General features: G+C 49.4%; 75 protein-coding genes, 1 other RNA gene and 1 riboswitch (1 of these 77 running past the window's edge). Of the genes, 74 read left to right on the plus strand and 2 right to left on the minus strand.

Annotation, left to right across the window (positions count from 1 at the left end):
• Positions 1–176: 176 nt before the first annotated feature.
• The 4 genes from rpsF to WIH05_RS08195 all read left to right on the plus strand — a co-directional run bounded on the left by rpsF (position 177) and on the right by WIH05_RS08195 (position 1,684).
• Positions 177–464 carry a 30S ribosomal protein S6 gene (gene rpsF / locus WIH05_RS08180; RefSeq protein ID WP_022272762.1) on the plus strand — a complete coding sequence of 96 codons (288 nt, stop codon included), beginning with the start codon at positions 177–179 and terminating at the stop codon, positions 462–464.
• Positions 465–482: 18 nt separating this feature from the next.
• Entirely contained in the window at positions 483–974 is a 492-nt protein-coding gene (locus WIH05_RS08185) for a single-stranded DNA-binding protein (protein ID WP_022272761.1), read from the plus strand.
• A 22-nt stretch (positions 975–996) separates the two neighbouring features.
• The gene (gene rpsR / locus WIH05_RS08190) at positions 997–1,263 is read left to right on the plus strand and encodes a 30S ribosomal protein S18 (RefSeq protein WP_022272760.1); all 267 of its coding nucleotides are present in this window, start codon (positions 997–999) and stop codon (positions 1,261–1,263) included.
• 214 nt (positions 1,264–1,477) lie between these two features.
• Positions 1,478–1,684 (plus strand): DUF1858 domain-containing protein, encoded by a 207-nt coding sequence (locus WIH05_RS08195; RefSeq protein WP_022272759.1) that lies wholly within the window; start codon positions 1,478–1,480, stop codon positions 1,682–1,684.
• 66 nt (positions 1,685–1,750) lie between these two features.
• Here WIH05_RS08195 and WIH05_RS08200 read toward each other — a convergent pair whose 3' ends face one another.
• Positions 1,751–2,527, minus strand: a complete 777-nt coding sequence (locus WIH05_RS08200) for an adaptor protein MecA (protein WP_022272758.1) — start codon at positions 2,525–2,527, stop codon at positions 1,751–1,753.
• Between the two features lie 185 nt (positions 2,528–2,712).
• Here WIH05_RS08200 and WIH05_RS08205 point away from each other — a divergent pair, with 185 nt between their 5' ends.
• Positions 2,713–4,131 (plus strand): serine/threonine-protein kinase, encoded by a 1,419-nt coding sequence (locus tag WIH05_RS08205; RefSeq protein WP_022272757.1) that lies wholly within the window; start codon positions 2,713–2,715, stop codon positions 4,129–4,131.
• Positions 4,077–4,688 (plus strand): hypothetical protein, encoded by a 612-nt coding sequence (locus WIH05_RS08210; protein WP_337425238.1) that lies wholly within the window; start codon positions 4,077–4,079, stop codon positions 4,686–4,688. The genes WIH05_RS08205 and WIH05_RS08210 overlap by 55 nt, the downstream gene beginning before the upstream one ends.
• Before the next feature lie 466 nt (positions 4,689–5,154).
• On the opposite strand, the gene WIH05_RS08215 is transcribed toward WIH05_RS08210, so the two are convergent.
• On the minus strand, positions 5,155–5,496 hold the full coding sequence (locus WIH05_RS08215) for a helix-turn-helix transcriptional regulator (RefSeq protein ID WP_009297071.1): 342 nt from the start codon (positions 5,494–5,496) through the stop codon (positions 5,155–5,157).
• 192 nt (positions 5,497–5,688) lie between these two features.
• Here WIH05_RS08215 and WIH05_RS08220 point away from each other — a divergent pair, with 192 nt between their 5' ends.
• From WIH05_RS08220 to WIH05_RS08555, 68 genes are all read left to right on the plus strand, one after another.
• Positions 5,689–5,919, plus strand: a complete 231-nt coding sequence (locus WIH05_RS08220; protein WP_227731860.1) for a helix-turn-helix transcriptional regulator — start codon at positions 5,689–5,691, stop codon at positions 5,917–5,919.
• 3 nt (positions 5,920–5,922) lie between these two features.
• Positions 5,923–5,987, plus strand: an RNA gene (locus WIH05_RS08225) — hammerhead ribozyme type II.
• Positions 5,988–6,004: 17 nt separating this feature from the next.
• A complete protein-coding gene (locus WIH05_RS08230; protein WP_227731859.1) occupies positions 6,005–7,954 on the plus strand; it encodes a Mu transposase C-terminal domain-containing protein in 1,950 nt (649 codons plus the stop codon).
• Positions 7,951–8,910, plus strand: a complete 960-nt coding sequence (locus tag WIH05_RS08235) for an AAA family ATPase (protein WP_227731857.1) — start codon at positions 7,951–7,953, stop codon at positions 8,908–8,910. The genes WIH05_RS08230 and WIH05_RS08235 overlap by 4 nt, the downstream gene beginning before the upstream one ends.
• Positions 8,911–8,935: 25 nt before the next feature.
• On the plus strand, positions 8,936–9,244 hold the full coding sequence (locus WIH05_RS08240) for a hypothetical protein (protein ID WP_227731855.1): 309 nt from the start codon (positions 8,936–8,938) through the stop codon (positions 9,242–9,244).
• A 94-nt stretch (positions 9,245–9,338) separates the two neighbouring features.
• A complete protein-coding gene (locus tag WIH05_RS08245; protein ID WP_009297061.1) occupies positions 9,339–9,515 on the plus strand; it encodes a hypothetical protein in 177 nt (58 codons plus the stop codon).
• A complete protein-coding gene (locus tag WIH05_RS08250; RefSeq protein ID WP_227731854.1) occupies positions 9,512–9,685 on the plus strand; it encodes a hypothetical protein in 174 nt (57 codons plus the stop codon). The genes WIH05_RS08245 and WIH05_RS08250 overlap by 4 nt, the downstream gene beginning before the upstream one ends.
• A gap of 1 nt (position 9,686) precedes the next feature.
• Complete coding sequence (locus WIH05_RS08255; RefSeq protein ID WP_009297058.1) at positions 9,687–9,956, plus strand: hypothetical protein; 270 nt, start codon at positions 9,687–9,689, stop codon at positions 9,954–9,956.
• A gap of 11 nt (positions 9,957–9,967) precedes the next feature.
• Positions 9,968–10,348, plus strand: coding sequence for an addiction module toxin RelE (locus WIH05_RS08260; RefSeq protein ID WP_337425239.1), 381 nt, complete (start codon positions 9,968–9,970; stop codon positions 10,346–10,348).
• Positions 10,349–10,447: 99 nt separating this feature from the next.
• Entirely contained in the window at positions 10,448–10,690 is a 243-nt protein-coding gene (locus WIH05_RS08265) for an AbrB/MazE/SpoVT family DNA-binding domain-containing protein (RefSeq protein ID WP_227731850.1), read from the plus strand.
• Complete coding sequence (locus tag WIH05_RS08270) at positions 10,690–11,334, plus strand: hypothetical protein (protein WP_227731848.1); 645 nt, start codon at positions 10,690–10,692, stop codon at positions 11,332–11,334. The genes WIH05_RS08265 and WIH05_RS08270 overlap by 1 nt, the downstream gene beginning before the upstream one ends.
• A 19-nt stretch (positions 11,335–11,353) precedes the next feature.
• Entirely contained in the window at positions 11,354–11,884 is a 531-nt protein-coding gene (locus WIH05_RS08275; protein WP_227731846.1) for a regulatory protein GemA, read from the plus strand.
• Positions 11,844–12,170, plus strand: a complete 327-nt coding sequence (locus WIH05_RS08280; RefSeq protein WP_009297053.1) for a Mor transcription activator family protein — start codon at positions 11,844–11,846, stop codon at positions 12,168–12,170. The genes WIH05_RS08275 and WIH05_RS08280 overlap by 41 nt, the downstream gene beginning before the upstream one ends.
• A 107-nt stretch (positions 12,171–12,277) precedes the next feature.
• A complete protein-coding gene (locus tag WIH05_RS08285) occupies positions 12,278–12,655 on the plus strand; it encodes a hypothetical protein (protein ID WP_009297052.1) in 378 nt (125 codons plus the stop codon).
• Positions 12,652–12,990, plus strand: coding sequence for a hypothetical protein (locus WIH05_RS08290; protein ID WP_009297051.1), 339 nt, complete (start codon positions 12,652–12,654; stop codon positions 12,988–12,990). The genes WIH05_RS08285 and WIH05_RS08290 overlap by 4 nt, the downstream gene beginning before the upstream one ends.
• Positions 12,990–13,550: a phage protein Gp27 family protein gene (locus WIH05_RS08295; protein ID WP_227731844.1), complete on the plus strand. Its 561-nt coding sequence runs from the start codon at positions 12,990–12,992 to the stop codon at positions 13,548–13,550. The genes WIH05_RS08290 and WIH05_RS08295 overlap by 1 nt, the downstream gene beginning before the upstream one ends.
• 3 nt (positions 13,551–13,553) lie before the next feature.
• Complete coding sequence (locus WIH05_RS08300; protein WP_227731842.1) at positions 13,554–14,114, plus strand: transcription termination/antitermination NusG family protein; 561 nt, start codon at positions 13,554–13,556, stop codon at positions 14,112–14,114.
• 278 nt (positions 14,115–14,392) lie between these two features.
• Positions 14,393–16,150: a phage terminase large subunit gene (terL, locus tag WIH05_RS08305; RefSeq protein WP_227731840.1), complete on the plus strand. Its 1,758-nt coding sequence runs from the start codon at positions 14,393–14,395 to the stop codon at positions 16,148–16,150.
• Between the two features lie 15 nt (positions 16,151–16,165).
• Positions 16,166–17,560, plus strand: a complete 1,395-nt coding sequence (locus WIH05_RS08310; RefSeq protein ID WP_227731838.1) for a phage portal protein — start codon at positions 16,166–16,168, stop codon at positions 17,558–17,560.
• Complete coding sequence (locus WIH05_RS08315; protein ID WP_227731836.1) at positions 17,538–18,986, plus strand: minor capsid protein; 1,449 nt, start codon at positions 17,538–17,540, stop codon at positions 18,984–18,986. The genes WIH05_RS08310 and WIH05_RS08315 overlap by 23 nt, the downstream gene beginning before the upstream one ends.
• Positions 18,986–19,195, plus strand: coding sequence for a hypothetical protein (locus WIH05_RS08320; protein ID WP_009297045.1), 210 nt, complete (start codon positions 18,986–18,988; stop codon positions 19,193–19,195). The genes WIH05_RS08315 and WIH05_RS08320 overlap by 1 nt, the downstream gene beginning before the upstream one ends.
• 120 nt (positions 19,196–19,315) lie before the next feature.
• Entirely contained in the window at positions 19,316–19,987 is a 672-nt protein-coding gene (locus WIH05_RS08325) for a DUF4355 domain-containing protein (RefSeq protein WP_227731832.1), read from the plus strand.
• A gap of 14 nt (positions 19,988–20,001) precedes the next feature.
• Entirely contained in the window at positions 20,002–20,934 is a 933-nt protein-coding gene (locus WIH05_RS08330) for a hypothetical protein (protein WP_227731831.1), read from the plus strand.
• A gap of 13 nt (positions 20,935–20,947) precedes the next feature.
• Complete coding sequence (locus WIH05_RS08335; protein WP_227731828.1) at positions 20,948–21,295, plus strand: hypothetical protein; 348 nt, start codon at positions 20,948–20,950, stop codon at positions 21,293–21,295.
• Positions 21,296–21,305: 10 nt separating this feature from the next.
• Positions 21,306–21,680 (plus strand): translation initiation factor 2, encoded by a 375-nt coding sequence (locus WIH05_RS08340; RefSeq protein ID WP_227731826.1) that lies wholly within the window; start codon positions 21,306–21,308, stop codon positions 21,678–21,680.
• Complete coding sequence (locus WIH05_RS08345; protein WP_227731824.1) at positions 21,667–22,029, plus strand: hypothetical protein; 363 nt, start codon at positions 21,667–21,669, stop codon at positions 22,027–22,029. Before WIH05_RS08340 ends, WIH05_RS08345 begins: the two co-directional genes overlap by 14 nt.
• Positions 22,029–22,427, plus strand: coding sequence for an HK97 gp10 family phage protein (locus WIH05_RS08350; protein WP_227731822.1), 399 nt, complete (start codon positions 22,029–22,031; stop codon positions 22,425–22,427). Before WIH05_RS08345 ends, WIH05_RS08350 begins: the two co-directional genes overlap by 1 nt.
• A 9-nt stretch (positions 22,428–22,436) precedes the next feature.
• Positions 22,437–22,895 carry a DUF6838 family protein gene (locus WIH05_RS08355; RefSeq protein ID WP_100931877.1) on the plus strand — a complete coding sequence of 153 codons (459 nt, stop codon included), beginning with the start codon at positions 22,437–22,439 and terminating at the stop codon, positions 22,893–22,895.
• Positions 22,896–22,990: 95 nt separating this feature from the next.
• Positions 22,991–23,965: a phage tail sheath subtilisin-like domain-containing protein gene (locus WIH05_RS08360; protein ID WP_337425240.1), complete on the plus strand. Its 975-nt coding sequence runs from the start codon at positions 22,991–22,993 to the stop codon at positions 23,963–23,965.
• A 13-nt stretch (positions 23,966–23,978) separates the two neighbouring features.
• Positions 23,979–24,419 (plus strand): phage tail tube protein, encoded by a 441-nt coding sequence (locus WIH05_RS08365; RefSeq protein WP_100931875.1) that lies wholly within the window; start codon positions 23,979–23,981, stop codon positions 24,417–24,419.
• A 15-nt stretch (positions 24,420–24,434) separates the two neighbouring features.
• Complete coding sequence (locus tag WIH05_RS08370; protein WP_337425241.1) at positions 24,435–24,842, plus strand: hypothetical protein; 408 nt, start codon at positions 24,435–24,437, stop codon at positions 24,840–24,842.
• Positions 24,843–25,017: 175 nt separating this feature from the next.
• Positions 25,018–27,351 (plus strand): hypothetical protein, encoded by a 2,334-nt coding sequence (locus WIH05_RS08375; protein ID WP_100931874.1) that lies wholly within the window; start codon positions 25,018–25,020, stop codon positions 27,349–27,351.
• A 10-nt stretch (positions 27,352–27,361) separates the two neighbouring features.
• On the plus strand, positions 27,362–28,036 hold the full coding sequence (locus WIH05_RS08380; RefSeq protein ID WP_215703300.1) for a LysM peptidoglycan-binding domain-containing protein: 675 nt from the start codon (positions 27,362–27,364) through the stop codon (positions 28,034–28,036).
• A gap of 14 nt (positions 28,037–28,050) precedes the next feature.
• The gene (locus WIH05_RS08385; RefSeq protein WP_215703301.1) at positions 28,051–29,034 is read left to right on the plus strand and encodes a hypothetical protein; all 984 of its coding nucleotides are present in this window, start codon (positions 28,051–28,053) and stop codon (positions 29,032–29,034) included.
• A gap of 11 nt (positions 29,035–29,045) precedes the next feature.
• Positions 29,046–29,435 (plus strand): hypothetical protein, encoded by a 390-nt coding sequence (locus tag WIH05_RS08390; protein WP_009297031.1) that lies wholly within the window; start codon positions 29,046–29,048, stop codon positions 29,433–29,435.
• Positions 29,432–29,884 (plus strand): DUF2634 domain-containing protein, encoded by a 453-nt coding sequence (locus WIH05_RS08395; RefSeq protein WP_009297030.1) that lies wholly within the window; start codon positions 29,432–29,434, stop codon positions 29,882–29,884. The genes WIH05_RS08390 and WIH05_RS08395 overlap by 4 nt, the downstream gene beginning before the upstream one ends.
• Positions 29,885–30,592, plus strand: a complete 708-nt coding sequence (locus WIH05_RS08400) for a baseplate J/gp47 family protein (RefSeq protein ID WP_009297029.1) — start codon at positions 29,885–29,887, stop codon at positions 30,590–30,592.
• A gap of 40 nt (positions 30,593–30,632) precedes the next feature.
• Positions 30,633–31,442, plus strand: a complete 810-nt coding sequence (locus WIH05_RS08405; RefSeq protein ID WP_215703303.1) for a hypothetical protein — start codon at positions 30,633–30,635, stop codon at positions 31,440–31,442.
• A complete protein-coding gene (locus tag WIH05_RS08410) occupies positions 31,439–31,822 on the plus strand; it encodes a hypothetical protein (protein WP_009297027.1) in 384 nt (127 codons plus the stop codon). The genes WIH05_RS08405 and WIH05_RS08410 overlap by 4 nt, the downstream gene beginning before the upstream one ends.
• 12 nt (positions 31,823–31,834) lie before the next feature.
• Positions 31,835–32,089: a hypothetical protein gene (locus WIH05_RS08415; protein ID WP_009297026.1), complete on the plus strand. Its 255-nt coding sequence runs from the start codon at positions 31,835–31,837 to the stop codon at positions 32,087–32,089.
• Between the two features lie 97 nt (positions 32,090–32,186).
• The gene (locus WIH05_RS08420) at positions 32,187–33,485 is read left to right on the plus strand and encodes a hypothetical protein (protein ID WP_337425242.1); all 1,299 of its coding nucleotides are present in this window, start codon (positions 32,187–32,189) and stop codon (positions 33,483–33,485) included.
• A 398-nt stretch (positions 33,486–33,883) separates the two neighbouring features.
• On the plus strand, positions 33,884–35,086 hold the full coding sequence (locus WIH05_RS08425; protein ID WP_227731818.1) for an RNA-directed DNA polymerase: 1,203 nt from the start codon (positions 33,884–33,886) through the stop codon (positions 35,084–35,086).
• On the plus strand, positions 35,046–35,378 hold the full coding sequence (locus WIH05_RS08430) for a hypothetical protein (protein WP_118584391.1): 333 nt from the start codon (positions 35,046–35,048) through the stop codon (positions 35,376–35,378). The genes WIH05_RS08425 and WIH05_RS08430 overlap by 41 nt, the downstream gene beginning before the upstream one ends.
• A gap of 1 nt (position 35,379) precedes the next feature.
• Positions 35,380–35,493 carry a CD1375 family protein gene (locus WIH05_RS08435; protein WP_252197489.1) on the plus strand — a complete coding sequence of 38 codons (114 nt, stop codon included), beginning with the start codon at positions 35,380–35,382 and terminating at the stop codon, positions 35,491–35,493.
• An 18-nt stretch (positions 35,494–35,511) separates the two neighbouring features.
• On the plus strand, positions 35,512–35,739 hold the full coding sequence (locus WIH05_RS08440) for a hypothetical protein (protein ID WP_009297021.1): 228 nt from the start codon (positions 35,512–35,514) through the stop codon (positions 35,737–35,739).
• A 51-nt stretch (positions 35,740–35,790) separates the two neighbouring features.
• Entirely contained in the window at positions 35,791–36,060 is a 270-nt protein-coding gene (locus WIH05_RS08445) for a hypothetical protein (protein WP_227731817.1), read from the plus strand.
• Positions 36,053–36,403 (plus strand): phage holin, encoded by a 351-nt coding sequence (locus WIH05_RS08450; RefSeq protein ID WP_227731815.1) that lies wholly within the window; start codon positions 36,053–36,055, stop codon positions 36,401–36,403. Before WIH05_RS08445 ends, WIH05_RS08450 begins: the two co-directional genes overlap by 8 nt.
• A gap of 5 nt (positions 36,404–36,408) precedes the next feature.
• The gene (locus tag WIH05_RS08455) at positions 36,409–37,182 is read left to right on the plus strand and encodes an SH3 domain-containing protein (RefSeq protein WP_337425243.1); all 774 of its coding nucleotides are present in this window, start codon (positions 36,409–36,411) and stop codon (positions 37,180–37,182) included.
• Positions 37,183–37,261: 79 nt separating this feature from the next.
• Entirely contained in the window at positions 37,262–38,020 is a 759-nt protein-coding gene (locus WIH05_RS08460; RefSeq protein WP_009297017.1) for a DNA adenine methylase, read from the plus strand.
• 80 nt (positions 38,021–38,100) lie between these two features.
• On the plus strand, positions 38,101–38,373 hold the full coding sequence (locus tag WIH05_RS08465; protein ID WP_009297016.1) for a helix-turn-helix transcriptional regulator: 273 nt from the start codon (positions 38,101–38,103) through the stop codon (positions 38,371–38,373).
• 250 nt (positions 38,374–38,623) lie between these two features.
• Positions 38,624–38,938, plus strand: coding sequence for a hypothetical protein (locus WIH05_RS08470; protein WP_022272755.1), 315 nt, complete (start codon positions 38,624–38,626; stop codon positions 38,936–38,938).
• A 248-nt stretch (positions 38,939–39,186) separates the two neighbouring features.
• Entirely contained in the window at positions 39,187–40,833 is a 1,647-nt protein-coding gene (locus WIH05_RS08475; protein ID WP_337425244.1) for a glycosyl hydrolase family 18 protein, read from the plus strand.
• 78 nt (positions 40,834–40,911) lie between these two features.
• On the plus strand, positions 40,912–41,607 hold the full coding sequence (locus WIH05_RS08480; RefSeq protein WP_337425245.1) for an N-acetylmuramoyl-L-alanine amidase: 696 nt from the start codon (positions 40,912–40,914) through the stop codon (positions 41,605–41,607).
• The gene (locus WIH05_RS08485; RefSeq protein ID WP_337425246.1) at positions 41,607–42,131 is read left to right on the plus strand and encodes a phosphatase PAP2 family protein; all 525 of its coding nucleotides are present in this window, start codon (positions 41,607–41,609) and stop codon (positions 42,129–42,131) included. The genes WIH05_RS08480 and WIH05_RS08485 overlap by 1 nt, the downstream gene beginning before the upstream one ends.
• Positions 42,132–42,189: 58 nt before the next feature.
• Positions 42,190–42,309, plus strand: a riboswitch (FMN riboswitch).
• Between the two features lie 206 nt (positions 42,310–42,515).
• Positions 42,516–43,157: an ECF transporter S component gene (locus WIH05_RS08490; RefSeq protein ID WP_215653692.1), complete on the plus strand. Its 642-nt coding sequence runs from the start codon at positions 42,516–42,518 to the stop codon at positions 43,155–43,157.
• A gap of 4 nt (positions 43,158–43,161) precedes the next feature.
• The gene (locus WIH05_RS08495) at positions 43,162–43,959 is read left to right on the plus strand and encodes a creatininase family protein (protein WP_022272750.1); all 798 of its coding nucleotides are present in this window, start codon (positions 43,162–43,164) and stop codon (positions 43,957–43,959) included.
• Between the two features lie 95 nt (positions 43,960–44,054).
• Entirely contained in the window at positions 44,055–44,582 is a 528-nt protein-coding gene (locus tag WIH05_RS08500; RefSeq protein ID WP_022272749.1) for an FmdE family protein, read from the plus strand.
• A 50-nt stretch (positions 44,583–44,632) separates the two neighbouring features.
• Positions 44,633–45,706: an L-threonylcarbamoyladenylate synthase gene (locus tag WIH05_RS08505; RefSeq protein WP_022272748.1), complete on the plus strand. Its 1,074-nt coding sequence runs from the start codon at positions 44,633–44,635 to the stop codon at positions 45,704–45,706.
• Positions 45,707–45,735: 29 nt separating this feature from the next.
• A complete protein-coding gene (locus WIH05_RS08510; RefSeq protein WP_022272747.1) occupies positions 45,736–46,224 on the plus strand; it encodes a dCMP deaminase family protein in 489 nt (162 codons plus the stop codon).
• Complete coding sequence (locus WIH05_RS08515) at positions 46,217–48,142, plus strand: B12-binding domain-containing radical SAM protein (protein ID WP_022272746.1); 1,926 nt, start codon at positions 46,217–46,219, stop codon at positions 48,140–48,142. The genes WIH05_RS08510 and WIH05_RS08515 overlap by 8 nt, the downstream gene beginning before the upstream one ends.
• On the plus strand, positions 48,042–48,698 hold the full coding sequence (nth, locus tag WIH05_RS08520) for an endonuclease III (RefSeq protein WP_337425247.1): 657 nt from the start codon (positions 48,042–48,044) through the stop codon (positions 48,696–48,698). Before WIH05_RS08515 ends, nth begins: the two co-directional genes overlap by 101 nt.
• Positions 48,695–49,471: a 3'-5' exonuclease gene (locus WIH05_RS08525; protein WP_022272744.1), complete on the plus strand. Its 777-nt coding sequence runs from the start codon at positions 48,695–48,697 to the stop codon at positions 49,469–49,471. The genes nth and WIH05_RS08525 overlap by 4 nt, the downstream gene beginning before the upstream one ends.
• 159 nt (positions 49,472–49,630) lie before the next feature.
• Positions 49,631–51,310: a VanW family protein gene (locus tag WIH05_RS08530; protein WP_337425248.1), complete on the plus strand. Its 1,680-nt coding sequence runs from the start codon at positions 49,631–49,633 to the stop codon at positions 51,308–51,310.
• 10 nt (positions 51,311–51,320) lie between these two features.
• Positions 51,321–51,890 (plus strand): hydrogenase maturation factor, encoded by a 570-nt coding sequence (locus WIH05_RS08535; RefSeq protein ID WP_022272766.1) that lies wholly within the window; start codon positions 51,321–51,323, stop codon positions 51,888–51,890.
• A 92-nt stretch (positions 51,891–51,982) separates the two neighbouring features.
• On the plus strand, positions 51,983–52,465 hold the full coding sequence (locus tag WIH05_RS08540; protein WP_022272765.1) for an Lrp/AsnC family transcriptional regulator: 483 nt from the start codon (positions 51,983–51,985) through the stop codon (positions 52,463–52,465).
• Positions 52,462–53,628, plus strand: coding sequence for an aminotransferase class I/II-fold pyridoxal phosphate-dependent enzyme (locus WIH05_RS08545; RefSeq protein WP_337425249.1), 1,167 nt, complete (start codon positions 52,462–52,464; stop codon positions 53,626–53,628). Before WIH05_RS08540 ends, WIH05_RS08545 begins: the two co-directional genes overlap by 4 nt.
• A 1-nt stretch (position 53,629) precedes the next feature.
• Positions 53,630–54,124: a tRNA (cytidine(34)-2'-O)-methyltransferase gene (locus tag WIH05_RS08550; RefSeq protein WP_022272763.1), complete on the plus strand. Its 495-nt coding sequence runs from the start codon at positions 53,630–53,632 to the stop codon at positions 54,122–54,124.
• Between the two features lie 27 nt (positions 54,125–54,151).
• Positions 54,152–54,446, plus strand: the beginning of a protein-coding gene (locus WIH05_RS08555) for an aldo/keto reductase (RefSeq protein ID WP_337425250.1). It continues 857 nt past the right edge of the window; only the first 295 of its 1,152 coding nucleotides appear in the window; its start codon is at positions 54,152–54,154; its stop codon lies off the right edge, out of view.

Raw genomic sequence — 54,446 nt, forward strand, 5'->3', positions numbered from 1 at the left:
ATCATAAGGAAAAAATGAAGTGGGTAAGTTGCCAACGATTACTTGACACAAACAACAAGAAGAAAACGCTTGCATTTTCCCCGCGCATTTGTTATGATAATTACCTGTGACATATTAATTCCTTGCTCTCGTTACTGAAAAGCGGGGGCCAGAGACCACAAGGAGGGAAAGAAACTATGAACAAATACGAATTAGCAGTTGTTCTGAGCGCAAAGCTTGAGGACGATGAGAGAACAGCCGCTCTGGAGAAGGTGAAAGGCTATATCACCCGTTTCGGCGGAACTGTTACAGATGTGGATGAATGGGGCAAGAAAAAGCTTGCTTATGAGATCCAGAAAATGAAAGAGGGATTCTACTACTTCATTCATTTTGAAGGTGATTCCAACTGCCCGAACGAGGTAGAGGCACATGTCCGCATCATGGAGTCTGTGATCCGTTACCTTTGCGTAAGACAGGACGCTTAATAAAGAAAGTGTGATTATATGAATAAAGTTATCCTTATGGGTAGATTGACCAGAGATCCCGAAGTGCGTTATTCCCAGGGCGAGCGTTCCATGGCCATTGCCAGATATACGCTGGCCGTTGACCGGAGAGGCAGAAGAAGCCAGGATGGAGACCAGGGTCAGACTGCGGATTTTATCAATATCGTAGCCTTTGACCGCGCCGGCGAATTTGCTGAAAAGTATTTCCGCCAGGGCATGCGCGTGCTGGTGTCCGGCAGGATCCAGACCGGCAGCTATGTAAATAAGGATGGCCAGAAGGTCTATACGACCGATGTGATCGTAGAGGACCAGGAGTTTGCCGACAGCAAGAACCAGGGCGGCGACAGCGGCTTTGGCGGCGGAAGCTATGGCGGAAACAATAACCGCAGCAGCTACCAGCAGGGGACAAGACCTGCTCCGTCCAGTGCCATCGGCGACGGATTTATGAATATTCCTGATGGAGTCGAGGACGAAGGACTTCCATTCAATTAATTCTGACAGGAGGTAATTAAAAATGGCATTTAATAAAGACGGCAAATCCGATTCTTCCAGAGTAAGAAGAGGCGGCATGCATAGAAGAAAAAAAGTCTGCGTATTCTGCGGCGATAAGAACGGCGAGATCGATTACAAGGACGTAAACAAGTTAAAGAGATACGTATCTGAGAGAGGCAAGATCCTTCCCAGAAGAATCACCGGCAACTGTGCAAAGCACCAGAGAGCTTTAACTGTTGCGATCAAGAGAGCAAGACATTTAGCTCTTATGCCCTATACATGTGAATAATATCTGACATGTGACAGCCCTGGAAGCCTGGTGTTTCCGGGGCTTTTTGCGGTCAGTGGGCATGCTCCGGACAGAGCGGAACGATTTCCGGGAGGATCCGGCGGCCATGCAGAATTTAGCAGCCCCTTTATATAAAATCCGCCTTGCCAAGTGAAACGAAAAGTATTATACTTTTTGTGTAGCAGTACAAAAGTATTAGAAGGAGGAACTGTTCATGCAGGTAACAAAGGAAACACTTATGGGAGAACTGCTCCGTGCAGATATCAATACCGCCAATATCCTGATGGCTGCTGGAATGCACTGTGTTGGCTGCCCGTCTTCCCAGATGGAATCTCTGGAAGAGGCTTGTGTTGTACACGGCATCAGCTGCGAGCAGCTTGTAAATGCCCTGAACGAGTACTTTGCGCAGAAAAACGCGTAGTTTTATGCCATAAAAAGGCTGCCGATTCATATTCCGGCAGCCTTTTGCATATTTTTTTATTTATACTCAGATCTTTGCCAAAGCTGCCAGGGTGTTCTGCTTCACGATCACCTCATAATGCTCGGCATAATAGGCCTCGGCCGCCGGGTCCTGGCGGAGCCGGGTCCCGTACTCGGAAAGAAGATTACAGGTACGGCTGAAGGAAAGCTCATCGGAGCTTTCTTTTTTTAATACCAGATAATACCTTCCGCTCTGCGGGTTTTTATAGAGGACGCTGGAACCGGAGAAAACGGATCCGGTCTCTCTGGCGGCGGCACAGACCTGGTCTAAGGAGTCAAACTGATAGAAGCGGATGTATCGGGCGGGATCCGGAAGCTCTCCGTCGGGAGCCTTGGCGGCCTTCTGGGCCTGTGCATTTTTATCAGATACAGCCGGGGCGGCTTTTGCTCCTTCACCCTGGCCGGGGTTCTGGCTTCCCAGGAGGCTTAAAAGGGCGTCCGCGCCGTCCAGGAGCTCTGCGGTCAGATTTCCCACAGAGGGATCGTCGTCCTCATCGGCTGCGGAAAATTTAGAGAAGCGGGTGTCCAGCTCCTCGGGATCCTCGATCTTTGTGATGATGAGCATGACGCTGTCGTTGGCCATGGGGATGGCCTCCACCATCAGCGGGATATCCTCTGCCTCAAAGCCCACCTCCCTGGAGGCGCGCTGGATCATTTCGCGGAACAGGTTTCTGGCCTTTTCACTTCCGTAAGCCAGCTCATTCAGATTGACGTTCCGCACGCTTAAGTCAAAATTGCTGAGGGTACAGCGGATCTGGTTTTCATTGATACGTTCTATTTTCATTGGATCACTTCCTGTCTGTATAGATATATGTGAATGGCGAAAAGATACACTTTTACGCTTATAATATACTATATCCTATTCCGATTTGGCAATGATATGTGGAAAAATTATTAAAATTTTAAGGAATAGAAGAATCCTGTTGTAAAAGGTCAGATCTTGTATTAAAATAAAGGTCAGAGATTGTATTGCCGAAGGGAGGTGCAAAGATCGGAGAACACGTTCTGTTTGGTAAATACCGTCTGTGCAGGAAGCTGGGCGCTGGCCGCTCCGGGAATGTCTTTCTGGCCTGGCATACAGAGCTGGAGGAATACCGTGCGGTGAAGATCGTTCCAAAGACCATGGCCGACTATGAAACCTTCAGAAAGGAGGCCCTGTTCTTAAAAACGCTCCGCCATCCTGGGATCCCTCTTGTATACGACGTGGAAGAGGACCTGACAAACAGTTATCTTATCGAAGAATATCTGGAAGGCGAATCTTTATATGCCCTGGTGAAACGCCTGGGCAGTCTGTCAATGAAAACGGCGGCTGAAATCGGAATTCAGGTGTGCCGTTTGATCCAGTTCATGAATACAGCAGATAATCCCATTTTATATCTTGACCTTCAGCCAAAGAACCTTCTGGTCTGTAATGGAGCAGTGAGGCTTATTGATTTTGACCACGCGCAGTATGCAGAGGATGTGACCGCTTTCGGGGAACGTTATGGGACCATAGGGTTTGCAGCGCCGGAGCAGTACCGGGGAGAGCCCCTGGACTGCCGGACGGACGTTTACGCCATTGGTGCGCTCTTATATTATATGTGCCGGGGAGAACCGCCCGGGAACGGCTTTTGTCTCGGGGACAGAAGCGATACCTGGGAGCTGGACCGGATCATCCGCGGGTGTATGGCCGCAGAAAAGGATGGGCGCTACCAGAACGCAGGGAAAGTGGAGCAGGCGCTTTGTGAATTAAAGACCGTTCTATCAGAAAAACATGCAATAGAATCTCTGACCATCGTATTTGCCGGGGCCAGGCCTGGGATCGGAACGACCCATGCAGCCTTTGGCATATCAACTTTCTTGACCCGAAACGGGTATCCAGCATTGTATCAGGAAGAATACGATACGGATGCTGTCCGGCTGTTCATGAGAAATACAAAAGCAAGACCGGACGGCGCCGGCGTATTCCACATCGGATCCTTACATATCCGTCCATACTATGGCAGAACAGTAAAAATGCCATATCGTTATTTTCCAATTATCATTAAGGACATAGGAACGGCCTGGCAGGGACAGGAGACGCTGCCGGAGGCGGACTTTTTTGTACTGGTATGCGGAGGGAAGTGGTGGGAGACTGCCCGCACACTGGCTGCATCCAGATACTTTTTAAGCCGCGGAAGGTGTATCCTCCTGTTTAATCATATGTCGGAGGACCTCCGCATGAAGCTGCCGGACGACCTTAAGGGGGTTCCATGTTTTTATCTGCCGTTTTTTGCAAATCCACTGAAGGAAGATCGGGATGCTGCGGCCTGTTTTAGGGAGATCATGACCACTGGAACAGGAGGAATGAAAACATGGGAAAGAAAAAAGAGACGCAGGGGCTTCTGGACCAGAAGACCAGGCTCATAGGGATCGCGGCGGCAGGACACAGCGTGGGCTGTACGCATTTTTCCATTATGCTGCTCAATTATCTGGCCGGTTACAGGAGAAGACGGGCGGCTCTTATGGAGTGGAACAGCACAGGCGACCTGGAACGGCTGGAGAAGGTCTGCACGGGAATGGTGCGGGAGAGCTCTGCCTACCGGGTCCTGGAGGCAGATTATTTTAAGCATGCCGGTCCCAGGGAGCTTGCCATGGCCCTGGGAGCCGGGTACGACGATATTCTGATCGATTTCGGCGTGCTGGAGGAGGGAGATAACGCAGAGTTTCTGCGCTGCGAAAAACAGTTCGTGGTGGCCTCCTTCAGCGAATGGCAGCAGGAAAATCTCCGGGAGTTCGCCATGGAAAGGGAGCGGACGGAAAAAGAGAGCTGGCAGTATCTGGCCGTTTTTGGCAGCGATGAGACCAGAAAAGAGTTTTGGAGACGTTTTGGCATCCTTTCCAGACGGATTCCGTTTTCAGCGGACGCTGTGGATTATCGAATAACCTGCAATAATGGGAACCAACGAACCCTTATAAACCCTTAAAGTCCCTTACACGGTGAGAAATCCCGTGAATAGGGGCTTTTTTAGGCTTATAGATCCTTTTTACCCCTTAAAATTTTAATGGGAACCAGAATTCACATTGAAAAACGAAAAATCATAGAAATGCCTGAAAATGGAGGGAAGAAAGCTCAATAAAAAGCGGGGGTTTAAAGCCTTTTAAAATTTTTAAAATTAAAATGCGGAAACGGGAGAAAGTATTGATAATTCAAGGGTTTTCGGCATTTGAAAGGTTTTAAAAGACCGTTTAAAACAATAAAATTTAAAAGCAATTATAAAAGTGAAAATGAGAACTTAATGGGAACCAGTTAATGGGAACCAAAAAAGAGCCGGTCAGTTAATTGACGCGGCCCTTTTTTTTATTGCTGGTAGGCAGTCCAGCAAGGTGGTAAATGCACTAAGAATATATCATAATATGAAAAAAAGGTCAATGATACTCATGTGAGGACTATCAATCCTCAGACAAAGATTTCAGATAAAATTCAGCCGCTTTTCCCAGAACAATATTCTTTTCCACTTCAGAAAGTGAAGAAAAGTATTTCAGGAGTTGCTGAGTAGATGTGTCATTAAGTTCAAGATCTGCCTGATTGCATTCATCTTTCCCGGTAAGCAAAAAGTCAGATGTGATACCAAAGTATGCTGCGATAGTAGGAATCAGCGATGCTGGCGGATCAGTTTTTCTATTTTTCCAACCGCTGACGGTTTGCTTCGGAATGCCCGTTGCTTCGCAAAAATCTTTCTGGGAAACCTTTTTCTCATCTAATAATTTAAAAAAACGCTCATTTATAGTCATAGCCCCTCCAACAATCCTCGCATGAATATAAAAAATCCTCAATTCTAATTGACAAATCCTCAAATGAGGATTATTATAATAATGTATCAATTATACAAGACCGATTATAGCACAGAATCCGATAACGGAATAGGTTATTTTGTATCGCTGATACAGAATTTTATAACGGAATACGTTAGGAGGGCAGGCAGAATGAAGAACAGAAAAGTACGAAATTTCGCTGAGTTTGCCTTATGGACAAAAACCAGGATGCTGGAAAGAGGCATCAGCCAGAGAGAACTGGCCGCAGGGATGGGAACACACCAGGCCAGGATCAGTGAGGCTATCACAGGGAAGCCATCAGGAAAGAAGTTTATCATTCCGCTGATCCAGGAGCTGGGCGGTAACATGGATGATTTTAAAGACTTTTTAAATAGCGTTTAAAAGAGTCGAAACCGGCAGAGACCGGTCATGCAGGGATAGCCTCCTGCATCTGATGAGGACAGGCCGAAAAAGGTGGTGGAAATGTATGGCGCAGATGCTGACAGCGAAGCAGGTTGCAGAGGTAAAAGGCTGCAGTCCACGTTATATTAAGAAAATTATACAAGATGGGAAATTAAAGGCGGTAGAGACTGTTAATAGCAAAAACCGGAAAACTTACCTGGTACCGCTGGATGCGTTGGATGAGGAACTGCAGCACAAGTATTATCAACTGATTGCAGAAAATCCTCCGGAAGAAATAAAGCAGCCAGAGCCGGAAGTGGAGAAGGCCGCAATTGATGAGTTTACTGAGGACGAGCGGAAGGAAATTGATTTCTGGATCGACCTCACCAAGCGCTGGCAATCATATAGAAAGATGCCGGGAGTTACTTCCCTGGCTGAAGTAGATAAAAAGTTCGTAACGCTCTGCAGCCTGGAACATCCAGAGCGGAGCATATCAGTAGATACGCTTTACAGAAAATGGAATGCCGTGAAGGCTGATGATATGAAGGCGTTGGTTGATAAGCGGAACAAATGGAAGAAAGGGACAAGCTCCATAGATGAAACGATATGGCAGGCTTTCCTGTATTACTATCTGGACGAGGCCCAGCATCCGGTAACCAAGTGCCTGGAGTACACAAAGATGTGGGCGCAGGAAAAGCGTCCGGATCTGTATACGCAGATTCCGGCCTATCCTTCTTTTTACCGGAGACTGAAAAGTGTTCCGGAGGGAGTTAAGGTTCTGGGCCGCGAGGGACACAAGGCATTCAATGATCGCTGCGCTCCATACATCAAACGTATTTATGATGAGATGCAGAGCAATGAGTGGTGGATCGCTGATAACCACACCTTCGATGTAATGGTGAGGGATAAGTCAGGAAAGCTGCACAGGCCATACCTGACAGCCTTCCTGGATGCAAGAAGCGGAATCTTTACAGGGTACTACATTACATATAACCCAGGTTCAGAGGCAACGCTGATCGCACTCCGAAAGGGAATCCTGGAATATGGCATCCCGGATAACATCTACGTGGATAACGGTCGAGAGTTCCTGACCTTCGATATTGGCGGCCTTGGCCACCGGAAGAAGAAGCCAAAGAATGGCGAGGAAACCTTTGAACCGCCGGGCGTATTTAAACGCCTGGGAATCAATATGACAAATGCTATCGTCCGAAATGCGAAGGCGAAGATCATTGAGCGCCGGTTCAATGATGTGAAGAACGGCCTTTCCAGACTGTTCAATACTTACACGGGCGGCAGCGTGGTGGAAAAGCCAGAGCGTTTGAAATATGTTCTGAAGAAAGATGCCATTTACACAGACGATGAGTTCCAGGAGTATGTGGATGCAATTCTGAAGTATTACTTCAACATGATGGAATACGATGGCCCGGTGGCAGAAGACAAAGGAAAGCTCAAAATGGATGTGTTTAATGAGCATCTGATTAAGCGCCGGGTGGCAGCCGCAGAGGAATTGAACCTGATGCTCATGAGAAGCAGCCGTCCGCAGGCCGTGGGCCGCCGGGGAGTGCATCTGGATATCAACGGAGGCCGCCTGGAATATTGGAACGATGAACTGCTGATGAGACATTTCGGTGAGAAGGTATACTTCCGGTACAATCCGAATGACCTGAAGGAAGTCCGGATCTACAACCTGGAAGACAAATATTTGATGACGGTTCCGGTAGATAATACGGCGGTTCTTACATACGGCGCTACCAAGGATGATGTGAAGGCCGGAATGGCAGTGACCAGGAAGCTGGAGAAGATCGCGAATGAATATAAAAAGAACGTGGTCATCGCAGAAGCTGATCGGGTTACCGCGCTGGATCTGGTACTTCGCCAGGCACAACGCAACAAAGAAAGCTACACAGGCAAAGCAGATCCGAAGGTACTGGAGGTTCAGCGGGCAGATGAAACACCGGTATATCAGAAAGTGGTCGGCGGAGTCGATCTTGACACAATGATTGAAAATGCAGCCAAAAGGCAGGGAGGTAAATGATGGGAAAACAGTATAATGCAGAACTTCAGGCGAAAGTTGAAGCGTACATGAAGGAAACGGGAGTCAGCCAGGCGAAGCTGGCCCCGATGATGAACCTGAGCGGAGCGGTATTAAGCCAGTACCGCCGCAGCGTTTATGACAAGGGCGATGTAGAGGATGTAGAGCGCAAGATCCGCGAATTCTTTCAGATCAAGGAGGAGCAGGCTGAAAACGCCAAGAAGACCGAGTCTTTCAACGCGGTACGGGGATATGTAGAAACCTCTATCTCAGAGAGTATTTACAAGATGATCCGTTACTGCCAGCTTGAGAAGGGGATCGTAGTTATTGACGGAGATGCCGGGATCGGGAAGACCAAGGCGGCTACCAAGTTCCTGCGGGACAATCCGGCAACGGCGATCTATATCAGCACCACACCGAGTACCAGCTCTGTAAGAAGCCTTTTAAGGATGATCGCAAGGGCATTGAAGATATCGGAAAACCAGAGAACAGAAGATCTTTCCATTTCAATCCGTGAACGGCTGAGAAGTGCTGATAATGTCCTGATTATTGATGAGGCCCAGAACCTGAAGTTCATGGCACTGGAAGAAATCAGAGGCTGGGTGGATGAAGACCCGATCACTGGAAAGCCTGGCATCGGAATCGCACTGATTGGAAACGATGAGGTCTACAACAAGATGCTTGGAAGACAGGAGGCGATCTTCTCACAGCAGTTTAACCGGACGAAGCTCCACGGGCGGTACCGGGCTACGAATGTAACCAAAGAAGACGTTGAGAAGCTATTCCCTTCCCTGGTGGAGAAAGGAATGACACCAGAGCTGACATACCTCTACAATGTCGGCCACAGTAAGTGGGGAGTGCGCGGCATGGTAAACGTATTCACAGCAGCCGCCAATAACCAGGATGTTTCCCTGGAAGGTCTGCAGAAAGTAACAGGCCCGCTGGGAATCTATTTATAAAATCAATCAAACGGAGGTAAATGCAATGAAGTACATGACAGGAAAAGCAAAGATGATGATGACAGGGATCGCACTTGGAACGGTAGCCGCCGGGGGAATGGCGGCACTGATCGCAGCGGGTAAGGTCGGAGTGGCCGGAAGCCTGGTTGTGGTATTTCTGATGTTTCTGGCGGGATTTAGCGGATGGATGATCGGTATTCAGATGCGGGTGAAAATCGAACATGACCGGGCATGGATGAAAGGGTACCGTGACGGAAGGGAGAGTTCACTCCCGCCGATCACCGTAACCACCGAGCACATGCTCATCCGGTACAGGGAAAATCCGGGGCTGTAAAGCCCTACCTTAATGCAGCCATCCGGAAGGATGCCGGTCACAAGCCCGGATAAAGGCAGAGTGAGGTAAAACTGAATAAGGAGGTAAGTGCAGCGTGAAGAACGGAAAGAAGCCGACACTGGCCCAGAAGAAGTTCCTGCAGGGGAAAGGGCTGGTACCGGAGAACTGGCTGATCGTGAAGGATACGCCGGTGGAGCTGGTGGTAGTCAGCCGGGCCGCGCTCCTTAAAAGAACAGGGAAGACAAGAACTTTCAGGAAGGAGCGACTATGAAGGTCATGGAAAAGAAGGCTATGCCAATGCCGGAAGATCTGGAAAGAGAGTGGAACGAGGTAAGGGTCTGCTTTCGCCTGCTTCAGTGCAGGAGAGCCAGAATTGTGACGAAGCGGATGCTGGACGGTTCTGTGAAGCGGTATACCGAGGTCAGAAAGGCGGGTGAATGAGATGGTACAAAGAGAAGAAATGTACTTTGAACCGCGCTGCGTAGGCTCTGACCTGCGTATTCGCTGGTATGGTGAACAGTATTCAGCACCGGAGCTGGAACGCCATTATGAGGAGACGGTTTACATCCGGGACAGCGGAAAAGAGCTGATGGTTTACAGCATGGAGGCAGACTGCTGGGATGAGAAGGCGAAGATAAAGGCAACATTTTCCCTGATCTGCCGGATTCAAAAGCACAGCACCGGATTCCGGTACGGTAGAAAAATCCAGTAGGAGGAGAGAAGATGCCAGCCAAGTCAAAACGCCTGACCAATAAAGAGAAAGCACTCAAAGCGAAAGTCAAAAAGGAACTTCAGGAACAAGGGCTCCTGCCGCCAGACAAACCGAGATTGAACCGGAGAAAGTTTGCTAAGGAAGCAGCCGAACAATTTGATAAAGAAATCAATCTCATGAATCCGATGGATGTGTTTTGGTTTCATAATGCCCTCACATTAGTTACAGCCGGAACTGATGTGCTTCCAATCACTTCAGAACAGGTGGGAGTCTTTAAGCTTATGAAAATAACTGCGGAGATAAAAAAGCTTCATGAAGAAACCAAGAAGTCTGGGAAGGAAGTAACTGTCCGGGATGTGTGCAAAATATCGGATTCTATTATGAAGCTATAAACGCAAGATATTCCAGGGGCGCTTGCCCCTCTTAATGCAGCCGCCGGTAAGGCGATGGTCGCAAGCCCATGAAATGCAGAGCGGGAGAGGAGGTCTATCATGACTGTAAGCAAGAGAGTAGCCAAGAGTGGCGCGGTTACACTTCCGCGTCAGCTCCGCCAGGAGACTGGCATTCTTCCGGGTGTTCCAGTAGATATTGAAGCAGATGAGGATGGGGTACATATCCGTAAGCATGTCCCAACCTGCCACTTCTGCGGAACAGTGGACGATGTTAAAACGGTCTGCGGTATTGAGATCTGCCGCGGATGTGCAGAAAAGATTAGGGAGGAATTTGAAGAATAATGGATGTGGTGGAAGTAAAAAAGAAGGTTGACCGTCTGGCCGAGTTAGACCGCCAGATGGCTGCCGTTAAAGGTGAAATGGAAACAATCAAAGCCTGGTTCGAGAAGCAGGCCACGGATGATCTCCGGGACACGAAGAGTAAAACCGTAGAATATTGGGGAAGCGAAAATTCCAAAGTGGTGGTCGGAAACAGTGAGACCGTGAAGCCAATCTCCATGACAATGGTAAAGAAGCTCCTGGGGGATGTCTTCAAGGACTTTGTAAAAGAAGATGTTTCTTATAGTATGTCAGCCCCGGCAAAGCGGCTTTTTTCCATGATGTATATGGGGAATTTCACCGAGGGCAGCCTGGACGCTACGATCAGCGCCATCACAAAGGATGAGAAGATCCAGAGAACGCTGAAAAAGAAACTGAAAGGCAAGTATGAAAAGGACACAGAAACCCTGATGAAGCTGGTGGGCCTTTCAGAACAGGAAGCCAGTGACTGGGCTTACCTGGCATCCGAAGTGATCAACTGGGAATGGATGCTGCAGATATTAAAAGCGGCAGAATGGGGAGGCACACCGCAGGAAGCGGTGGAAGTGATCCGGGCAGCCATATTCGTGGATGAAGGAATCAAGGTAACAGTAGAGGCGGAAAAATAGCAGGAAGGAGCAACGGTAAATGCGAAAGATAGAATCATTCCAGATGAAGAAAATCTATGCTATAGGTCATGCTTTGGGAATAACCGGAAATGGAAGTGAAGATGAGCTTCATATACTGGTGTCTGGCGTTACAGGTAAGGATTCCATAAAGGAACTTTCCTACCAGGAGGCCATGGCGGTGATCAAAAGGCTGGAGGATCTGCAGGGCGGTACCGCTGCTCCGAAACCATCCAGCAGAAAGCCGAAGGAACATTCACAGAGACCAGGAGGCGTGACCAGCGGCCAGCAGAAGAAAATCTGGGCTTTGATGTACGAACTGAAGAAACGCGATAAGAGTCCGAATGAGGTTCTACTGGGAGACAGGCTGTGCGCGGTTATTAAGAAAGAATTGCATGTAGACGCTATTGCGAAGAATCCCTTTGCATGGCTCACCTTCAGCCAGGGAAATACCCTGATTGAAGTTTTAAAAGGGTATTTAAAAAGCCTGGAACGGAAGGAGGCGGCCAGCGATGGGATTGTTAGACCATGTGAAGATAGAAAACCTGGATGAAGATCAGAGAAAGATGGTAGAACTGGTGGGCCTGGACGGGTTTAAAAGCCTTGTCCGGGCTTTTGGCGGCACTACAATCTATATTCCGAAGGCAGAGAGCCTGGAACGGGCGGCACGGGATCAGAAGATCCGGGAAGAATTTGACGGAGGAAATTATAGAGAGCTTGCCGCGAAATATGGACTTACCGAGCGCTGGGTGAGATTTATCCTGTTCGGAAAACTGGATAATCTGGATGATGACATGGAGGGTCAGATGAGCATCTATGATTATCCGGAAGCATTTTAAAAAGTGAAGTAAATTAGTGAAGTGCTTCAAAAGACAGTTCACGGGACTAAGAGGTACACTTGTGTCAGAAACATGAGTGTATCTTTTTTTATTGGAGGAATTACTGGATGGATGAAGGATGGATCATAACAACCGCCATTACGTTGGGTATTGGCGTAATCTCATATTTTTTAAAAAGAACCATGAACCAGTTGGACTGCACAGTCCAGCAGCTTCAAAAAATAGAACGGGATTCTGTAACAAAAGCAGATCTGAAGGAAACCACAGACGAATTAAAAAAAGACATCAATAAGATCCGTGAGGATTATACACCCAAGGAGACTCACAGCAAGGATTTTGATGGGTGCCAGAAGGAGATTAAGGAGATCCGGCAGAATTACCTGACAAAGGATGATTTCATTCGTGAGATCAATAAGGTGGATCGGAAAGTGGAACAGATGTTAAATATGATGATCGAAATGACAAGAAATGGAGGTTCACAATGAACAGAGAACAGGAAAAGAGAAGACTCCGGGCAGGAGCTTTTATGGTGAATAACGGCAGGGTACTCATGACAATCAACCTGCTCCGGGAAAAGTACAATGCTTTAAGAAGTGTTGAAAAAGGTTTAAAAGCGGAGGGGATTGAGCGTCAGGAGTTCATCGATTCCGTGAATTTTCTCCATGAGGAAGGATACATCTATCTGCGTGATATGGAAAGCAGGGAACCGGCTAATCTGGCCGATGTGGAATATCAGACGCTGGAAGCAAAAGTAACCGGCAAGGGCATCCGGCTCCTTGGCGGTGGCATCACGGATGAAATGGTTGATCTGGACGGCTGATGGAACAGGAACGCAGAAGACGCAGCACAGGGAAGGTGGACAGACTGCCGCCGGAGCTTAAAGACACCGTGGAGCAGATGCTCCTTACTGGCTGCACTTACAAAGAGATCGTTGCCTTCCTGAAGGCGAATGGTGAGGAGATGAGCCAGATGGCTATCTGCACCTACGCAAGGAAGTATCTGGCCACGGTAGAGATGATCAACGTGGCCCAGAACAATTTCTCCATGCTGATGGATGAAATGAACCGTTATCCGGATCTGGATACTTCAGAAGCCCTGATCCGGCTGGCGAGCCACCACGTTTTAAATGCCCTGACCAATGTGGATGAGGAACAGATGAAAGAAGTTCCTATCGAGAAGCTCATCAAGGAAACAAACGGTCTGATCCGCGCTGCTGCTTATAAGAAGCGGATCGAAGTACAGAACAAAGAAAACTATGAGGCGGGACTGGAAGCTGTTCAGAGCATGGTATTTGAGACCATGGCAAAGGACGATCCGGAATTGTACCATCGGGTCAGCGCTTACCTCAATAAGAAAAAAAGCGAAGGAATGGAGGGATAGGCTGTGTGGTATGTGATTCAGGTTAAAACTGGAGAAGAAAGCGGAATTGCAAGGAAACTGAAAAATCAGGCAATCCGAGCCGAGGTTCCCATTGAAAACCGTCCCATCCGGTCTGGTGGGGCATGGACAAAAAAGGAATATATTCTGTTCCCAGGATACGTGTTCCTGGATATGGATTTCACAGCCAGAAACTATTACCGGGTAAAAGAGGTTCCGGGAGTGATCCGGTTCCTGGGAGACAGTAAGGCACCATCGACACTGTCCTATCTGGAAGCTGAATGGATCAGAATCCTTTCCGGCAGTGGAGAGCCTCTGGAACCGACTCTGGTAAGGGAAGACAGAAGTGGTGGTATCACTGTCATCAGCGGAGTTTTAAAGCAGTTAGAAAACAGAGTTTTAAAGTGGGATAAAAGAAGCCGGAAGGCAACTTTTGAAATTACGATCTGCGGCGAAGCCAGACAGGTGCAGCTTGGGATCGAGGTGGAAGGCGGCGGAGAGCTGCAGGAAGCTGGAAGCGATGCTTCCCAGGATGCGGCACAGCCATTATTACAAGACGCGACTTAAAACATGACCGGTTGATTCGTCCCGGCTGTGTTCGGGATGCAGGCATAAAGAAAAGGAACTGAGCAGAAAAGGACGCTGGTCGGGTGGCGAAGCCCGGCCTTTTGACTTCCTCTGTCCGGTTCCTTTTCTCTTTGCCTGTTATTCCCCTTTTAAAAGCGTTAGGAAGCCGTTTAAAACCGTTTAAAGGTCTGCGGTCGGGGAAATTACCACATAAAGGCAAAATGAGCCGTATGGGGCGAATTTGAACAGGAAAAGAAGCGGGACAGAGGTGAAAGGTCATGCGGAGAGGAAAAGATGCAAGTCTGAAGGCGCTGATCAGCGCAATGGCGGAAGCGGAGAGCAAAAGTTACTACGAAGAACAGGAGAATGCCTTAAACGATCTTTCTGGTCTTTTAAAAATATTTTTAAACAGGGACGATTCGCCAGAACGTGTCCGAATCAGGAAAGATTATGAAGCGGGCGCGGCGCTGACTGGAAAAGGCGGAATCCGGCAGCGGCTTGGTGCTGTTGATATGGAGTTCTTCGGAAGGGCCTACTTTCCACATTATTTTTCCAGACCGTCTCCGGAGTTCCATCGGGAATTGGATGCTATCTGGCAGGATGGAGTCTTAAAAGGACTTACACCAAGCACACCGAAGCTGGTCAAGCAGATCAGCCGGATGAATGGCTGCAAGCGTGTAGTGGCAGCTCCCCGTGGACATGCCAAGTCTACCAGTCTGACGTTTAAAGGAACGATCCACGCTGTTGTATATGGGTATAAGCATTATCCGATCATTATCTCCGATAGTTCGGATCAGGCGGAGGGCTTCCTGGATAACATCCGTGTGGAGTTTGAAGAAAACGAAGCGATCCGGGAAGATTTTGGAGATCTGACCGGAAAAGTCTGGAGGAGCAATGTTCTGGTGACCAGCACCAATATCAAGGTGGAGGCGATTGGCTCCGGCAAGAAGATCCGAGGCAGGAAGCACCGGAACTGGAGACCGGATCTGCTGATTCTGGATGATATTGAGAATGATGAAAATGTCCGGACACCGGAGCAGCGGGCGAAGTTGGATAGCTGGTTTAAAAAAGCAGTTTCCAAGGCCGGTGATGATTATACAGATATTGTCTATATCGGAACCCTGCTCCATTATGACAGCTTACTGGCGAATACTCTTAAAAACCCTGGATACAAGGCAATTAAGTACCGGGCAGTTATATCATTTTCGCCGGAGGCAGACCTGTGGCAGGAGTGGGAAAATATCTTCACTGACCTGTCTGATGAAAACCATGAGGAAAATGCACGAAAGTTCTTTGAAGCGCACCGGGAAAAGATGCTGGCCGGGACAGAAGTTCTCTGGGAGGAAAAACTCTCTTACTATGATCTGATGGTCATGAAGGTGACAGAGGGAGAGGCTTCCTTTAACTCTGAGGAACAGAATGAACCGATCAACCCGGAAGACTGTGTTTTCAACGAGGAATGGTTCGACTACTACAACGAAGCAGAAATGGACTTCAAGGACAAGGATTTTCAGTTCTTTGGCTTTGTCGATCCTTCCCTTGGAAAAACCAAGAAAAGCGACTTTTCTGCGATCATCACACTGGCGAAAAGCAAAGTTACAGGTTACATGTATGTGCTGGATGCGGATATTGAACGGAGGCACCCGGATCGTATCATCACGGATATCCTGGAGAAAGAACGCTGGCTGAAGCGTGATTTTGGACGGGGCTATAAAAAGTTCGGTGCCGAGACTGTACAGTTCCAGTGGTTCTTAAAAGAGGAACTGGCCAAGGCATCCGCCAGGGCCGGTCTTTACCTCCCGATTGAAGAAGTACCGCAGACCAGTGATAAGACCATGAGAATTCAGACCATGCAGCCAGATGTAAAGAACCACTACATCAAATTCAATAAAAAGCATAAACGGCTCCTGGAGCAGATGTTCCACTTCCCGATGGGTGCTCATGATGATGGCCCGGATGCTCTGGAAGGCTGCCGGACAATCGCCAAGAAAAGCAAGCGGTTCCGGATCATGGACAGGAGAGCGGCTGGATTGTAAAGGAGGCGGTATATTATGCCGGTTATTTATATGGACAGGGTTTCTGCAGAAAGCCTGACAGAAAAAGATATTCGGGAGATCATAGATGAAAACCTGATGGATCTGAAATATGGGATGTTGACTGATTACTACGTGGGGCAGCACCGAATTCTTTCAGAGACCAAGAAAGACAGTACAGCACCGAACAACCGTCTGGTTAATAACATGGCGAAGTACATCACGGATACGGCAACCAGTTATTTTGTTGGGCAGCCGGTTGTCTATAACTCCCAGGATGATGCCTATCTGCAGACGGTTCAGGATATTTTTGATTATAACGATGAGCAGGATCATAACATGGAGCTGGCTAAACAATGCAGCATCTGTGGGAGCTGCTTTGAAATGTTATATCTTGATGAGGACGCGCAGATCCGTTTTGCAAAGGTGGCGCCGTCTGATCTGACCATGATTTATGAGAGTGACAGCGGCCATGCCCAGCCTATGGCGGCGATCAGGAGCGTCCGGTCTGTCGATAAAGATAAGAATGTGATCTTGAAGGTGGAGTTCTGGAATGCGTACCAGGTTCTTCGCTTCCGGTCATTCAATAACGGGTATTTGAACCTGGAAGCGATTGAGGAACATTATTGGCAGGATGTCCCCTTTGTGGAGTACATCAATAATGAGGAGCGCCGGGGAGATTTTGAGGGCGTTATCACAGAGATTGATGCTTACAATAAGGCCCAGAGCAATACAGCGAATTACTTCCAGTATAACGATGATGCTATTTTAAAGATCCTGAAGCTGGGAGATGTGAGCAGTGATGATGTCAAGGACATGAAGGAAAAAGGTGCGATCATTCTGGATGATGGAGGAGATGTCCAGTGGTTGCTGAAACAGGTGGATGATACCGCAATGGAGAATTTTAAGAACCGGCTGCGGGAGGATATCCATACCATGTCCCATGTTCCGCATTTATGTGATGAGTCGTTTGGCGGTAACCTTTCTGGAGTAGCAATCGCTTATAAGCTCTGGGGATTGGAGCAGTTATGTGCCATGAAAGAACGGAAGTTCAAAAAGGGGCTGCAGCGCCGGATTGAGTTGATTACCAATATCCTGAATATCAAGGGCGGCCATTATGATTATAAGGACATCACTCCGAAGTTCCGCAGAAACAAACCGGAAAACAATCTGGAGCTGACACAGATCGCAACGCAGCTCTCAGGACTGCTTTCCACGGAGTCAAGGCTGCAGATGCTGCCATGGGTGGAAAATGTCCATGATGAGATGGAAAAGTTGGAGGAAGAAAAAAACAAGGATGTTGACGAATTCGGCACCTATGAAAATTTTGCCAAAGCATTTGAAAGCCAGCAGAATGGCGTGACTGCAGGAATGGCTGCGGAGGGCGTAGATGAGTCAGAGAGAACGGAATGAATGGATTGAACGGGCCAAGGAAAGGGTTCTGAGAAATGCCAAGGAAACCGACACCTATGCCAGGGATATCATGGATCTTTATGATGAGACGGCCAACCAACTGGAAAATGAGATCAATGCCATGTTCCAGAAGTATGCCCAGGATAACAAACTGGATAACGCGGAAGCAGAAAAGCTCCTGTCCGGCGAGGAATACAGCCGTTGGAGAAAGAGCATGGATAAGTATGTGACCGAGGCCCAGACGGATTCCAGGACGCTATTGGAGTTAAATACGCTGTCTGCAAAGTCCAGGATCAGCAGAAAAGAGCAGCTTCTTTCACAGATTTACATGCAGATGATAAACCTGGCCGGAGACACGGAAACAAAGCTGACAGATCTTCTTGGTGATATGTTTAAAACCAATTATTACCGTAGCTGCTATGATATTCAGAGCATCATGGGAGTAGGCTTTACGGTGGCGAAGGTTGATGAGAAGATGCTGAAGCGTATTCTGGAGTTTCCGTGGTCAGGGAAAAATTATTCCCAGGCGCTGTGGGAGGATACGGATAAGCTGGCGGCTCTTGCCAGAAGGGAACTGACCATGGGCTTCATGTCCGGGGCCAGCGTCCAGAAAATGGCAAAATCCATAGATGATGTGATGCACCGGGGGCGTAAAAATGCGGAGCGCCTGGTGAGAACAGAAAGCAGTTACTTTTCTAATCAAGGCCAGATGCAGTCCTATCAGGAACTTGGAATTGAGGAATACATTTTCTTGGGAGGTGGCTGTGAGATATGCCAGGCTTTAAATGGTCAGGCATTTAAGTTATCTGAGGCCGAGGCGGGAGTCAATCTGCCGCCGATTCACCCGAACTGTAAATGTACTACCAGAGCAAAGCCACGGATTGATATGTTTGCACTGAAGGACGGCGCTAACCAATTGAAAGACAATCCAAAGTTTGAAGAATGGAAAAAACGCTATGTAAAAGAAAAGGCAAAAGAGCCTGCGGAACCGTTGACAGACGCGGAGCAACATGCTATGAATAGTTACATAAGCAGTTCTTCTTACGTTTGGAATGACAAACTCCGCAGGGGAGAAAAACTGACGAAGCAGGAAGAACAGTCCATAAAGGCAATGGATTCCGCACTTCAGAAGATGCCGAAGTATGAGGGAACGGTAAAACGGTCGCTTTCAGATTTCGGAATTCTGGATGTGGATGAGTTTGTTGAATCTTATGTTCCGGGAGAACTGAAGATCTTTAATGAGTATTTATCATCTTCAACCGAGGTATATGATGATAGTTTCCAAATACAGTATGTAATTCAGTCAAAGAATGGTCGAGATATACGAAAGTACAATTCGACAGAGAAGGAAATTCTTTTTGAGCGTGGATCATCATTTATTGTTACCAGAGTTGATGGACATACAATCTACATGGAGGAGCTGTAATGGAAAAGAAACCATATTCTGATAGACGGTGGTGGGAAGCACCAAAGGCATTTGACAGCGCCTGTAACTCATGCACCAGATATCATGGCTATGCAAAATGTGATACATATCCGGATGGGATACCGGGAGCGGTTATAAGGCAATCGGCTCTGGGAACAAACAACTACAAAGAGGATTTTTGCAGAGATATGCAGAAAAAGAAAGCATGATGGGCACCCGAAAGGGTGCCTATTAAATTACAAAAAATTACGTTTAAATGGAGCTTAAACACCTTTTAACCAGCGTTAGAGGGTGTTTTTGTTATACAAAAATTCAAGGAGGACATGAAAATGGATGGAGAAATGACCACCAGCACTCAGACAACTGAAACCGCAGCAACTACATCGGCAGGAACATCTACGGGAGCGGCGGGACAGGCCGCAGGTGCGGAAACCGGAAACCGGGAGAAAGCATCTGCTTTTAAGGAATTTCTTGACGGTCTTTTCGGTGCCAAGCAGGAGAAAAAGGAACCTGGAGCAGAAGAAAAGGCTGCTGAAAAAGGAACAGAGCCGCCTGCAGGTAAAACGGAGGATAAATCCTTCAGCCAGGCGGATATGGATGCAGCCATTGAAAAAGCAAAGCAGGACTGGGAAGCTCAGGCAGAAGAAGCAAAGAGACAGGCCAAGTTAAGCCCGGAGGAAAAGGCTGCCGAGGAACAGAAAAAGAAAGATGAGCAGATCGCAGAACTGCAGGCGAAGCTCTTAAAGAGTGATCTGCAGAAAAAGGCAACGGCATCCCTGGAAAAGGATGGTTATCCGGTCGGCCTGGCTGAACTGCTGGATTATACCAGTGAAGAGGCTATGGAAAAGAGTCTGTCAAAATTAACAGAGACCTTCAAGGGAAGTCTTCAGACGGCGGTGGAATCCAGACTTCGTGGAAAGACTCCGGAGGGCCTTGGCAATGCAGCAAGCGCAGAAAATATGTTAAGAGATCAGATCGCAAGAAATATCAGAGGATTATAAGGAGGATATGAGACATGAGCGTAAATACAATTCAGACAGCAGCGGTCATTCAGAGTGAACTGGATAAGGCTGCAGTAGAACAGGCTACTTCCGGCTGGATGGAAGTCAATTCCAACCTGGTGAAATATAACGGTGGATCAGAGGTCAAGATCCCGGAGCTTTCTATGGACGGTTTGGCTGATTATGACCGCCAGAACGGTTTTGTAGCCGGTGGAGTAAACTTCAAGTATCAGACTAAAACAATGACTCAGGACAGAGGACGCTCCTTCAGCTTTGATGAGAATGCAGTGGATGAGACCAACTTCGCGCTGACCGCGGCTACTGTAATGGGAGAATTCCAGAGAACCAAAGTGATCCCGGAGATTGATGCTTACCGTTACAGCACGATCGCGGCGGCCTGCATCAAAGCGAAAACAGCATCTGGTGGATATGTTCCGGCGGAAGATACCATTCTTCAGAAACTGTATTATGACATTGCAACGGTTCAGGAAATCGTTGGAGATAATACTCCACTGGTAATTACCATCAGCCGCATGGTGGCAGCAATCCTCTCCATGAGTGATAAACTGTCCAAAAAGCTGGATGTGACAGATTTTAAGCAGGGAGATGTAAGCTTTAAGGTTAAGAGCCTGGATGGACAGCATCCGCTGATTTCGGTTGGTTCCGAGAGAATGAAGACCGAATACCTGTTCAAAGATGGAAAAACCAGCGGGCAGGAAGATGGTGGATTTGCAGCAACGGCATCCAGCAAGAACATTAACTGGATCATCACGCCGAGAAAAGCCCCTGTAGCGGTGTCCAAGACAGATAAGATGAGAATCTTTGATCCGGAGACAAACCAGAAGGCAAGAGCTTATGCGATGGATTACCGTAAGTACCATGATATCTGGATTCCGGATCAGCAGATCAAGACCTGCTTTACCAACGTAAAGGAAGAACTGTCATAGGAGGAGATGTGGGATGATTACTTTAAGACGCGACAATGTAGTGAAACAGACAGAGTCTGAAGTTGTAGCGCTGGCATTGGAAAGCCAGGGATTTGTCAGAGAAGGGGCCGCAAAGAAAGCGGCTCCGGAAAACGAAGCAACTGCAGCGGAAAAGGAACTGAAGGAGGAACTGGCAACGACCAGAAGCCAGAACGCTGCGCTGAAACAGGAACTGGATGGTGCGAAAGACCAGCTTGAGGTGGCCCTGAAAGAAAATGCCACTCTGAAACAGGAACTGGACGGCACGAAAGATCAGCTTGAAGTGGCCCTGAAACAGAACCAGGAAACTGCTGAGAAAAGCCAGACAGCAAGGAAAAAGTAGGAGGGATTGCATGGCAAGTGAACAGGAAAACAGGATTGTAGCCGAAGTCATGGATAACATGAAAATGTCAGAAACGGAAGAAAGCTCGGCAAGGAGATATGTGCGCCGGGCGGTAGATAAGATCCTGATTTACTGCTGTAGAGAAGATCTTCCGGAACGTCTGGAAGGAACTGCAGCCCAGATTGCCGAGGATATGTTAAAGGCAGATCTGCTGGTCTCCACAGGAAAAGAAACATCATCCGTCACCCGTGGAGACACAACGATTTCTTACCGCGATCCAAGCGCTTCCAGGAGCGCCACGGTGGACTTCATGAAGAATTATGAGACATCCTTAAACCACTATAAGAAAATGCGCTTGCCAAAGGATAACCATGCAGGAAGCTGATATTCTGGCAGAGACCTACTGGGATACAGTGACCGTTTACCGACCTTTTAAAGATACTTTACCATCTGGTGAAAGTGTTTTTAAAAGCGGTACGGAAGGGAAGATGATGTATCAGGATGTTCCATGTGCGCTATCTTCCCACAGCGGCGGAGCGTTGGCACAGAGCAGCTCCACGGCATCTGCAGATACTTCATACAGCCTTTTTGTAAGGCCGGAGATCGACATCCTGGAAAATGATTTCCTGGTAATTTCCCGGCTTGGAAAGGTTATAGAAGCTTTGGCTGGAGCTGCTGAACGGCAGCCGTCCCACAATAATGTTCCAGTTCGTCTGGATAATCCGGTGGTCTGATGAGTACAGAATATACCTTTGACGGATTGGATGAGTGGGAAAAGAACCTGGCCCAGATCATAGACCGGCAATACCCGGAAGAATTTAAACAAATGGTCATTGACATTGCGGAGCAGGCGCTTGGAAAAGCAAAAGAACTGACTCCGGTTCAGACTGGACGTTTACGGGATGCCTGGAACTTGGGAACTATCGAAAAACGGGGAGACACCTACTATATTGAAATTTACAATAATGTGGAATATGCAGAGCCTGTGGAGTATGGGCATCGCATGAAGGGCGGCGGCTTTAAAAAAGGCGCTCATATGTTGGAGGTGTCTCTGCAGGAAATGGATCGGAAGCTTCCAGATTACTTGCGGGCCTGGTTGGCTGATTTTTTAAATACGCATGATTTGGTTTAAGGAGAAATGATGGAAAATCCAGTATTGCAGATAAAAGACGCGCTGATCCGTGTCTTAAAGAAGATAGATCCGGATACAGATGTCTTTTTTGAAGAGATCAAAAGTACAGACCCGGCCCATGGAGTGGAACAGCCTAAAACCTGGTATTTTGTGGATTTGAAGCCAGGGAGTCCTGTAACTGTGGATGGGATTTACACGGACATGAGCGTCATGGTGGATGTTACCTACCATGAGAAGGGTGAAAGCAATAATACTTATCTCATTAAAGCTGCTGAAATTGACGCAGCCATTCGTCCGGTGCTTTCGTTTGGCGATAGGAAGATCACCATCGGGAATGCGGACATCAATGTAGTGGATCACGTTCTCCACTACATTTTTACTATCAATTTCCGGCACTCCGAAGAACAGAAGGTTACAAATGACCGGATGGAGGAGCTGGGAGTATCACTGAAAAAGGAGAGTGAGTAAACATGAGTCTGGGATTACCAAATTTTAACTTTATCTTCCAGTCAAAAGGCGTTAGTGCTATTGAGCGCAGTGCCAGAGGAATTGTGGCGGTTATCTTGAAAGATGACACGGAAGGTGAAGAACAGAATGTTTACAACAAAGTGGATGATGTGGATTTCACTCAGTGGACGGAGGATAACTACAATTATCTGAAGCTGATCTATGAAGGAGCGCCTTCAAAAGTGATCGCCATGAGAGTGGCCACCAATGTAGAAAGCTACAATGCGGTTCTGAAGAAGTTAAAGGACTTAAAATGGAATTATCTGTGCATCCCTGGAATTAAGGCGGCAGATACTACGATGATCGGAGCCTGGATCAAGCAGTACCGCAATGATGAAAAGAAGACCTTCAAGGTAGTTCTTCCCCATTATGCGGGAGATCATGAGGGAATTATCAACTTTACCACAGAGAACATTACCTCATCTGTTACCGGGAAAAAGCATACTGCAGCGGAATACTGTGCGCGAATCGCAGGAATCCTTGCTGGACTGTCTCTTTCCAGAAGCAGTACCTTTTATGTTTTGAACGATGTTTCTTCGGCAGAAGTGCCGGATGATCCGAATGAGCGGATCGATGCAGGCGAACTGATCCTTACCTTTGATGGCAGCCAGTATAAGATTGGGCGCGGTGTGAACAGCCTGACTTCCTTTACTGCCACTAAAACGGAAGATTTTCGGAAGATCAAGATCGTGGAGGGCATGGATCTCTACATGGATGATATCCGGGATACATTTGAAAAGTATTATGTGGGCAAAGTCATCAATGACTATGACAACAAGCAGATGTTTGTGGCAGCCATCAGCTCTTACCATAAGGAGCTTCTTGGGGATGTCCTGGATCGCAGTTATGACAATACCGTATCTGTAGATGTAGATGCCCAGAGGAATTACCTGGAAGGACGGGGCACTGACACATCAGAAATGGATGATACGGCGGTGGCCGAAGCAAATACGGGAAGCAAGGTCTTTGTGACCAGCAACGTGAAATTTGTGGATGCCATGGAAGATCTGAAAATGACAGTAAACATGTAAGGAGGGAATGACAATGGCAGAGAGTATCAGAGGCAACAAAACTCTTTCCGGTACCTGGGGAGAGCTTTGGATCGATGGCGAGAAAATCTTTGAATTTTCTAAGATCGAGTTAAAGGTAACGGCCAACCGTGAAGATGTCCAGATCGGCATTGATGTGGACTCTAAGATTACCGGATTAAAGGGAGAAGGCTCCTATACCGTAAAAAAGGTTTATACCAGGGCAAAAGCGATCCTGGAAAGCTGGAAGAAGGGCAAGGATGTGCGCTGCCAGATTATTGCAAAACTGAAAGATCCGGATGCCGTGAATGGACAGACAGAGCGCTGGTCAGCTAACAATGTATGGCACACTGAACTTCCGGTGGTCAACTGGGAAAAAGGCGGAATTGTCGAGGAAGAAACCAGCATCGGCTTCACACCGTCTGATCTGCAGAACCTGGATCAGATTGCAGCATAAGAGGAGGAAACAGTCATGGATAAAGATAAGAGCGAGGTATTTAAGAGTTTTACTAACAAGGCGATCAAGCGCTTTCAGGAGAAAAAGGGCAGAAAATACCGCACATTACATATTCCGAGCTTGGATGAAAATATTAAAATCCGTAACCTGGATTATCCTGAAATCGTAGAGTGTACGGAAATCGAAGATGAGAACGATCCGAATGCGGCAGATAAATATACGATTTATCTGGCCGTTGTGGAACCGAACTTAAAAGAAGTCGCACAGGAGATGATGAATCAGGGACTGATCCAGACATATCCGGAAGTGGTGAATATCTTTGAAATGAGCGAGATAACAGAAATCGCTACAGAGATCATGAAGCTTTCCGGTGTACTCGGAAATAAGAAGGTCACTGTGGTTGAAGAATTAAAAAACTCATAAGCCGAGACGGAGAAACCTATTTCCTGCACTTTTATCTGCAGAAGGGAATCACACCTGAATATATCCTGAATCTGAGCCTGGAGGAAAGGCTCTTTTATTTTGCTTCCATGGAGACGGCCATAGAGGAAAGAAGAAAGCTGTTTGCTTTTGAAGGGAACGGGGGTGCAAGTGACAAATGAGTGTGATAGGAAGTATTAGCATTAAGGATAATGTCACGGCAACTCTCCGGATCATAAAGAAAGAACAAACTTCTTTCCGGGAGGATGTTAAGAAAACCCGTGAGGAGATGGAGAAAACCTGGAAGGAAAAGTACCAGGCAAAACTGGATGCAACTCCGGCAACCAAGGCACTGAATAGCTTGAAGTCCAAAATGGAACCGCTCCGGAAAAAAGTAGTGACGGCCATGGCTGTAAAGGACATGGCCACAACGAAAGTTAAAGCGGTAGAAAGCCGTGTAAAAGATCTTGGGAAAAAGGTTGCCGAGCCGGTAGTGAAGATCAAGGATGCTACCGGCAAAGGAATTTCTGCTATCAGCGGAAAAATGAAAGAACTGGGAACCAAGGTTGTTATACCGGTTGCAATCGCAGCGGCCACGGCCACTACTGCAGTGGTGGGAGCATCGGTAAGCGAAGGTGCGAAGCTGGAGCAGAGCCGTGGCGGTGTCGAGACCTTATTCAAGGATGATGCGGATACAGTCAAAGCGAATGCGGACAAAGCCTTTGAAACAGCGGGATTATCAGCAAATGATTATATGGAGCAGGTCACCAGCTTTTCAGCTTCACTGCTGAACAGTTTAAAGGGTGATACGGCAAAAGCGGCCACAGTGGCGGATCAGGCCATGGTAGATATGGCAGATAACGCGAATAAATTCGGTACCGACATAGGTTCTATCCAGAACGCTTATCAGGGCTTTGCCAAGCAGAACTACACCATGCTGGATAACCTGAAACTTGGTTACGGTGGTACGAAGTCGGAAATGGAGCGTCTGTTAAAGGATGCTGGGAAAATTTCTGGAGTTAAGTATAACCTGGATAATCTGGCGGATGTGTATAACGCGATCCATGTGATCCAGGAAAAACTGGATGTTACAGGAACCACAGCGAGAGAAGCATCGACCACATTCAGCGGATCTTTCGGAGCCATGAAGTCCGCAGTTAAAAATCTGCTTGGCTTTATGGCGAGTGGCGGTGATGTAGAAGGCGCTATGGGCTCTGTAGTGGAGACGGCCAGCACGTTCCTGTTCAAGAATGCGGTTCCGATGGTTGGACGAGTCGTAAAAGCGCTTCCTGGAGCTGTGAAAACAGGTATAAAGGCGGCTGCTCCGAAGATTAAAGAATCTGGTGGAGAAATCGTCAAGGGTCTGAAAGACGGAATTGTGAGCGCACTGCCATCTTCTATGAGCGGCGCAGTCAACCAGGCGTTTGATGGTATCGGAAACCTGGGTTCCAAGTTTTCAGCGGCTATACCGGAACTTGTATCTTTCGGAAAGAGCATAACAAATTCCCTTGGTCAGGCTGCAGTAGCCAGTGCCCCAGCAATTGGAAGCATTGTGAACACTGTTTCAACTATGCTTCCAGTAATACTCCCGGTGATTTCAAGTGTGGTTTCTGGTATCAGTGGCCTGATCTCTCAGGCATCGCCGGTTATCGCGGGGCTGGTGTCGGCTATCGGTGTGGCTGTTGTGGCGCTTGCCCCTGTTTTCAGTACAATATTCGATGGCATTGGTGAGAAAGTAAGTTCTGTGATCGGCTTCATCGGAGAGCGGATGGGCTTCATCCAGGAAGTTATCGCAGTAGCTGGCCCGGCAATCGGTTCTGTATTGACCACAGCCTGGAGCGTGATCTCACCTATTATGGATTTGTGCATTAGTGTATTCGAGCTTGTCTTCAGCGTGGTACAGCGCGTATTCCCAGGAATTCAGAGTATCTTGGAGAGCGTCTGGAGCGTGGTTCAGCCTATCGTGGAAGGAATCGGCTCAGCTATCGGTAAGGTGGCGGACTGGATCAGCAGCACAGGAGCCAAGATTGCAGGCTCTGGAGGCAGCAGATCAGGAAACGTTGGAAAGAATGCGGCTGGAGACAACAACTGGCGTGGTGGACTTACTTGGGTAGGTGAGGAAGGCCCAGAACTTGTAAATCTGCCGAGAGGTTCCAGGATACTTCCAAACAAGGAAAGCGTGTCTCTGACCAGCAATGCATTCGGTGGCGTAGTGCAGGGAAGCATGGCAGCATCCTCCGGAAACGGCGGAGGAATGTCCTCTGTTATCGGCATTTTAACAAATATTGACCAGCATCTTTCGGCTCTGATCGACCGGATCAGGGAAAGCAGGGGCGGCATGGAGGTACCGGGCAGCACTTCGTCCGGTGGCGCAAGAGGATTCCTCGGAAGCATCACAGTCCAGATTGCCAAACTTGCAGATACCATCAATGTCCGGTCAGAGGATGATATTGATGAGATGGCTGATAAAGTAGCAAAGAAATTTGTAGAAGTAATTGTAAATATGGGATAGGAGGGAGCTTATGAAAGAGAGGATCATTGAACTAAGCGTGGATAATCGGAGCGAAGTCATCGAGCTCCCGATTAACCCTAAAACGGTGGAATTTACGTCAAAACAGTTAAATCAGACGATAACTTTGTTGGAAATGGGAGAAGTCAATCTGGCAGGAGACCGTGGGCTGAAGCGCACAAAGTTTTCCAGCTTTTTCCCGTCAGAGAATTCTCCGTTCAGTGACTTGGCCGAAGATACACCGAAAGGTTACATCACCATGCTGGATGAGTGGAAAACATCGAAAAAGGTAGTTCGCGTTATTGTAACGGACATGGATATCAATCTGGCAATGCTGATGGATGAACTGAATTATTCTGTAAATGAAGGGGACGAGGATATTTATTATACCATGTCTTTTTCAGAGTACGTTACTTTGAACGTCCCAACGGTAAATATAATGCCAAAAGTCAGAGACAATGGCCTTACAGATCGGCCCAATACCAGCGCAGGTGGAAGCCATACGGTGGTTAGCGGAGATACTTTGTGGGGAATTGCAAAGAAATATTATGGGAATGGGGCACAGTATACGAAGATATATGGTGCAAATAGCGGAACGATTGAAGCGGCAGCCAAGAGCCATGGAAAAAGCAGTTCCGGGAACGGGCATTGGATTTATCCGGGTACTGTGCTTTCGATTCCTGCATAAAGGCGGTGGAAGGAATGAAATTACTGACAGGAGGAAAGGATATCAGCCAGCTAATTGAAAAGATCACTTGGTCTGGTGATACTTCCCAGGTGTCCAGAAAAATCAATTTCACTATCGCACAGAACAAAAAAGATACTCTATTCCCGAATGTGTCCATTGACATTGGGGATGAAATTATCATGCAGGATAATGAAGGAAATAATATTTTCGGCGGGATTATATTTGATGCGGATAAAAAAGGCAGCTCTAAAACTGTAAGTTATCTGGCATATGATCTTTTGTTTTACGTGAACCAGTCTGATGTGAATATGGTATTTTCTGGGACACCAGAAAGTATTGTCACACAGATCTGCCAGAAACTGGATATTCCCTGCGGAGAACTGGCTCCGACCAATGGAGTTGTAGTGAAATCACCGTGTTTTGGAAAAAAGGCATATAAGGCAATCATGATGGCCTATACAGTAGCAGCCAGAAAGAATGGTACAAAATACATTCCTCTGATTAAAAATATCAATCAGCTTTGTGTGATTGAAAAGGGGACGTTGTGTGGAGCTGTGATGACCGGAGATTACAACCTAATTGATACAGAGTATAAAAGCACTCTGCAGAACCTGGTAAACCGTGTAATTATCACCAACAGTAAAGGAAATCAGATCAAGGTGATAGAGGATGCAGAGTCCATTCAAAAATATGGCCTGGTTCAGAAAGTTATGAAACAGAGCGATAAAGAAGATATTTCAGCAGAAGCACAAAAAGCACTGGTTTCTGTAGAAAATTCTGGATCTGTATCTGGAGTACCGAATGATTTCAGGGCGGTCTCTGGCTATTCCATTATTGTCCAGGATGAAGTTTCTGGACTGTATGGACAGTTTTACATAGAAAGCGATACTCATACCTTTACCAATGGAAAAGCGCAAATGGATCTTACCCTGGCTTTTGAAAATCTGATGGATGAGGAGGAAATCGAGAAGGACACAAACAATAAGAAAAGTAAGTAGGAGGGACTGACATGACAGATCATAACATCGTGCGAATGGTTCACGCAATTGAAGAACGTATATCCGGTGGCGGAGCTGCGGATATAAACTCCGGTGGCGGGGTTCAGGCAAGCGTAGATGGAACATTCCTGGCTGATGTGATCAGTGTGAAGCCTTTGTCTATTCAACTGCAGGGGCAGACAGTATCTGCTGGCATTTACATCAATCCGGCCTTGACGGTAGCGGCATCGGATGGCGGTGATGAGATTTTAAAGCCCTTTGAAACACCGTTTGAACCGGCTGCAGCATATGAATTTTTGAAAGAATTCCATGAAAAATATGTAATCAAGAAAGGTGATACGGTGGTGGTTGTCATGACAGGAAGCGGCTTTTATATAGCTGGAAGGGCGGTGGCAGGATGAGCATTTTTCCATTTATTGATGCGTCTGGGGTTACAGATACGAAAAAAGTAACTGATTTACCATTACTGAAAGAATATGCGTATGATTATGCGAGAAATGAACTGCTTCTGGATGAAAATGGCTGCACTTATCTGGTGGAAGGAAATGCTGCACTCCGGATCTGGATATTTAAGGCACTTACAACAGCCCGGTTCCGACACGTAGCTTATTCTCCGGCCTTCGGAGAAGAATATGAGGATCAGCTCATTGGACACTCCATGAACGGAGAAATAGTAAAGTCAGAAATGAAGCGTTATATTACCGAAGCGTTAATGGTAAATCCATATATCAAGAAACTGGAAAATTTTAATTTTGAGACCAGTAGCTGGGGGATGAAAGTAACATTTGACTGTACCAGCATTTATGGGAAAGAAACGGTACCGATCCGAATGGAAGGGGTGAATGTATAAATGGATTTTACGGCAGATGGAATTCTGGCCAGGATGAAAGGAAGCCTCAAAAATGAAGATTCCAGGATAGAGGGAAGCTTTACAATGGATAACCTGCAGGCGGTATCTGAAGAACTGGCCCGATTTAATGCGATGCTCATTGCTCCCCTGCAGGATGAACTGGCTGCTCAAGGAAGTGACATGGGAACCAGTGGAAATGAAAAACATTATGTGAAATGGGCCAAGGAAGCAACCAATGCCCAGGGCAAAAGGGTGGCGGGAAATGCAAAAGTTTCCAGTCCAAGAGACGGAACAGGAAACGTATATATCGCCATTGTTTCCACAACGGCCCAGGCACCTACGGAAGAAGAAATCCGGATTGTGCAGGAGTATATCAATACGAAGCGGCCTGTGGGGGCTAACCCGGTGGTATCTGCAGCGGAGAGTATTGATGTAACCATTGTATGCGAGATTCACAAAACAGCCGGATACACGGAGGAAACGGTTAAAAGCCAGATTCAGACAGATGTTCAGGCACATTTTCTGGAAATTGCTTTCCAGAGCGGAGTGATCTCCCTGAACTTCTTTAAAGTCAGCAATATCATCAGCGCGGTGAGTGGTGTCTCCGAGGTGGTGGACTTAACAATAAATGGAAAAAAGGATTCTATCACGGCAGATTATAACAAATTCTTTTCTCTGAAGGGAGTGATTATCAGTGTCACTGAATAGTGAACAGATGCTTCCGGCCAGAGTGCGAAAGATGAGGCAAATGGAAGACCTTCTGAATGTGGAAGATATAATCCTGGCTGAGATAGAAAGAATTATTGATGAAATGTATGGGGCGGCGGCGCTACTCCATGAGGAGCTGGTCAATGAGGCTTGGTTGAAGGAAAAACTGGATGCCCGAACAGGAGCTGATACAACAGTAGAGGCAGATGCGGACAAGCTCCTGGCAACGATAACGCTGGATGTAAGCAAAATTGTGGGTGTTGATATGAAAGACATCCGGGTATTTTTGGACAAATGGCTGCCAGCACATTTAAGATATCGTGTGATTTTACTGATAGAGAGTGGCTATATTAGCCCGGAAAAATATACCGTGACAGGAATGGCACTGGGTTATGAAGCGCAGTTTTGGCCGGTTCGGACATTGAATGGAGCCTGGTTGCTGGACGGTACATACAATCTTGATGCAGTCCGTAAGGCAGATGAATACGGCTTAACCTATGAAATTGGAGAAATAGAACTTCATGAGGATTTCACGGAGGCAGCCAGATTTATGACAGCAATCTGCCAAGATGAGAACACTGTCGGCATGGTATCCATGGGCTTTGAATCCCAGTTCTGGCAAGTTCCAACACTAAACGGTGCGTGGAAATTAGATGGTTCTGTTCTTCTTGAAATTCTGAGACACCCACATGAGTACGGACAACACTTTGACTTTGGAATGATAGAAAATAAAGAGGAAAATGACTATCGTGTTCGGCTGGATAAGGATTTATGGTTCCTGGATGGCAGCCAGAATTTGAACGGAAAGAGAATATTGGACGCTGAGAGGCGTGAGGAGGAATTGACATGACACAGAATCAGATCATCACAGTGACAGCAAGAAAAAATATGGTTAGAGCCAGGGCCGGAGAGATCCAGCTCCCGAAAATCGTGGGTTTTGTTTTCGGTGATGGCGGTGTGGATGAAAGCGGGAACATTATTCCTCTTTCGGAAACAGACAGCACCCTCGGAAATGAACTTCTCAGAAAGAAGTATGACGGCTATACAATGGTCAGCGATACAGAATGCAAGTATGAATGTACGCTGACCGAAGAGGAGCTGGCGGGCAAAGAGATCAGCGAGATCGGCTTGTATGATGCTAATGGTGATATCGTTAATATTAAGCGGTTTTCAGCTAAAGGCAAGGATGCGGATCTTGCGATGACCTTCTGGATTAAGGACACGTTTTAAGGGAGGAACACAATGGCTAACTTACCAATCAAGAACAATCCTACATTGAACCTCCAGATGGAGGCTCTTACAACATCAACTCCTGCACATGCAGACCGGTTTAACGAACGCTATCAGCAGTTACTTGAAAATGACAAGGCACTGCAGGTGGATGCCAAAATTTATGAGGATGACAAAAACGGAGCGAAGATCCGTCTGGGGATGGAAAATGGTCATCTTTATTATGTTCAGCTTCCTTCGGAAGAAGCTGATGGCACTGGAGAATAACGGATTCCGTTATATGATAACGGGATACGTTATAAAATAACAAAATAAGCAAAAATATGACGCATCGTGTTATATTATGCTGGAAATGAGGGAAAAAATGACGGAAAATAAGGTTTTTATTGCGGAGCAGGAAACCCTTTTGGAAGTGAAGGAGCAGACAGAGAAGCTGATCCGGAACCTGATCCCGACTGACGCACCGATCTATGGAATGGTTATTCACGAAGCATCAGATCTGAATCCGGCTACCCGTGTAGAATACTTGGGCGCTAACAAGGACTTTAAGCCTATGTCCATGAATATGGCTACTCATGCCATGGATTATGGCTCCTGGGCGGATTGGAGCTGGTTAAAAGCGAATGTGCCGGTTATGTGTGGGTGGGATGGAGAAATCAAATATTATCTGAATCCGGATGATTATACGAAGAAAGCAGACGGAACAGCTTCAGATGTATCAAATGCAAATTTTGCAGGAAATGCAATGGCGGTCATTAAGAAGATCTACAAAAAGGAATATAAGGTCGGTTCAGATCGTTATGTATACTTCTGCGAGCGGCAGGTTGATCCGGATTTCCAGCCGGTTGGTTTTAATGTCAAAGGAAAAGTTAGGGACTACATGCTCATTCCCATGTTCTATGGCTCTATTGATGGAAACGGAAGGATGAGAAGCATTGCAGGTCAGTGGAGCTGCCTGACTGCTTCAGGAAGCTCTTCTGATAATTCATCAGGAACCGCAATAGGCACTACAGAGCAGAACACAGCGATTTTGAAAACGAGTGCAAGCGGGTTATTCTTCGGCGGCCCGCTTACAAATACGTTAGCAGATATTTGTGTAATGCTTACGCGAAGCACAGATTCACAAAGTTCTTTTGGAAGCGGAATGTGCTCCAGCTATGTAGAGGATAAAGCCCAGCATTATGGAACTCAGATCAACAAGGTAGTTGGAGGCGGCCGGTTTTATGGATCAGATGATAATAAGTCTTTCAATAAGATTTTTCATAGCGCTGTTCTGGGCAGTTATATGCTTTGGCAGCGTGATCCGTATATGGTCGCGGTCAATGGAAGAATTAAGGTATCTACAGATTATACCTACAATCTGAGTGGAGACGGGTATCTGGATACAGGCTGCAACGTGACAGCAAACCATTACAATGCGACCATGCACGTAGTCAAAGGTTTTGGAGCGATTCCGTCAGAGGAAATTGAGGGAACTTCGGCAACTGGCTATTGTGATCATACTTGGGTAAACGCCACAATCACGGCGGTTTCGCTACGGTTCGGCGTTTGCAATGGCGGTCTTATTGACGGCCTCTGGGCCCGCGCACTGTCCGATGTGGCTGCTAACGCCTGGTGGGTCTGCGGCGCGTCCTTACTTCTTCCAGCACCTGCAGCAGCGTGAGCTGCTGTTAGGGGGTATGGGGGTCTTCCCCCATAAAGAAAATAGGGGGTTCGGGGGATTTCCCCCGATGCCCTTGCAGGGAATAAACGAATTTTAGGGGTTACCGGAACACCCTTTCCGGCGGTTTCGCTACGGTTCGGCAATTGCAATGACGGTCTTAATGACGGCCTCTGGGCCCGCACACTGAACAATGTGGCTGCTAACGCCTGGTGGAACTACGGCGCGTCCTTTTTCTATCAATTTTAGAACGACAACCAAAATGTTCCCGGTAATCCTACACCGCAGACGATTGAAACATCGTTATATCCGCCCTTATGGGTTTTGGTGAGTGGAAATAGTTCCGGTCAGGAGCTGCAAGTAGCAGGAAATGTCCGAAAGCGGCGAGGAGATAGAAGATCATGCGTATATTGAAATACGATATTGAAAAGGTGACCGGGATTCCCTGGAAGAAAAAGAAAAGTTATAGATACCTGTATCGGCTGGCCTGCCGGGAAGATGTGATTAAAAAGGCTTTTAAAAGTATGAGAAAAGGGAAAACCAAGAGAAAAGACTTTCAAATGGCGGAGGAAAATCTGGATGCCTGGGTTAAGAAAATCCAGGAAATTATCCTGAATACGAAACCGGATGGATGGCAGACTGATCCCCAAAAACGATTTAAGCCAGTAAAGCATAACCCGGTAATTATTAAAGAGTTTGGAAAGACGAGGGTTGTTTATGTACCGACTATGGTGGAACTCTGGATTCAGCATGTTATTGTAATGATCCTGGAGCCGATCATAGCGGGAAGCAGTTATCCGATGAGCTTCTCATCGTTTCCCGGAAGGGGTTCCCTGAAGGGGCAGCGAGCTATCAGACGTTGGATCGAAAGTGGAAAGGGAATCAGGAACTTTGCACAGGCAGATATCCGACATTTTTATAGCCATATTCAGTATAAAATTGTTCGGAAAAAATTAGAGCGTAGAGTTAAAGATAACTTTTTCCTACATCTGATTGATGTCTGCATGACATATTTTCCTAAAGAAATGCCTTTAGGTTTCTATCTTTCTCAATGGCTTGCGAATTTCATGCTCCAGGAACTGGATTATGACATTAAATGTAAGCTGAAAATAGCACATCATGTCCGGTATATGGATAATTATACGCTGGCTGATGATAACAAAAAGAAGCTGCACCAGGCACTGCTTTACATTCGGCAGGTGCTTGGAAAGATGAGACTACGCATGAAGAGTGACTGGCAGGTGTTCCGATTTGAATACACCAAGAAAAATGGGAAGAAAACGGGGCGCTGCGTGTCGGCCATGGGCTGGCTGTTTTACCGGTCAAAAGTGTTGATCCGGAAGCGCATATTACTTCATGTAGAGCGCATAGCCCGAAAATTGCATAAAAAGGAAGAAAACGGCCAGCGGTTTCCGCTGGGGCTTTGCCGTGGTTTTGTATCGTTGCTGGGGTGGATCACACATTCAGAAACGTATGACTGGTATTTGATACATATTAAGGAATTGGTAAACGTCCGTAAAATCAAACGGATTATTTCAAAGATGACAAGGGAGGTAAATCGTCATGCAGGAATGGAAAAAGGAACTCTGCAGAGAACAGCCTGAAACCCTTCAGGAGCTTGGAAAAGGCACTTACATTCAGAGGCGCAATATCACTCCGTATGAAAGAAAAGACGGGAACGGAGAAGTTGATAAGGGTTATTCATGCGAGTACAGGATTCTTACAAAAGAAGAATATTTTTCAGCCCTGGAGCAGGAAAACAGCAATAAAAATATGCTGACTTCCATGGCCGCTCAGGCAGATATCTATGAAAAACTTATTGAAACAGAAAAAAATCAGTTAGTCATCATGCAGGCCATTGCAGATCTGTATGAAAAAGAGAATGGAGGCGTGTAATATGTTAGAACTTTATGTGACTTTAGTTAAAGCTGGAATCAGAACCATTGACAGCGTACCGGCGGCCTTCCGTGAAAAGGTGAAAGCGGCTATTGAAGCGGAAAAACAGGAATGATAGGAAGGGAGAAGAAACATGACTCTGCTTCATATTATAGACACGCTTTGCGATGTGACAACCAAGCAGGCAGATCTCCTCCGGGAGCTGGTAACAGATCTGGAACATATGAACCAGGTTTCCGAAGAAGTAAAGAATTATTATCGGGAGAAGCTGGATTCTATTGATCAAGAAATGAACGTAGCTGAATACGGCTGCAGAGAACTTCCTTATATGGACGAAGCTCACAGAGAAATAATAAGGTAAAAGCAGGTGCATCGGATGTTTCCGATGTGCCTTTTTAATTGGAGGAAGATCATGCAAAGAGAAAAGTGGAAGACCATGGATGTGATCCTTGTAATCTTGGCGATATTTTTACTTGTTTTTGTGATTGCAATGATTGCTATTTACATAAAAACAGGGGGAATCCCAGATACCTTATGTACCTGCGTGTTTAGCGTATGTGGCGGAGAATGTGGAGTAATGGGCTGGATCAAGACAACGAAAGATAGACATCTTTCCAGACAATATGAACTGGAGGACAGGGAGACAGATAAAAAAATAATGGAGGAGACGGAGAATGAGTGATATTTGTTTTGAATGTTTAAAGATTTTGGTGATGGTAGCGGTGCTGGTATTAACCAGATATGTGCTTCCTTGGGTAAAAAGCAAGGTTGATTCTGAGAAGCTGAACCTGGTAGCCCAGTGGGCATATAAAGCGGTTTTAATGGCCCAGCAGACCATGAAAGCCACTGGTGGAAAAGAGAAAAAAGCCATCGTTACGCAGTTTTTAAAAGAGATTCTTCAGGAGAAGAACATCGCACTTTCGGACAAACAGATTGAGATCCTGATTGAAGCTGCAGTAAAGCAGATGAAGATTCAGGAAAATTCGGGAATTGTGATTGAAGCAACGGATGATGTGGAGGTGTAGTTGAAATGGGAGTAAGAGTTGGAAGTGCAAGAAGCAATGAAAATGGCGGAGTAAATGGTGGCAAGGCAGGCGATCAGACTGGCAGAGAGGTCTCAACGCAGCCCTGGTATTTGCATTCAAAGGGTTGGATTGTTATTAGAGCAAAGTCACCTGCAGTCCGGGAGGCAATCGCTAAAAATATGGAAGCCGCCTGCCAGAATAACAATATCGGTTATTGCCAGGGACACAGAGGAACGGCAACGGCGGCAGCGAAGCCATATACTTACGATCTTTCCAAGGTGAATACAGCCGTGGAAACAGACTGCTCTGAATTGGTACGTTGCTGTGTGCTTTATGCAGGCATTCATGTGAATGGTTTTAGCACAGCGAATGAGGTGGACGAACTGAAACAGACTGGCCAGTTTTATATCCTGGAAGAAAATAAGTATTGCAAAGCTGCTGACTATTTGTTACGAGGGGATATCCTGGTCACAAAGACGAAAGGACACACTGTGGTTGTTCTGGACAATGGTTCCAAGAGCAGCCAGAATAAAAAAGTTGAAGCAGCCCAGAAAAAGGATGTATCTATCAGCGGAACCTATAAAACCACGGTAGATCTGAATTTGAGAGCGGGAGCCGGTACAACAAAAGATATTCTGGTTACGATCCCGAAGGGGACAGCGGTCTCCTGTTATGGATATTACAGTCCGTATAAAGGAAAGCCTTGGTATTATGTAAAGACTACTGTGAAGGGAGTAGCTTACACGGGCTTCTGTAGCAGTGCGTATTTAAAACGTTAAATAAATGAAGGCTCTGGGAGTGCGAACTCCTGGAGAATCCTGATTTCATGCCCCTTAAAATTGAAATCAGGAGGACATAATGAATAGTTTTATTGCATGGATCGGTGGAAAGAAATTACTGAGAAAAGAGATCGTAAAAAGGTTTCCAGAAGAAGGATTTACACGGTATGTAGAGGTTTTTGGCGGAGCTGGCTGGGTTCTTTTTGAAAAGGAGCAGGGAAAAGAACTGGAGGTGTTCAACGACCGTGACAGCAACTTGATTAACCTGTATAGGTGCATCAAGTATCATTGCGGAGAACTGCAGAGAGAACTGGAATGGTTGACTATATCGCGGGAACAGTTCTTTGACAGCAAGAGCCAGCTTGACAGTCAGGGGCTTACGGATATCCAGAGAGCGGCGCGGTTCTTTCATATTATTAAGGTGAGCTTCGGGTCGGACCGCAGAACCTTCGGAACGAATAAAAAGAACCTTGCCAATGCTATTGAGTACCTTCCCCTTATTCAAAAGAGGCTTCAGGGTGTTGTAATCGAGAACAAGGACTTTGAAAACCTGATTCGGGTTTATGATAGACCAGGGGCACTCTTTTATCTTGATCCGCCTTATCATGGGACGGAAAAATATTATGAGGGAAGCTTCACCGAAGCGGATCATGAGCGTTTAAAAGCCGTTTTAAGCAGTATCAAAGGCCGTTTTATCTTATCTTATAATGATGATACTTACGTCAGAGAACTGTATAAGGGTTACAATATCGAAGAAATAAGCCGGAATAACAGCCTGGCGGGTAAGACGAAAACTTCGCAATTCAAGGAATTGATAATCAGGAATTACGAAAAATAACGTATTTCGTTATAATATAACAAAATGACTTTTAAAGAGTGCCCTCGTGCTAGAATAACCAGCAAAGGGGCATGGATATCATGATTAAAATTCATTTATCACGGCTTCTTGGAGAAAAAAGGTGGACGCAGAAAGATCTTGCAGAAGCCACTGGAATCCGGCCAAGTACAATCAACGAATGGTATCACGAATTCGTAACCCGTATAAACCTGGATCACGTTGACAAGATTTGTGAAGTATTAGAGTGCGATATTTCAGATCTAATTGAATATGTACCGAATCAGCACAAAATCACGGGAAAAGATCTGATTGTTGAAGAGCATGGAAACCGAAAGCCGAAGAAAAAGCAGTAGAAAAAGGACGTTTTGGAGGGTATTTTACAGCCCTTTAAAACGTCCTTTTTCTGTTTTTAAAATAGGTTTTTGCAAATGACGCGAAAACATTTTGCATTTTGCGCGAAAAGCTACAGACGCTTTTTCTGTTACAGAGGAATGCGGAATATTTTTTGAAAAGCTGGTCTGACCAGGAAGAATACGCCGGCGGCGGGGAATATGTCACAGAAGCCCTCCAAAGGGTCCGCCGGCGGGAAAAGGGGAAGGGAATATGGAAAAAGATGTACGCGAGCATACGGAGGAGAAGGCAGGCTGCCAGGGGGCAGGCGAAGGAACAGAGGACTGGAAAGAGAAAGAAAAGCAGCAGTATCTGGGCGGGCTGAGGCGGCTTTCAGAAAAAGGGATCGCCATTTATGTGGACGGCCGGGTCTCCGGTCCGCCGGAATGGGAAAAGCTGTTTGAAATACGCGACGATAATATGTTTTATATGGGAGATTATGTACAGGCAGAGTCCGGAGGGCTGAAGGAGGTACGGTTCGACAAGGTGTATCTCAGCCGGGAGGATCTGAAAAAGCCGGAGGAATAAAATAATTAAGGAAGGAAAAGGGGGAGATGGGAAGAAATGGGAGGAGCCTGCGCGGCCGGAAGATGCTGTTCTGCCGAATATGATGCTTTTGGATGCGCAGGCGGCGGGAGGGATCTGATACAAAATCGTTACAAAAAATTAATAAACAAAACCATACCCCTATGATATAATCGGGGATATCAGAAGAAAACCAACCCATGGAAGCCGCCGTACACGGCGCGGGTCATCGGAAAGGAAAGAGAGCGCAAATGAAAAAAATAATGCCAGTGATCGCGGCCCTGGGGCTGATCGCAGTGTGTGCACTGGGATTTTTCGGGTACAGGGCGGCCAGAAAGTATATCCCCACAAAGGAAATGGCAGATCTTAAGAGCCTTTATGGGGTGAGCGGGGAGGATACGGCGATCCTTTATAACCAGGAGCTCCAGGAGGCCAGGGGACTTTATATGAACGGCCAGACCTACCTGCCCATTTCCTGGGTCAACGAGCACATAAATAAGCGGTTCTACTGGGACGGTACGGAAAATATGCTGGTCTACGCCCTGCCGGACCAGATCGTTTATGCCGATGGGGAAACCCAGGGGGCCAATGGGAAACCGCTCCTTCTGGACAGGGAGGACGGCGTCTGGCTGGCCCTGGGGCTGGTCAATAATTATACGGACGTGGAGATCCTGGCCTTTGACAGCGGGGACGTGAAGCGGGTATTTGTCACAGACTGGGGAACCCGGAATATGGCCGCAGTGAAAAAGTCTGGAAAGGTCCGGGTCCGGGGAGGGGTAAAGAGTCCCATTGTGACAGAAGTGGAAAGAGATATGCAGGTCGCTGTCCTGGAATCCATGGAAAAGTGGTCAAAGGTGCAGACCCCCGACGGCCACCTGGGCTACATCCAGAATAAATGTCTGGATACGCCGGAGCCCCAGGCCTTTGAAGGGACGGCCGAGCTTCCGGAGTATTACGGCACGCCCATGGATGAAAAGGTAGTTATGGCCTGGCACCAGGTGACCAGCCGGGAGGGCAACGCCGGGCTAAACAAGCTCCTGGAAAAGACAAGGGGCGTCAATGTGGTGTCTCCCACCTGGTTTGCATTAACGGATAACGAAGGAAATTACAGCTCCCTGGCAGACCAGGATTATGTAAAGGCGGCCCATGATAAGGGGATCCAGGTCTGGGCGCTCCTGGACAATTTCAGTGATGATGTCCAGTCGGAGAAGCTCCTGGCCTCCACCTCCACCCGGAAAAAGCTCATTGACAGCCTGATGGAGGATGTGGAGAAATATGATCTGGACGGCCTCAATATGGATTTTGAGGGACTGAAGCAGGAGGCGGGCGTCCATTATGTGCAGTTTTTAAGGGAGCTTTCCATCCCCTGCCGTCAGAAGGGCATCGTGCTGTCGGTGGATAATACGGTCCCGGCAGAATTTAATAAGTTTTATGACCGTAAGGAACAGGGGATCGTGGCAGATTATGTGGTCATCATGGGCTATGACGAGCACTACAATGGCGGCGCCCCCGGCTCGGTGGCGTCCCTGGGATACGTGCGGGACGGGATTGAGAATACCTTAAAGCTGGTTCCCAGGGAAAAGGTGATCCTTGGAGTTCCCTTCTATACAAGGGTATGGACGGAAACGGATGAAGGCGTAAAATCCTCGGCCCTGGGGATCGAAGAGGCAAAAGCATGGATCGAGGCCAACCAGGTGGACCTTTACTGGCAGAAGGAGCTGGGGCAGTATTACGGAGAGCTTCCTCTGGAAAACGGGATCAAGATGGTCTGGATGGAGGATGAGGAATCCTTAAAGCTGAAAATGAACCTGGCCCGGGAGAATGACCTGGCCGGTGTTGCCTGCTGGAAGCTGGGCCTGGAGGACGAAGAGGCCTGGACCGCCATTGGCTGGGATTGATCCCCGGCCTTGAAAATCAGTTCTTTTTTCGTCCCCCTGCGGATATACTATTAAAAAACGCATTTGGGGACAGGTGGAATGAAGAGACTGGCCATGGAGGAGCTCTGCGGGCTCATCCTTCTGCTCATGGTATTTCTGGCGGCAAAATATGGGAGCGTCCAGGTGGTCTCCGCCCAGGCGCAGAAAAAGGACCAGCCGGTGGTCGTGGTGGACGTGGGCCATGGCGGCAGGGACCCCGGAAAGGTGGGGATCGACGGAAGTCTGGAAAAGGACGTGAACCTGGCTATCGCTCTGAAGTTAAAAACGTATCTGGAGCAGTCGGATGTAAAGGTGGTCATGACCCGGGAAACGGACACGGCTCTTTATGGGAAAGAGGACTCCAGAAAGAAGATGGCGGATATGAAGGCGCGGTGCCGGATCATCGAGGAAAGCGGCGCGGATCTGGTGGTCAGCATCCACCAGAACAGCTATCACCAGGAGGAGGTTTCCGGCGGCCAGGTCTTTTACTATAAGTCGTCGGAGAAGGGAAAACGGCTGGCAGAGATCATCCAGAAACGGTTTGACTATGTACTTGGGGAGCAGAACCGCCGCCTGGCCAGGGCCAACGGCAATTATTATCTTCTGCTTCATGTGAAATGCCCCATTGTGATCGTGGAGTGCGGCTTTTTAAGCAACCGGAAGGAGGCGGCCCTGCTGCAGGATCCGGAATACCAGGACCGGATGGCCTGGACGGTCCACATGGGGATCATGGAATATCTGGGAGGAAGTGCGTAATGGCGCAGATGGAACTTGCGGTTTTAGATTTTATCCAGGAGTTTTTCCGGAATCCGTTCATGGATTCCCTGATGCCGGCGGTCACCAGCCTGGGAGATGCCGGCTTTCTCTGGATCCTTCTGGGACTGGCTCTTTTATGCAGCAGGAAATACAGGAGGACCGGGGCGGCAGTACTGCTGTCCCTGGCGGCGGATCTGGTGATCTGCAATCTGCTTCTTAAAAATATGGTGGCCAGGGTCCGGCCCTGCGACTTAAACCCGGCAGTCCAGCTGCTGATCGCCCGTCCGTCGGACTTTTCTTTCCCGTCGGGCCATACGGCGGCAGCCTTTACGTCGGTTTTTTCCCTTTACCGGGAAAACAACCGGCTGTGGAAGTCGGTCCTGGTCCTGGCGGCGGTCATTGCGTTCTCCAGAATGTACCTGTACGTCCATTTCCCCACGGATGTCCTGGGAGGCGTGGCCGTGGGCTGGGTATGCGCCCTGGCGGGACAGGCTGTATCCAGGCGTCTGTTCCCTCAGGCATGACCAGGAAATAGTCCTTGCTTTTTTATTTCCTTTGCACTATAATAGCCTTGTAATTCAATATGTTCTTCGGGGCGGGGTGAGATTCCCCACCGGCGGTGACAGTCCGCGACCTGCCAAATGCAGCTGATCTGGTGAAATTCCAGAACCGACAGTATAGTCTGGATGAGAGAAGAAATTGTGTGACTTGGAGTTTATGGCCCCGGACTTATTTTATTGGTCCGGGACTTTTTTATTTACGCGGTCAGCGAGCCGGAGGCAGCCAGTCCCCGGTCCTGCCGGAAAACTCCATATGTTGCAGCAATTCCTCTGTACACAGGCGGGCCTTTACAGTCCGGCCTGGCAGCTGAAAGAAGGACAAAAACAGTACAAGGAGGAACTACATTTATGAACCAGAAAAAGAGATTATCTGTAAAAACTGTGGTGCTGATCGGCATGTTCGGCGCCCTGGCGGCCGTTCTGGAGACCTTCCAGATCCCGGTGCCCTTTGCGCCGCCGTTTTATAAGCTGGATTTTGCCGAGACTCCGATCATGATCGGCGCCTTTGCCCTGGGACCGGTCCCTGCTATCCTCATGGAGCTGGTGAAGAACCTGCTGAAGATCCTGATCAACGGTACGACGACCATGTACGTGGGAGACCTGGGGAACTTCATCGGCGGCTGCGCCTTTGTGCTTCCAGCCTCCATTCTGTACCAGAAGCACCGCACCAGGAAGATGGCCATGGCAGGCCTGGGACTTTCCGTTCTTACTGGCGTTCTTACGGCCATTGTGGTGAACTGCTTCTTAACGCTTCCGCTGTACGCCAACCTGATGTTCGGCGGGATCGAAAATATCATCTCCATGGGAACGGCCATTAACCCGGCCATCACCAACCTGCCCACCTTCGCCGTGTTTGCCATCGTTCCCTTTAACCTGTTAAAGCTGGGAATGAACGCAGGGATCACGGCCCTGGTGTATAAAAAGGTCAGCGTGATCCTCCATGTGGGCGCGCCTGTACGGGAACCGCGGACATCCGTGGAGAAGGGATGATCCTATGGTACGGTATTACAGAGAGCTGACGCGGCTTGAAATGGAAGCTGTGGATAAAGAGGAGACCGTGGTACTGATCCCCATCGGGGCCCTGGAGCAGCATGGAAACCAGTGTCCCCTGGGTACTGACGAGATCATTTCCGAGGCCGTGGCCAGGCGGATCAGGGAGACCCTGGACCGGGAGATCCCCGACTATCCCATGCTGATCTTCCCCCCGGTTCCCGTGGGCCTCAGCACAGAGCATGTGAATTTCTGCGGCTCCATCACTTTAAAGCCGGATACCTTTTACCATGTGCTGGAGGATATCTGCCGGGGGCTTTTCCGCCACGGCTTTAAAAAGATCGCCATGCTGAACTGCCACGGCGGAAATACTCCCATCATCCAGGTGCTGAGCCGGGAGCTGCGGAGCGAGCTGGGGCTGGCGGTCTTTATGATCAACTGCGGCGTGTTTTTCGGGAACCAGGCGGTGAAGGACACGGTGACGCCTGGAAACGTGTGGGACTTCCATGGAGGCGAGATGGAAACGTCCATGATCTTAGCGGAGCGGCCGGAGCTGGTGAAAATGGAGACGGCCCAGGCGGGGATCCCGAGAAAATTCATGGGAAATAGAAGCCTTACGGTCTACGGCCCCATTACCCTGGGCTGGGTATCCGAGGAGTGGGAGACAGAGGACGGAACGCCCATCGGCATCGGCGGGGACCCCAGAGGGGCCACGGCAGAAAAGGGCGAGCAGATATACCAGAGCTTTGTGGGATCCATCGTGGACGGATTAAAGGAGATCCGGCGGTGGAAGGACCAGTAGGCACAGGCCGGAGAGGTTTTCTCTCTCCGGTCTCTTTTTATTTTATGGGAAATGTGATAAAATGCCCATAGCGGAGAGACAGGAGGAAGAAAACGATGGACGACGAGAAAGCATTATGGAAAAAATGTGCCGAGTTCCACGGCCATGAGTGCGGCGGGCTGACCATTGGCTATAAAGCGGCCCTGTACGCAAAGGAACTGCTGGATCTGGATTTTTCTGAGGACGAGCAGGTGGTGTGTATTTCGGAAAACGACGCCTGCGGGGTGGACGCCATCCAGGTGATCCTGGGGTGCAGTGTGGGAAAAGGGAATCTTCTGTTCCATATCTGTGGAAAACAGGCGTTTTCCTTTTATGACCGGGGATCGGGAAGGGCCGTGCGGCTGGTGTTAAAAGAAAAGCCCAGAGAGATGACAAAGGCCGAGTCCTTTGCCTATTACCAGGCCTGTGAGCCCAGGGAAATGTTCGATGTGAAGGAGACCTTCCTTGCGCTGCCCCAGAAGGCGGAGATCTTCGGATCCGCCCGGTGCGGCTGCTGCGGAGAGATGACCGGGGAAAAATGGCTCCGGGAGGCAGACGGGAAAAAGCTGTGTCCGGACTGTCTGGCGCGCCTTTCCGGGAAATAAGTATAAGAAAAACATCCGGACACGGTCCGGCTGATCTTGGGAGCAGAAAGATGAAAACAAAGGTGATTAAAATAAAAGATAAAACAAGACCGGAGGACGGGGAGCTTCTGGAGGCGGCGGAGATATTGAGAAGCGGCGGCCTGGTGGCCTTCCCCACCGAGACGGTCTACGGCCTGGGAGCCAACGCCCTGGACGAGGCGGCGGCAAAAAAGATCTATGCGGCCAAGGGGCGTCCGTCGGATAATCCGCTGATCGCCCATATCTCATCCATGGAGGAGCTTCCGGCCCTGGTGCGGGAGATCCCGGAGGCGGGAAGGAAGCTGGCGGAAAAATACTGGCCGGGCCCGCTGACCATGATCTTTCCGAAAAAGGATGTGGTGCCCTATGGGACCACAGGCGGGCTGGATACGGTGGCGGTCCGGATGCCGTCGGATCCGGTGGCGAACCGGCTCATAAAGCTGGCTGGTATTCCGGTGGCGGCGCCTAGCGCCAATACCTCCGGGCGGCCGAGTCCCACCCGGGCGGAGCATGTGATCGAGGACATGGACGGGAAGATCGAGATGATCCTGGACGGCGGCCAGGTGGGCATCGGCGTGGAATCCACCATTGTGGACGTGTCCGGCCCGGTTCCCACTCTTTTAAGGCCGGGAGCCGTCACTCTGGAGATGCTCCGGGAGACCCTGGGCCAGGTGGAGGTGGATCCGGCGATCCTGGGGCCGGTGAAGGGCGATGTGAAGCCCAAGGCGCCGGGGATGAAATACCGGCACTATGCGCCGAAAGCGGATATGGTCCTGGTGGAGGGAGCCATGGAGGACGTGGTGGACTACATCAACCGGGAGGCGGCGAAAGCCATGGGAGCCGGAAAGAGAGTGGGGATCATCTGCACCAGGGAGAGCAGGGACCTGTATCCCCAGGGGCTTCTGGAGGTCATCGGCAGCAGGAGCCAGGAGGAGACGGTGGCCCACAACCTGTTCGCGGTGCTGCGGGATTTCGATGACCGCCAGGTGGACTGTATTTTTTCCGAGAGCTTTTCCGAGGACCAGCTGGGCCAGGCCATCATGAACCGGCTCTGCAAGGCAGCGGGATATCATATTGTGAAATGCGGCGGGCCGTCGGAGGAATAGGCGGCATACCGGTAAAAATGGAGGGCATCATGTCAGAAAAGAGAAAAGGCTATATTACGTGGGATGAATATTTCATGGGCGTCGCAAAGCTGTCGGCCATGCGTTCCAAGGATCCCAGCACCCAGGTGGGGGCCTGTATCGTCAGCGAGGACAATAAGATCCTGTCCATGGGCTACAACGGCTTTCCCAAGGGCTGCTCCGACGATGAATTTCCCTGGGGAAAGGGCGACCCGGACGATTACAACGATAAATATTTATATGTGACCCACAGCGAGCTGAACGCCATTTTAAATTACCGGGGCGGGAGCCTGGAGGGGAGCAAGCTGTACGTGACCCTGTTCCCCTGCAACGAGTGTGCCAAGGCCATCATCCAGGCCGGGATCCGGACCATTATCTACGAAAGCGACAAGTATGCCGATACCCCCGCTACCCGGGCGTCCAAGCGGATGTTAAATGCGGCGGGAGTCCGGTATTACCAGTACAGCCCCACGGGAAGAAAGATCGAGTATTATGTGTAAAAAATTTCTGCTGGCGGCAGTGAACGCCAGATATATCCACTCCAATCCGGGCGTTTACAGCCTGCGGGCCTTTGCAAAGGAACGGCTTCCGGAGGCGGAGATCCAGATCGCGGAGTATACCATCAACCATCAGATGGATCGGATCTTACAGGACATTTACAGGAAAAAGCCGGATTTTGTCGGCTTTTCCTGTTATATATGGAACATTTCCCAGGTGTATGAGCTGGTCAGGGACTTAAAACAGGTATTGCCGGAAACGGAGATCTGGTTAGGCGGGCCGGAGGTGTCCTATGACAGCGGCAGGATCCTTTCCCAGGAGCCGGAGATCCGTGGGATCATGCGCGGCGAGGGGGAGCTGACCTTTTCTCAGGTGGCGGAGGCATATCTGGCTGCGGAGGACCGTCTGGCGGCAGAGGATCCAGAGGACAGGCTCCTGGCCCGCCTGGAGGGGATCCTGGGGATCACCTACCGGGACGGCTCCGGAGAGATCCGTGAAAACGGTCCCCAGCGCCTCCTTTCTATGGATGAGATCCCATTTTATTATAAGGATATGGCAGGCTTTGAAAACAGGATCGTTTATTATGAGAGCAGCCGCGGCTGTCCCTTTTCCTGCAGCTACTGCCTGTCCTCCATCGACAAGTCGGTGCGGTTCAGGAGCCTTTCCCTGGTGAAAAAGGAACTGGATTTCTTTCTGGAAAGGAAGGTCCCCCAGGTAAAGTTCGTGGACCGGACCTTTAACTGCCGGAGGGAGCATACCCTGGGGATCTGGAAGCATATCCTGGACCATGACAACGGCGTCACCAACTTCCATTTTGAGGTGTCGGCGGATCTGTTCGACCAGGAGGAGCTGGAAATGATCGGCCGGATGCGGCCCGGACTCATTCAGCTGGAGATCGGCGTCCAGTCCACCAATCCGGATACCATCCGGGAGATCCGGAGGAAAATGGACCTTACGAAGCTTGAGGCCGCTGTGGACAGGGTCCATGGATACCGGAATACCCACCAGCATCTGGATCTGATCGCCGGACTGCCCTGGGAGGGGCTGGATTCCTTTTTACAATCCTTTGACGACGTGTACCGTATGGAGCCGGACCAGCTCCAGCTGGGCTTTTTAAAGGTGCTGAAGGGCTCTTATATGGCATCCCAGGCCGGGGCCTACGGCCTCCGTTACCGGATGACGCCGCCCTATGAGGTATTGTCCACCCGCTGGCTCTCCTATGAGGATGTGATCCGGTTAAAGGCCATGGAGGAAATGGTGGAGGTCTATTATAACAGCGGCCAGTTTTCCAATACCTTAAAGCTTCTGGAGCAGGAATATCCCTCTCCGTCGGAGCTGTTCCTGGATCTGGCCGCGTATTATGAGGACCATGGCTTTGCCGGCCTGAGCCACAGCCGAATGGCCAGATATGAGATCCTTTATGGGTTTATAAAGGAGAGGGAGGAAAGGAAAATGGGGCATGGCCAGGGCGGGGAAGCGCCGGAGCCTCAGACATGCCTTTCAGCCTTTCGGGACCGGCTCATGGAGGATCTGTATTTAAGAGAAAATGCCAAAAGCCGTCCGTCCTTTGCCATGGACCAGGGGCCCTTTAAGGACAGGATCCGGGAGTTTTTCCAGACCGAGGAGCAGGAAAGAAGGTGGCTTCCGGCTTATAAGGATCATGACAGCCGCCAGATGGCGAACATGGCCCATTTAGAGGCCATGGAGGACGGGAGCTTCCTCCTGTTTGATTACAAGGAACGGGATCCCCTGTGGAAAAATGCCCGGACCTTGCGGTTCACATATGAAGAAACATGTGCAGGCACAGAAAGAGGAGAGTATGAGAGAATCAAAGAAGGCCAGAGCAGAACGGGTGGACGCCATCCTGGCGCGGCTGGACGCGGAGTATGGCACCGAGTACCGCTGCTATCTGGATCATGAAACGCCCTGGCAGCTCCTGATCGCCGTGATCTTAAGCGCCCAGTGTACCGACGCCCGGGTCAACATCGTCACAAAGGAACTGTTTAAAAAATACAGGAGCCTGGAGGATTTTGCGGCGGCAGAGCTTTCGGAACTGGAGCAGGACATCCACTCCACGGGCTTTTATCACATGAAGGCAAAAAATATCATTTCCTGCTGTAAGGATCTGGTGGAAAAGCACGGAGGCACCGTTCCCAGGGAGCTTTCGGAGCTGACGGCCCTGGCGGGAGTGGGAAGAAAGACGGCCAACGTGATCCGGGGCAATGTATACGACGATCCAAGCATCGTGGTGGATACCCATGTGAAGCGGATCTCAAAAAAGCTGGGGCTCACAAAGGCTGATGATCCGGAGAAGGTGGAATATGAGCTGATGGAGGTGCTGCCAAAGGATCACTGGATCCTATGGAATATCCATATCATCACCCTGGGCCGTACCATCTGTACTGCCAGAAATCCCAAATGCAGACAGTGCTTCTTACGGGAGCTGTGTCCGTCGGCAGGAGGTATGAAGGGATGATGGCAGAACGGGAGAGGAATATAGTGAATGCGGCAGACTCCTATGTGGCCATTGATCTGGAGACCACAGGGATCGGGGCAAAGCGGGAGAGGATCACGGAGATCGGCATGGTAAAGGTGGAAAATGGGGCAGTGACAGATACGTACCATACCCTGGTGAACCCGGGCCGTCCCATACCGGAGCACATTACGGAGCTGACCGGGATCGATGACGATATGGTAAAGGACGCTCCCATGATCCAGGATGTGATCGGGGAGGTCATCGCCTTCTGCGGAACGCTTCCGGTCCTGGGCCACCAGATCATGTTTGACTATGGCTTTCTGGTCCAGGCGGCGGTCAATGGGAAGCTGCGGTTTGAGCGGTCCGGCATCGACACCTTAAAGCTCTGCCGGAAATTCATGCCGCCGGAGGAAAAGAAGAACCTGGCGGCGGCCTGCGCCTATTTCCATGCGGCCCAGGACACGGCCCATCGGGCCCTTTCAGACGCCATGGCGGCCCACGAGCTGTACCAGGCCATGAAGCGGCTGCATCTGTCCGGCAATGAGGATGCTTTTGCGCCCAAGGTCCTCCAGTACAAGGCAAAAAAGGAAAGGCAGGCTACCCAGAGGCAAAAACAACACTTGCATGATCTGCTAAAATATCATAAAATAGAGCTGACTGTCCCCATAGATTCCATGTCGGGAAATGAGATCTCCAGAGAGACCGACCGAATCATCTTTACCCATGGAAGGATTCCGGAAAATGAGAGGGGCAGGGATAAGAAACCGGAATAAAGATAAAATGAAATAAAAGAGGTGAAAGTCATGATAAATATGAATAATAAGAAAACAAAGAAGATCATCTCCACCATCGTTGTGGTCCTGGTGGTTGCGGCTATGGTGATCCCCATGATCCTGGGCTCCTTAATGTCTATGATGTAAAAGGAGAGGGATATGAGAAAATATGTATGGAGTACAGGTACGGCTGCGATGATGGCAGCCGGCCTGTTTTTTGCAGAGCCATTTCCTGCCCAGGCTGCGGAACCCATGCCGGCGGGAGTCTCCGTGGACGGCGAGAGCCTGGAGGGGCTCACTGAGGCCGAGGCGGAGGAGCAGGTGCAGAGCCGTGTGGACGAGAAGCTGGCCCGGGAGGTCGCGCTGACCATCGGGGAAATGTCCTTTGCGGCCAGCTCCGGCGATCTGGGCATCGCCTGGAAAAATGAGGACCAGGTGAGGCAGGCCTTAAAGGACGCAGAGGTCAAAGGCAATCTGATCCAGAGATATATGAAGAAAAAGGATCTGGAAGCGGAGCCGGTGGATCTGGAGCTGGAATTTTCCGCAGATCCGGAGAAGATCTCCGCGTTTGTGGCCACGGAATGTGAGGATGCGGTCCGGGAGGCCTCTGATGCCTCCATTACCAGGGAAAACGGTGAATTTGTACTTACCCCGTCGGTGGTGGGGACCACCGTGGATCCGGAGGCCACAGGGGCAGCCATCGGAGAGGCTGTGAGCCAGGCGGACGGCACTTCGGGAACGGTCTCTGCTGCGGCAGTGGTGACAGAAAAGCAGCCGGAGATCACCACAGAGGAGCTGTCCTCTATTAAGGACGTGCTGGGGACCTTTTCCACCAGCTTTAAGACCAGCGGAGCTTCCCGTTCCACCAATCTCCAGGTGGGAGCGGCCAAGATCAACGGCCGGGTGCTGATGCCGGGGGAGGTGCTGTCGGGATATGAGTGCATGCAGCCCTTTACGGTCGCCAATGGCTACCGGGCGGCCACGGCCTATGAGAACGGGCGGTCTGTGGACAGCATCGGCGGCGGCGTATGCCAGATATCCACGACCCTTTATAACGCTTCTCTGCTGGCGGAGCTGGAGATCGTCCAGAGGCAGAACCATTCCATGACCGTGGGATATGTGAAGCCGTCCATGGACGCGGCCATTGCTGGAACGTATAAGGATATCAAGATCCGGAATCCATACGATACGCCCATTTATGTGGAAGGGGTCACCTCCGGAAAGACGCTGACCTTTACCATTTATGGAAAAGAAACAAGACCGGCAAACCGGACCCTGAAATTTGAGTCTGTGACGCTCCAGGTCATGGGAGCCGGAGCGCCCATTGAGCAGGTGGACAATTCCCTGGCCCCGGGAGCCAGGGTCAAGGTGGACTCCGGCCATACGGGTCTTAAGTCGGAGCTTTATAAGTGCGTATATGTGGACGGAGAGCTGAAGGAGCGGACCCTTTTAAATAAGGATACGTATAACGCCTCCAGGCCCATTTACCGGGTGGGACCGGCGGCTCCGGCAGTAACGGATCCAGGTGCAGCGGTGCCTGGAGCGGATCCGGCGGCTCCGTCCGGCGGGACTTCAGAAACGCCTGCGGGAACCACACCTCCGGCAGTGCCGGAGACCCCGGCGGCGGAAAATACGCCTCCGGCGGAGGTCCCGCAGGGGCCGGGCTATACGCCTGGTCCAGGGATGCCCGGAGACCCGGCTGGAAACAGCAGTCCGGGAGGAAATGAAGGCCCCGGCCAGAATGCGGGTCCTGGAGGTCCTGGAGCAGAGAACGGCGGCGGAGCGCCTGGCCCCGGCGGTGAGCCGGGACCTGGGAACCCAGCCGGACCGGGAGCATAGGAGAGTCGGAATGAGAAAGATCGAGCGGGAACCCCATGGCAGGGGACGCTTTGTGCCGGGCCAGGATCTGGTGGTGGCCGGATGCATCGGCAAGGCGGGAGCTCTGGCTGCCATGGAAAAGAAAAAAGAAGCGCTGGAGGCCAGATTCCATGGCGTATTTCTGGACCGTCTTAAAACGGCGGCGGAGAGCTCTCTGGATCTGTCCCAGGAATTTTTTGAGGATCCTGGCGTAACTGAATGGGAATATGTGGAGGAGGGCGGCATTCTGGCCGCCCTCTGGAATATATCGGGGGCCTATGAGCAGGGGATCTCATTCTCCCTTCTGAAGATCCCGGTGAGCCAGGAGATCATAGAGGTATGCGAACTATTTGATTTAAATCCTTACCGTCTCCGTTCGGGCCATTGTATGCTGATGGTCTCAGACCATGGATGGGATCTGGCGGAACGGCTCAGGGAAATGGGAGCCGAGGCGGCGGTCATCGGAAAGGTGGAGCGGGGGATCGCCAGAAAAATGACGGGTCTTGGCAGCACCGGGTTTCTGGAGCGGCCTCAGCCGGACGAGGTATTAAAACTGGGATAAAAAAGCTGTCCGGAGGAAGATACGGGGAAGGCCTTCGGAAAATATGTGATGGATCGGGGACGGGGAAACTTGAGGACATAAGGAGGCGCGTTATGCGTGAAAAGATTCTGACCATTATGGAAAAAAACAGCCGGATCGATCTGGCGGACCTGGCCGCTCTCCTGGGAGAGAGCGAGATCGCGGTGGCCAATGAGATCGCCGATATGGAGAAGGAAAATATCATCTGCGGCTACCATACGATGATCAACTGGGACAAGACCGGGGAGGAGCTGGTGACTGCCCTGATCGAGGTAAAGGTGACGCCCCAGAGGAATATGGGATTTGAAAAGATCGCGGAGCGGATCTACCAGTACAGTGAGGTGAATTCCGTTTATCTCATGTCCGGAGCGTATGATTTTACGGTGATCGTAGAGGGAAAGACCATGCGCCAGATCGCCCAGTTCGTTTCGGAAAAGCTGTCCACCATGAATTCTGTCTTGAGCACAGCAACCCATTTCATCCTGAAAAAATATAAGGACCATGGAACCGTCATGTGCGAAAGACCGGAAGATGAAAGGATGATGATCACCCCGTGAGAAACCCGTTATCAGAAACCATCACAGCCATCCCCCCGTCGGGGATCCGTAAATTTTTTGACATCGTAAGCGAGATGAAGGACGCCATATCCCTGGGCGTAGGTGAACCGGATTTTGACACGCCCTGGCACATCCGGGATGAAGGGATCTATTCCCTGGAGAAGGGGCGGACCTTTTATACGTCCAACGCAGGACTGAAGGAGCTGAAGCTGGAGATCAGCCGGTATTTAGAGCGGCGGTTTGACGTGGGCTATGACCCGGACCGTGAGATCATGGTCACTGTGGGAGGAAGCGAGGCCATCGATATTGCTCTCCGGGCCATGCTGGATCCGGGAGACGAGGTGCTGATCCCTCAGCCAAGCTACGTTTCCTATGTGCCGTGTACCATTCTGGCCGGAGGCGTTCCGGTGACGGTTGAGCTGGAAGAAAAGGACCGGTTCCGCCTCACAAAGGAAAAGGTGCTGGAAAAGCTCACACCTAAAACAAAGATCCTGGTGCTTCCATTTCCCAACAATCCCACCGGCTCTATCCTGGAGAAGGAGGATCTGGAGGCGATCGCCGACGTGGTCCGCGAGAAGGACCTGTTCGTGATCTCAGATGAGATCTATTCGGAGCTGACCTATGGGAGACATCACTGTACCATCGCGGCTCTTCCTGGGATGAAAGAGAGGACTGTACTGATCAATGGCTTTTCCAAATCCTATGCCATGACTGGCTGGCGGCTGGGCTATGCCTGCGCGCCGGAGGCGATCCTGAGGCAGATGCTGAAGATCCACCAGTATGCCATCATGTGCGCGCCCACCACCAGCCAGTATGCGGCGGTGGAGGCCTTAAGAAACGGAGACCGGGACGTGGAGGAGATGCGGGAGGCCTATGACCAAAGACGGAGGTTCCTGGTCAAGGCTCTGAGAGACATGGGCTTTGACTGCTATGAGCCCCAGGGGGCTTTTTACGTATTCCCCTGCATTAAAAAGTTTGGTATGAGCTCCGATACGTTTGCGTTGCGGCTTTTGGAGCAGGAGAAGGTGGCTGTGGTGCCTGGGACTGCCTTTGGAGACTGCGGAGAGGGATATCTGAGGATTTCTTACGCGTATTCGCTCCAGGACCTTAAGCGGGCACTGGAGCGCATGGGCCGGTTTGTGGCCAGCCTGGAGGAAATGTAGAATGAATATTGTATTATACGAGCCGGAGATGCCGGCCAACACGGGAAACATTGGGAGGACCTGCGTGGCGACCAACACCAGGCTCCATCTGATCGAGCCCCTGGGCTTTAAGCTGAGTGAAAAGCATCTGGTACGGGCCGGTCTGGATTACTGGGACAAGCTGGATGTGACAGTATACAGTGATTTTGCGGATTTTTTAAAGAGAAATCCCGGTGCAAAGCTTTATATGGCCACCACCAAAGCGCCGGCGGTCTATACAGATGTGGAGTATGAGCCGGACTGTTATCTGATGTTCGGCCCGGAAAGCCGCGGCATTCCGGAGGAGATCCTGGTGGAGTATCAGGAAACGTGCGTCCGGATCCCCATGTGGGGGGACATCCGGTCCTTGAACCTGTCCAATTCTGTGGCTGTCCTCCTTTACGAGGCACTGCGGCAGAACGGGTTTGAGAAGATGACCATGGAGGGCCATCTCCACCGGCTGGAATGGAAGGAATAGGATTCTATATTTTAGGGGAGGTGCCGTATGCGTTACAGAAGACTGGGAAAGACGGAGCTGATGGTCAGCGAGATCGGCCTGGGAGCCGAATGGCTGGAGCGTCACAACGCGGAGGAATGCCGGGCGGTCATTGACCGGTGCGGGGAGCAGGGGATCAATATCCTGGACTGCTGGATGCCGGAGCCCAACGTGCGGAGCAACATCGGGGCAGCCATCCGGGGAAAGAGGGAGCGCTGGTTCATCCAGGGCCACCTGGGCTCCACCTGGCAGAACGGCCAGTATGTGCGGACCCGGGACATGGAGAAGGTGAAGGAGGCTTTTG

Source organism: Alitiscatomonas sp. (genome assembly GCF_037242085.1).
GTDB classification, from domain to species: Bacteria; Bacillota; Clostridia; order Lachnospirales; family Lachnospiraceae; genus Alitiscatomonas; species Alitiscatomonas aceti.

Coding starts and splice junctions, on each gene's coding strand:
- rpsF (WP_022272762.1), top strand. CDS start 177: ATGAACAAATACGAATTAGCAGTTGTTCTGAGCGCAAAGCTTGAGGAC.
- WIH05_RS08185 (WP_022272761.1), top strand. CDS start 483: ATGAATAAAGTTATCCTTATGGGTAGATTGACCAGAGATCCCGAAGTG.
- rpsR (WP_022272760.1), top strand. CDS start 997: ATGGCATTTAATAAAGACGGCAAATCCGATTCTTCCAGAGTAAGAAGA.
- WIH05_RS08195 (WP_022272759.1), top strand. CDS start 1,478: ATGCAGGTAACAAAGGAAACACTTATGGGAGAACTGCTCCGTGCAGAT.
- WIH05_RS08200 (WP_022272758.1), bottom strand. CDS start 2,527: ATGAAAATAGAACGTATCAATGAAAACCAGATCCGCTGTACCCTCAGC.
- WIH05_RS08210 (WP_337425238.1), top strand. CDS start 4,077: ATGGGAAAGAAAAAAGAGACGCAGGGGCTTCTGGACCAGAAGACCAGG.
- WIH05_RS08215 (WP_009297071.1), bottom strand. CDS start 5,496: ATGACTATAAATGAGCGTTTTTTTAAATTATTAGATGAGAAAAAGGTT.
- WIH05_RS08220 (WP_227731860.1), top strand. CDS start 5,689: ATGAAGAACAGAAAAGTACGAAATTTCGCTGAGTTTGCCTTATGGACA.
- WIH05_RS08230 (WP_227731859.1), top strand. CDS start 6,005: ATGGCGCAGATGCTGACAGCGAAGCAGGTTGCAGAGGTAAAAGGCTGC.
- WIH05_RS08235 (WP_227731857.1), top strand. CDS start 7,951: ATGATGGGAAAACAGTATAATGCAGAACTTCAGGCGAAAGTTGAAGCG.
- WIH05_RS08240 (WP_227731855.1), top strand. CDS start 8,936: ATGAAGTACATGACAGGAAAAGCAAAGATGATGATGACAGGGATCGCA.
- WIH05_RS08250 (WP_227731854.1), top strand. CDS start 9,512: ATGAAGGTCATGGAAAAGAAGGCTATGCCAATGCCGGAAGATCTGGAA.
- WIH05_RS08255 (WP_009297058.1), top strand. CDS start 9,687: ATGGTACAAAGAGAAGAAATGTACTTTGAACCGCGCTGCGTAGGCTCT.
- WIH05_RS08260 (WP_337425239.1), top strand. CDS start 9,968: ATGCCAGCCAAGTCAAAACGCCTGACCAATAAAGAGAAAGCACTCAAA.
- WIH05_RS08265 (WP_227731850.1), top strand. CDS start 10,448: ATGACTGTAAGCAAGAGAGTAGCCAAGAGTGGCGCGGTTACACTTCCG.
- WIH05_RS08270 (WP_227731848.1), top strand. CDS start 10,690: ATGGATGTGGTGGAAGTAAAAAAGAAGGTTGACCGTCTGGCCGAGTTA.
- WIH05_RS08275 (WP_227731846.1), top strand. CDS start 11,354: ATGCGAAAGATAGAATCATTCCAGATGAAGAAAATCTATGCTATAGGT.
- WIH05_RS08280 (WP_009297053.1), top strand. CDS start 11,844: ATGGGATTGTTAGACCATGTGAAGATAGAAAACCTGGATGAAGATCAG.
- WIH05_RS08285 (WP_009297052.1), top strand. CDS start 12,278: ATGGATGAAGGATGGATCATAACAACCGCCATTACGTTGGGTATTGGC.
- WIH05_RS08290 (WP_009297051.1), top strand. CDS start 12,652: ATGAACAGAGAACAGGAAAAGAGAAGACTCCGGGCAGGAGCTTTTATG.
- WIH05_RS08295 (WP_227731844.1), top strand. CDS start 12,990: ATGGAACAGGAACGCAGAAGACGCAGCACAGGGAAGGTGGACAGACTG.
- terL (WP_227731840.1), top strand. CDS start 14,393: ATGCGGAGAGGAAAAGATGCAAGTCTGAAGGCGCTGATCAGCGCAATG.
- WIH05_RS08310 (WP_227731838.1), top strand. CDS start 16,166: ATGCCGGTTATTTATATGGACAGGGTTTCTGCAGAAAGCCTGACAGAA.
- WIH05_RS08315 (WP_227731836.1), top strand. CDS start 17,538: ATGAGTCAGAGAGAACGGAATGAATGGATTGAACGGGCCAAGGAAAGG.
- WIH05_RS08320 (WP_009297045.1), top strand. CDS start 18,986: ATGGAAAAGAAACCATATTCTGATAGACGGTGGTGGGAAGCACCAAAG.
- WIH05_RS08325 (WP_227731832.1), top strand. CDS start 19,316: ATGGATGGAGAAATGACCACCAGCACTCAGACAACTGAAACCGCAGCA.
- WIH05_RS08330 (WP_227731831.1), top strand. CDS start 20,002: ATGAGCGTAAATACAATTCAGACAGCAGCGGTCATTCAGAGTGAACTG.
- WIH05_RS08335 (WP_227731828.1), top strand. CDS start 20,948: ATGATTACTTTAAGACGCGACAATGTAGTGAAACAGACAGAGTCTGAA.
- WIH05_RS08340 (WP_227731826.1), top strand. CDS start 21,306: ATGGCAAGTGAACAGGAAAACAGGATTGTAGCCGAAGTCATGGATAAC.
- WIH05_RS08345 (WP_227731824.1), top strand. CDS start 21,667: ATGCAGGAAGCTGATATTCTGGCAGAGACCTACTGGGATACAGTGACC.
- WIH05_RS08350 (WP_227731822.1), top strand. CDS start 22,029: ATGAGTACAGAATATACCTTTGACGGATTGGATGAGTGGGAAAAGAAC.
- WIH05_RS08355 (WP_100931877.1), top strand. CDS start 22,437: ATGGAAAATCCAGTATTGCAGATAAAAGACGCGCTGATCCGTGTCTTA.
- WIH05_RS08365 (WP_100931875.1), top strand. CDS start 23,979: ATGGCAGAGAGTATCAGAGGCAACAAAACTCTTTCCGGTACCTGGGGA.
- WIH05_RS08370 (WP_337425241.1), top strand. CDS start 24,435: ATGGATAAAGATAAGAGCGAGGTATTTAAGAGTTTTACTAACAAGGCG.
- WIH05_RS08375 (WP_100931874.1), top strand. CDS start 25,018: ATGAGTGTGATAGGAAGTATTAGCATTAAGGATAATGTCACGGCAACT.
- WIH05_RS08380 (WP_215703300.1), top strand. CDS start 27,362: ATGAAAGAGAGGATCATTGAACTAAGCGTGGATAATCGGAGCGAAGTC.
- WIH05_RS08385 (WP_215703301.1), top strand. CDS start 28,051: ATGAAATTACTGACAGGAGGAAAGGATATCAGCCAGCTAATTGAAAAG.
- WIH05_RS08390 (WP_009297031.1), top strand. CDS start 29,046: ATGACAGATCATAACATCGTGCGAATGGTTCACGCAATTGAAGAACGT.
- WIH05_RS08395 (WP_009297030.1), top strand. CDS start 29,432: ATGAGCATTTTTCCATTTATTGATGCGTCTGGGGTTACAGATACGAAA.
- WIH05_RS08400 (WP_009297029.1), top strand. CDS start 29,885: ATGGATTTTACGGCAGATGGAATTCTGGCCAGGATGAAAGGAAGCCTC.
- WIH05_RS08405 (WP_215703303.1), top strand. CDS start 30,633: ATGGAAGACCTTCTGAATGTGGAAGATATAATCCTGGCTGAGATAGAA.
- WIH05_RS08410 (WP_009297027.1), top strand. CDS start 31,439: ATGACACAGAATCAGATCATCACAGTGACAGCAAGAAAAAATATGGTT.
- WIH05_RS08415 (WP_009297026.1), top strand. CDS start 31,835: ATGGCTAACTTACCAATCAAGAACAATCCTACATTGAACCTCCAGATG.
- WIH05_RS08420 (WP_337425242.1), top strand. CDS start 32,187: ATGACGGAAAATAAGGTTTTTATTGCGGAGCAGGAAACCCTTTTGGAA.
- WIH05_RS08425 (WP_227731818.1), top strand. CDS start 33,884: ATGCGTATATTGAAATACGATATTGAAAAGGTGACCGGGATTCCCTGG.
- WIH05_RS08430 (WP_118584391.1), top strand. CDS start 35,046: ATGCAGGAATGGAAAAAGGAACTCTGCAGAGAACAGCCTGAAACCCTT.
- WIH05_RS08435 (WP_252197489.1), top strand. CDS start 35,380: ATGTTAGAACTTTATGTGACTTTAGTTAAAGCTGGAATCAGAACCATT.
- WIH05_RS08440 (WP_009297021.1), top strand. CDS start 35,512: ATGACTCTGCTTCATATTATAGACACGCTTTGCGATGTGACAACCAAG.
- WIH05_RS08445 (WP_227731817.1), top strand. CDS start 35,791: ATGCAAAGAGAAAAGTGGAAGACCATGGATGTGATCCTTGTAATCTTG.
- WIH05_RS08450 (WP_227731815.1), top strand. CDS start 36,053: ATGAGTGATATTTGTTTTGAATGTTTAAAGATTTTGGTGATGGTAGCG.
- WIH05_RS08455 (WP_337425243.1), top strand. CDS start 36,409: ATGGGAGTAAGAGTTGGAAGTGCAAGAAGCAATGAAAATGGCGGAGTA.
- WIH05_RS08460 (WP_009297017.1), top strand. CDS start 37,262: ATGAATAGTTTTATTGCATGGATCGGTGGAAAGAAATTACTGAGAAAA.
- WIH05_RS08465 (WP_009297016.1), top strand. CDS start 38,101: ATGATTAAAATTCATTTATCACGGCTTCTTGGAGAAAAAAGGTGGACG.
- WIH05_RS08470 (WP_022272755.1), top strand. CDS start 38,624: ATGGAAAAAGATGTACGCGAGCATACGGAGGAGAAGGCAGGCTGCCAG.
- WIH05_RS08475 (WP_337425244.1), top strand. CDS start 39,187: ATGAAAAAAATAATGCCAGTGATCGCGGCCCTGGGGCTGATCGCAGTG.
- WIH05_RS08480 (WP_337425245.1), top strand. CDS start 40,912: ATGAAGAGACTGGCCATGGAGGAGCTCTGCGGGCTCATCCTTCTGCTC.
- WIH05_RS08485 (WP_337425246.1), top strand. CDS start 41,607: ATGGCGCAGATGGAACTTGCGGTTTTAGATTTTATCCAGGAGTTTTTC.
- WIH05_RS08490 (WP_215653692.1), top strand. CDS start 42,516: ATGAACCAGAAAAAGAGATTATCTGTAAAAACTGTGGTGCTGATCGGC.
- WIH05_RS08495 (WP_022272750.1), top strand. CDS start 43,162: ATGGTACGGTATTACAGAGAGCTGACGCGGCTTGAAATGGAAGCTGTG.
- WIH05_RS08500 (WP_022272749.1), top strand. CDS start 44,055: ATGGACGACGAGAAAGCATTATGGAAAAAATGTGCCGAGTTCCACGGC.
- WIH05_RS08505 (WP_022272748.1), top strand. CDS start 44,633: ATGAAAACAAAGGTGATTAAAATAAAAGATAAAACAAGACCGGAGGAC.
- WIH05_RS08510 (WP_022272747.1), top strand. CDS start 45,736: ATGTCAGAAAAGAGAAAAGGCTATATTACGTGGGATGAATATTTCATG.
- WIH05_RS08515 (WP_022272746.1), top strand. CDS start 46,217: ATGTGTAAAAAATTTCTGCTGGCGGCAGTGAACGCCAGATATATCCAC.
- nth (WP_337425247.1), top strand. CDS start 48,042: ATGAGAGAATCAAAGAAGGCCAGAGCAGAACGGGTGGACGCCATCCTG.
- WIH05_RS08525 (WP_022272744.1), top strand. CDS start 48,695: ATGATGGCAGAACGGGAGAGGAATATAGTGAATGCGGCAGACTCCTAT.
- WIH05_RS08530 (WP_337425248.1), top strand. CDS start 49,631: ATGAGAAAATATGTATGGAGTACAGGTACGGCTGCGATGATGGCAGCC.
- WIH05_RS08535 (WP_022272766.1), top strand. CDS start 51,321: ATGAGAAAGATCGAGCGGGAACCCCATGGCAGGGGACGCTTTGTGCCG.
- WIH05_RS08540 (WP_022272765.1), top strand. CDS start 51,983: ATGCGTGAAAAGATTCTGACCATTATGGAAAAAAACAGCCGGATCGAT.
- WIH05_RS08550 (WP_022272763.1), top strand. CDS start 53,630: ATGAATATTGTATTATACGAGCCGGAGATGCCGGCCAACACGGGAAAC.